Annotated in this window: 53 protein-coding genes and 3 tRNA genes (1 of these 56 running past the window's edge); 41 read left to right on the top strand and 15 right to left on the bottom strand. The window is 59.8% G+C overall.

Features of this window, described 5'->3' with window-relative positions; genetic code table 11:
- Positions 1-500 precede the first annotated feature (500 nt).
- From BSU04_RS02935 to pepE, 3 genes are all read left to right on the top strand, one after another.
- On the top strand, positions 501-1,565 hold the full coding sequence (locus tag BSU04_RS02935) for a glycosyltransferase family 4 protein (RefSeq protein ID WP_089159178.1): 1,065 nt from the start codon (positions 501-503) through the stop codon (positions 1,563-1,565).
- 342 nt (positions 1,566-1,907) lie between these two features.
- Positions 1,908-2,753, top strand: coding sequence for a hypothetical protein (locus BSU04_RS02930; RefSeq protein ID WP_089159177.1), 846 nt, complete (start codon positions 1,908-1,910; stop codon positions 2,751-2,753).
- 68 nt (positions 2,754-2,821) lie between these two features.
- Positions 2,822-3,577: a dipeptidase PepE gene (gene pepE / locus BSU04_RS02925; protein WP_089159176.1), complete on the top strand. Its 756-nt coding sequence runs from the start codon at positions 2,822-2,824 to the stop codon at positions 3,575-3,577.
- 262 nt (positions 3,578-3,839) lie between these two features.
- Here pepE and BSU04_RS02920 read toward each other — a convergent pair.
- The 4 genes from BSU04_RS02920 to BSU04_RS02905 form a co-directional block, all read right to left on the bottom strand.
- Positions 3,840-3,914, bottom strand: a tRNA-Val gene (locus BSU04_RS02920).
- 85 nt (positions 3,915-3,999) lie between these two features.
- Positions 4,000-4,737, bottom strand: coding sequence for a DNA polymerase III subunit epsilon (gene dnaQ, locus BSU04_RS02915; RefSeq protein ID WP_089159175.1), 738 nt, complete (start codon positions 4,735-4,737; stop codon positions 4,000-4,002).
- A gap of 11 nt (positions 4,738-4,748) precedes the next feature.
- The gene (gene rnhA / locus BSU04_RS02910; RefSeq protein ID WP_089159174.1) at positions 4,749-5,207 is read right to left on the bottom strand and encodes a ribonuclease HI; all 459 of its coding nucleotides are present in this window, start codon (positions 5,205-5,207) and stop codon (positions 4,749-4,751) included.
- Complete coding sequence (locus BSU04_RS02905; protein WP_089159173.1) at positions 5,207-6,052, bottom strand: class I SAM-dependent methyltransferase; 846 nt, start codon at positions 6,050-6,052, stop codon at positions 5,207-5,209. The genes rnhA and BSU04_RS02905 overlap by 1 nt, the downstream gene beginning before the upstream one ends.
- A gap of 18 nt (positions 6,053-6,070) precedes the next feature.
- Between BSU04_RS02905 and gloB the strand changes: the two genes are divergently transcribed.
- The 7 genes from gloB (at position 6,071) to BSU04_RS02870 (ending at position 15,997) form a co-directional block, all read left to right on the top strand.
- The gene (gloB, locus tag BSU04_RS02900) at positions 6,071-6,874 is read left to right on the top strand and encodes a hydroxyacylglutathione hydrolase (RefSeq protein WP_089159172.1); all 804 of its coding nucleotides are present in this window, start codon (positions 6,071-6,073) and stop codon (positions 6,872-6,874) included.
- Positions 6,875-7,031: 157 nt separating this feature from the next.
- Positions 7,032-8,696: a transglycosylase SLT domain-containing protein gene (locus tag BSU04_RS02895; RefSeq protein WP_089159171.1), complete on the top strand. Its 1,665-nt coding sequence runs from the start codon at positions 7,032-7,034 to the stop codon at positions 8,694-8,696.
- A gap of 103 nt (positions 8,697-8,799) precedes the next feature.
- The gene (locus tag BSU04_RS02890; RefSeq protein WP_089159170.1) at positions 8,800-10,035 is read left to right on the top strand and encodes an MFS transporter; all 1,236 of its coding nucleotides are present in this window, start codon (positions 8,800-8,802) and stop codon (positions 10,033-10,035) included.
- 365 nt (positions 10,036-10,400) lie between these two features.
- Positions 10,401-11,540 carry a glutamine-hydrolyzing carbamoyl-phosphate synthase small subunit gene (gene carA / locus BSU04_RS02885; protein WP_089159169.1) on the top strand — a complete coding sequence of 380 codons (1,140 nt, stop codon included), beginning with the start codon at positions 10,401-10,403 and terminating at the stop codon, positions 11,538-11,540.
- A gap of 51 nt (positions 11,541-11,591) precedes the next feature.
- A complete protein-coding gene (gene carB / locus BSU04_RS02880; protein WP_089159168.1) occupies positions 11,592-14,846 on the top strand; it encodes a carbamoyl-phosphate synthase large subunit in 3,255 nt (1,084 codons plus the stop codon).
- 153 nt (positions 14,847-14,999) lie between these two features.
- Positions 15,000-15,476 carry a transcription elongation factor GreA gene (greA, locus tag BSU04_RS02875; RefSeq protein WP_089159167.1) on the top strand — a complete coding sequence of 159 codons (477 nt, stop codon included), beginning with the start codon at positions 15,000-15,002 and terminating at the stop codon, positions 15,474-15,476.
- On the top strand, positions 15,476-15,997 hold the full coding sequence (locus BSU04_RS02870; protein ID WP_089159166.1) for a DUF4149 domain-containing protein: 522 nt from the start codon (positions 15,476-15,478) through the stop codon (positions 15,995-15,997). The genes greA and BSU04_RS02870 overlap by 1 nt, the downstream gene beginning before the upstream one ends.
- 70 nt (positions 15,998-16,067) lie before the next feature.
- On the opposite strand, the gene BSU04_RS02865 is transcribed toward BSU04_RS02870, so the two are convergent.
- Entirely contained in the window at positions 16,068-16,622 is a 555-nt protein-coding gene (locus BSU04_RS02865; protein ID WP_089159165.1) for a YhbY family RNA-binding protein, read from the bottom strand.
- Between the two features lie 443 nt (positions 16,623-17,065).
- Between BSU04_RS02865 and BSU04_RS02860 the strand changes: the two genes are divergently transcribed.
- The 11 genes from BSU04_RS02860 to phoR all read left to right on the top strand — a co-directional run bounded on the left by BSU04_RS02860 (position 17,066) and on the right by phoR (position 29,606).
- Positions 17,066-17,728, top strand: coding sequence for an RlmE family RNA methyltransferase (locus tag BSU04_RS02860; protein WP_089159164.1), 663 nt, complete (start codon positions 17,066-17,068; stop codon positions 17,726-17,728).
- A 197-nt stretch (positions 17,729-17,925) separates the two neighbouring features.
- A complete protein-coding gene (gene ftsH / locus BSU04_RS02855) occupies positions 17,926-19,821 on the top strand; it encodes an ATP-dependent zinc metalloprotease FtsH (RefSeq protein WP_089159163.1) in 1,896 nt (631 codons plus the stop codon).
- Positions 19,822-20,026: 205 nt separating this feature from the next.
- Complete coding sequence (gene folP, locus BSU04_RS02850) at positions 20,027-20,941, top strand: dihydropteroate synthase (protein ID WP_089159162.1); 915 nt, start codon at positions 20,027-20,029, stop codon at positions 20,939-20,941.
- A gap of 93 nt (positions 20,942-21,034) precedes the next feature.
- On the top strand, positions 21,035-22,393 hold the full coding sequence (gene glmM / locus BSU04_RS02845; RefSeq protein ID WP_089159161.1) for a phosphoglucosamine mutase: 1,359 nt from the start codon (positions 21,035-21,037) through the stop codon (positions 22,391-22,393).
- Between the two features lie 362 nt (positions 22,394-22,755).
- A complete protein-coding gene (gene pstS / locus BSU04_RS02840; RefSeq protein ID WP_089159160.1) occupies positions 22,756-23,787 on the top strand; it encodes a phosphate ABC transporter substrate-binding protein PstS in 1,032 nt (343 codons plus the stop codon).
- A gap of 92 nt (positions 23,788-23,879) precedes the next feature.
- A complete protein-coding gene (gene pstC, locus BSU04_RS02835) occupies positions 23,880-24,863 on the top strand; it encodes a phosphate ABC transporter permease PstC (protein ID WP_089159239.1) in 984 nt (327 codons plus the stop codon).
- Positions 24,860-25,756 (top strand): phosphate ABC transporter permease PstA, encoded by an 897-nt coding sequence (pstA, locus tag BSU04_RS02830; RefSeq protein WP_089159159.1) that lies wholly within the window; start codon positions 24,860-24,862, stop codon positions 25,754-25,756. The genes pstC and pstA overlap by 4 nt, the downstream gene beginning before the upstream one ends.
- A gap of 156 nt (positions 25,757-25,912) precedes the next feature.
- Positions 25,913-26,668 carry a phosphate ABC transporter ATP-binding protein PstB gene (gene pstB, locus BSU04_RS02825; protein WP_031363387.1) on the top strand — a complete coding sequence of 252 codons (756 nt, stop codon included), beginning with the start codon at positions 25,913-25,915 and terminating at the stop codon, positions 26,666-26,668.
- Positions 26,669-26,741: 73 nt separating this feature from the next.
- Entirely contained in the window at positions 26,742-27,446 is a 705-nt protein-coding gene (phoU, locus tag BSU04_RS02820) for a phosphate signaling complex protein PhoU (protein ID WP_031363386.1), read from the top strand.
- A gap of 60 nt (positions 27,447-27,506) precedes the next feature.
- On the top strand, positions 27,507-28,217 hold the full coding sequence (gene phoB, locus BSU04_RS02815) for a phosphate regulon transcriptional regulator PhoB (protein ID WP_089159157.1): 711 nt from the start codon (positions 27,507-27,509) through the stop codon (positions 28,215-28,217).
- A gap of 75 nt (positions 28,218-28,292) precedes the next feature.
- On the top strand, positions 28,293-29,606 hold the full coding sequence (phoR, locus tag BSU04_RS02810) for a phosphate regulon sensor histidine kinase PhoR (RefSeq protein ID WP_089159156.1): 1,314 nt from the start codon (positions 28,293-28,295) through the stop codon (positions 29,604-29,606).
- A gap of 86 nt (positions 29,607-29,692) precedes the next feature.
- Here phoR and ppk1 read toward each other — a convergent pair whose 3' ends face one another.
- Entirely contained in the window at positions 29,693-31,756 is a 2,064-nt protein-coding gene (ppk1, locus tag BSU04_RS02805; RefSeq protein WP_089159155.1) for a polyphosphate kinase 1, read from the bottom strand.
- A 343-nt stretch (positions 31,757-32,099) separates the two neighbouring features.
- Between ppk1 and ppx the strand changes: the two genes are divergently transcribed.
- On the top strand, positions 32,100-33,617 hold the full coding sequence (ppx, locus tag BSU04_RS02800; RefSeq protein ID WP_089159238.1) for an exopolyphosphatase: 1,518 nt from the start codon (positions 32,100-32,102) through the stop codon (positions 33,615-33,617).
- Between the two features lie 231 nt (positions 33,618-33,848).
- Here ppx and BSU04_RS02795 read toward each other — a convergent pair whose 3' ends face one another.
- Positions 33,849-34,682: a GNAT family N-acetyltransferase gene (locus BSU04_RS02795; protein WP_089159154.1), complete on the bottom strand. Its 834-nt coding sequence runs from the start codon at positions 34,680-34,682 to the stop codon at positions 33,849-33,851.
- A gap of 164 nt (positions 34,683-34,846) precedes the next feature.
- Entirely contained in the window at positions 34,847-35,305 is a 459-nt protein-coding gene (gene sixA / locus BSU04_RS02790; protein WP_089159153.1) for a phosphohistidine phosphatase SixA, read from the bottom strand.
- A 162-nt stretch (positions 35,306-35,467) separates the two neighbouring features.
- On the opposite strand from sixA, the gene BSU04_RS02785 reads away from it, so the two are divergent.
- The 4 genes from BSU04_RS02785 (at position 35,468) to BSU04_RS02775 (ending at position 37,272) form a co-directional block, all read left to right on the top strand.
- Positions 35,468-35,544 (top strand) — tRNA-Pro (locus tag BSU04_RS02785).
- A gap of 134 nt (positions 35,545-35,678) precedes the next feature.
- The gene (locus BSU04_RS46210) at positions 35,679-35,918 is read left to right on the top strand and encodes a hypothetical protein (protein WP_218827222.1); all 240 of its coding nucleotides are present in this window, start codon (positions 35,679-35,681) and stop codon (positions 35,916-35,918) included.
- A 56-nt stretch (positions 35,919-35,974) separates the two neighbouring features.
- Positions 35,975-36,514, top strand: a complete 540-nt coding sequence (locus BSU04_RS02780; RefSeq protein ID WP_089159152.1) for a Fur family transcriptional regulator — start codon at positions 35,975-35,977, stop codon at positions 36,512-36,514.
- A gap of 515 nt (positions 36,515-37,029) precedes the next feature.
- Positions 37,030-37,272 (top strand): hypothetical protein, encoded by a 243-nt coding sequence (locus BSU04_RS02775; protein WP_089159151.1) that lies wholly within the window; start codon positions 37,030-37,032, stop codon positions 37,270-37,272.
- Here BSU04_RS02775 and BSU04_RS02770 read toward each other — a convergent pair.
- The 3 genes from BSU04_RS02770 to BSU04_RS02760 all read right to left on the bottom strand — a co-directional run bounded on the left by BSU04_RS02770 (position 37,235) and on the right by BSU04_RS02760 (position 39,417).
- A complete protein-coding gene (locus tag BSU04_RS02770) occupies positions 37,235-37,567 on the bottom strand; it encodes a hypothetical protein (RefSeq protein ID WP_089159150.1) in 333 nt (110 codons plus the stop codon). The genes BSU04_RS02775 and BSU04_RS02770 overlap by 38 nt on opposite strands.
- A 71-nt stretch (positions 37,568-37,638) precedes the next feature.
- Positions 37,639-38,304 carry a peptidoglycan DD-metalloendopeptidase family protein gene (locus BSU04_RS02765; protein ID WP_256982047.1) on the bottom strand — a complete coding sequence of 222 codons (666 nt, stop codon included), beginning with the start codon at positions 38,302-38,304 and terminating at the stop codon, positions 37,639-37,641.
- A 207-nt stretch (positions 38,305-38,511) separates the two neighbouring features.
- A complete protein-coding gene (locus tag BSU04_RS02760; protein WP_089159149.1) occupies positions 38,512-39,417 on the bottom strand; it encodes an aldose epimerase family protein in 906 nt (301 codons plus the stop codon).
- 558 nt (positions 39,418-39,975) lie between these two features.
- On the opposite strand from BSU04_RS02760, the gene BSU04_RS02755 reads away from it, so the two are divergent.
- Both BSU04_RS02755 and BSU04_RS02750 read left to right on the top strand, forming a co-directional pair.
- Positions 39,976-40,806 (top strand): undecaprenyl-diphosphate phosphatase, encoded by an 831-nt coding sequence (locus BSU04_RS02755; protein ID WP_089159148.1) that lies wholly within the window; start codon positions 39,976-39,978, stop codon positions 40,804-40,806.
- A 100-nt stretch (positions 40,807-40,906) separates the two neighbouring features.
- Positions 40,907-40,983 (top strand) — tRNA-Arg (locus BSU04_RS02750).
- Between the two features lie 107 nt (positions 40,984-41,090).
- On the opposite strand, the gene BSU04_RS02745 is transcribed toward BSU04_RS02750, so the two are convergent.
- Both BSU04_RS02745 and BSU04_RS45185 read right to left on the bottom strand, forming a co-directional pair.
- The gene (locus BSU04_RS02745; protein ID WP_089159147.1) at positions 41,091-42,077 is read right to left on the bottom strand and encodes a sulfonate ABC transporter substrate-binding protein; all 987 of its coding nucleotides are present in this window, start codon (positions 42,075-42,077) and stop codon (positions 41,091-41,093) included.
- A gap of 173 nt (positions 42,078-42,250) precedes the next feature.
- Complete coding sequence (locus tag BSU04_RS45185; protein WP_144021105.1) at positions 42,251-42,535, bottom strand: hypothetical protein; 285 nt, start codon at positions 42,533-42,535, stop codon at positions 42,251-42,253.
- 347 nt (positions 42,536-42,882) lie between these two features.
- On the opposite strand from BSU04_RS45185, the gene BSU04_RS02735 reads away from it, so the two are divergent.
- Together BSU04_RS02735 and BSU04_RS02730 are read left to right on the top strand one after the other, a co-directional pair.
- The gene (locus BSU04_RS02735) at positions 42,883-43,290 is read left to right on the top strand and encodes an RT0821/Lpp0805 family surface protein (RefSeq protein WP_089159236.1); all 408 of its coding nucleotides are present in this window, start codon (positions 42,883-42,885) and stop codon (positions 43,288-43,290) included.
- Between the two features lie 62 nt (positions 43,291-43,352).
- Complete coding sequence (locus BSU04_RS02730; protein WP_089159145.1) at positions 43,353-43,805, top strand: NUDIX domain-containing protein; 453 nt, start codon at positions 43,353-43,355, stop codon at positions 43,803-43,805.
- 61 nt (positions 43,806-43,866) lie between these two features.
- Here BSU04_RS02730 and BSU04_RS02725 read toward each other — a convergent pair whose 3' ends face one another.
- Complete coding sequence (locus BSU04_RS02725; protein WP_179258182.1) at positions 43,867-44,793, bottom strand: transporter substrate-binding domain-containing protein; 927 nt, start codon at positions 44,791-44,793, stop codon at positions 43,867-43,869.
- An 85-nt stretch (positions 44,794-44,878) separates the two neighbouring features.
- Positions 44,879-46,588 carry a glutamine--tRNA ligase/YqeY domain fusion protein gene (locus tag BSU04_RS02720; RefSeq protein WP_089159144.1) on the bottom strand — a complete coding sequence of 570 codons (1,710 nt, stop codon included), beginning with the start codon at positions 46,586-46,588 and terminating at the stop codon, positions 44,879-44,881.
- Between the two features lie 351 nt (positions 46,589-46,939).
- Here BSU04_RS02720 and BSU04_RS02715 point away from each other — a divergent pair, with 351 nt between their 5' ends.
- The 11 genes from BSU04_RS02715 to BSU04_RS02665 form a co-directional block, all read left to right on the top strand.
- Positions 46,940-47,158, top strand: a complete 219-nt coding sequence (locus BSU04_RS02715; RefSeq protein WP_089159143.1) for an ornithine acetyltransferase — start codon at positions 46,940-46,942, stop codon at positions 47,156-47,158.
- Positions 47,159-47,419: 261 nt separating this feature from the next.
- Positions 47,420-50,044 (top strand): alanine--tRNA ligase, encoded by a 2,625-nt coding sequence (gene alaS, locus BSU04_RS02710; RefSeq protein ID WP_089159142.1) that lies wholly within the window; start codon positions 47,420-47,422, stop codon positions 50,042-50,044.
- Between the two features lie 354 nt (positions 50,045-50,398).
- Positions 50,399-50,596 (top strand): hypothetical protein, encoded by a 198-nt coding sequence (locus BSU04_RS02705; RefSeq protein ID WP_373452787.1) that lies wholly within the window; start codon positions 50,399-50,401, stop codon positions 50,594-50,596.
- Between the two features lie 127 nt (positions 50,597-50,723).
- Complete coding sequence (locus BSU04_RS02700; RefSeq protein WP_089159140.1) at positions 50,724-51,755, top strand: threonine aldolase family protein; 1,032 nt, start codon at positions 50,724-50,726, stop codon at positions 51,753-51,755.
- Positions 51,756-51,813: 58 nt separating this feature from the next.
- A complete protein-coding gene (locus BSU04_RS02695) occupies positions 51,814-52,344 on the top strand; it encodes an NUDIX domain-containing protein (RefSeq protein WP_089159139.1) in 531 nt (176 codons plus the stop codon).
- 109 nt (positions 52,345-52,453) lie between these two features.
- Entirely contained in the window at positions 52,454-53,608 is a 1,155-nt protein-coding gene (locus tag BSU04_RS02690) for an iron-containing alcohol dehydrogenase (RefSeq protein ID WP_089159138.1), read from the top strand.
- Between the two features lie 3 nt (positions 53,609-53,611).
- Positions 53,612-54,049, top strand: a complete 438-nt coding sequence (locus BSU04_RS02685) for an acyl-CoA thioesterase (RefSeq protein ID WP_089159137.1) — start codon at positions 53,612-53,614, stop codon at positions 54,047-54,049.
- A gap of 79 nt (positions 54,050-54,128) precedes the next feature.
- The gene (locus BSU04_RS02680) at positions 54,129-55,013 is read left to right on the top strand and encodes a branched-chain amino acid ABC transporter permease (RefSeq protein WP_089159234.1); all 885 of its coding nucleotides are present in this window, start codon (positions 54,129-54,131) and stop codon (positions 55,011-55,013) included.
- A complete protein-coding gene (locus tag BSU04_RS02675) occupies positions 55,006-56,184 on the top strand; it encodes a branched-chain amino acid ABC transporter permease (protein ID WP_256982042.1) in 1,179 nt (392 codons plus the stop codon). Before BSU04_RS02680 ends, BSU04_RS02675 begins: the two co-directional genes overlap by 8 nt.
- A complete protein-coding gene (locus BSU04_RS02670; protein WP_089159135.1) occupies positions 56,181-56,921 on the top strand; it encodes an ABC transporter ATP-binding protein in 741 nt (246 codons plus the stop codon). Before BSU04_RS02675 ends, BSU04_RS02670 begins: the two co-directional genes overlap by 4 nt.
- Positions 56,918-57,022: the 5' end (the start) of an ABC transporter ATP-binding protein gene (locus BSU04_RS02665; RefSeq protein WP_089159134.1), read on the top strand. Its footprint extends 600 nt past the window's final position; the window shows 105 of its 705 coding nt (coding positions 1-105); it begins with the start codon at positions 56,918-56,920; its stop codon lies off the right edge, out of view. The genes BSU04_RS02670 and BSU04_RS02665 overlap by 4 nt, the downstream gene beginning before the upstream one ends.

The following is a 57,022-nucleotide window of genomic DNA, read 5'->3' as shown; positions in this document are numbered from 1 at the left end:
GGAGGATGTCACAGCGCTTGGCATTCGGAGCGTGGCTGCAACCGGTTTGAGTCCATGTGGAACAGCCTAGAACAGCCTTGATAAACAAGGGCTTGCAAAGTGTATCGACGGTGTAACAACGTAAATAAGTTGAAATGTAAGCTTGGAAACCTTGTAAAAACCGCGATACTTCACCCCGGGTTTCCCCTTAGGCGTTTTGACAGGTTATTGTAGGTTCCGGTCAACGGCTCCGCAGGTGGTGCGTTTATGGCTGGGTGCGTTGCATTTACGAGATGGAATCGATCTTGCTCTGCCTGATCACGCTCTGAAACAGACGCCCAACAGCCATAGCAGCAGCAACACCCAAGCAAACAGCGAAGCATCGCGATTTTTTTCTCGTGCTATCGGCCATTACGCTGGAGACACCAGCACCGTGCCGAGTCCGGGTAGGGCGATTCGCTTGATTTAACGACCGATGCCAAGCGCATCAATTTTGCCTGACATTATTAGGAGTTTCCGACATGCGAATCGCTCAAATCGCGCCTCTTCACGAAGCCGTCCCCCCCAAGTTCTACGGCGGCACGGAGCGCGTGGTGTCCTATCTGACCGAAGCGCTGGTTGAGGCTGGTCATGACGTCACTTTGTTCGCGAGCGGTGATTCGCAAACGTCGGCGAAGCTCGAAGCTTTCTGGCCGCAGGCGCTGCGCCTCGACCCGACCATCCGCGACACGATGGCGCCCCACATGCTGTTGCTCGAAGAAGTCCGCCGTCGCGCAGACGAATTCGACGTGCTGCATTTTCACATCGACTACTACCCGTTCTCGCTGTTCTCGCGTCAGCCGGTGCCGTTCCTGACGACCATGCACGGCCGTCTCGACCTGCCGGAACTGCAGCCGATCTTCAGCACGTTCAACGAGGCGCCGGTCGTGTCGATCTCCGACAACCAGCGTCAGCCGTTGCCGCAAGCCAACTGGCTCTCGACCGTTTATCACGGCCTGCCGGAAAACCTGCTCACGCCGATCCCGAATGTTGAACCGGGCTACCTCGCGTTCCTCGGCCGTATCTCGCCGGAAAAGCGCGTCGACCGGGCAATCCGTATTGCCGGCGCAGCGGGCATGAAGATCAAGATCGCGGCAAAAATCGATAACGCCGATCGCGCGTATTACGAAGAGCAGATCAAGCCGTTGTTCGCGCTGCCGCACGTGGAATACATCGGCGAGATCAGTGAGTCGCAGAAGACCGAATTCCTCGGCAACGCGCACGCGCTGCTGTTCCCGATCGACTGGCCGGAGCCGTTTGGCCTGGTGATGATCGAAGCCATGGCTTGCGGCACGCCTGTGATCGCGTTCAACCGCGGATCGGTGCCGGAAGTGATCGAAAACGGCGTGTCGGGTTTTGTCGTGGAAGATGAATTGAGCGCGATCGCTGCAGTGAAGCGCCTCGACACGCTGCCGCGCGCCAAGGTGCGCCAGGCGTTCGAAACGCGTTTTTCGTCGAAAGTCATGGCCGCGCGTTATGTTCAAACATACGAAGAACTGCTGCGCGCCAAGCGCCGTACCGTTCTGCGCGAAGTCAACGCTGGCTGATTTTGCGTTCGTCAGTGATCTTGCAGAAACCGCCTGATTGCTGACTTGCCGCTAGCTTGCTGATTGAGCGAAAACAACGCCCCGTGCGCCGTCAGGCGCGCGGGGCGTTGTTGTTTTGACACACTGTGGGGGCAAGCTTCACGCGTTATCGTCGGGATGAGCATGCCGGTCCGATGCCGTTTTCGACATTCTCCCTATAATGTGCGGGCCTCGTGAAATGCAGTGCAGCATGGAAACGAACGCGTGGATGGGTGTGGAGTCTCCTGAAAATCGCATCGCGCGGCAGGAGGAACTTACCGCGCTTACCGGGCTAAAAAGGACAGTCGTGAACAGGAGCGAAGTTTGGCGAGAACGAAGCAGAGTAGCGCGAGCCCGGCACCCGGTGCTGGCACTGTGTTCGCGCTGCGGGCGATCGGACTCGTGCTGGCCGCGCGCTGGTTGTTCTCGATGTCGCAGATGGGCTACCTCGCTTCCATGCGTGCGATGACTTCATCGCCGTGGGCCTGCGTCACGATCGTGCTTCTGTTCCTGCTCCTGTTCCTTCCTGGCGCCCGGGCGCGCGCAGAACGGCCGCTGCATCCGTTGCCGCAATGGCTGCGGCAAGCCTTGCGGCTTCTTGCGCTGCTGAGTTTTATGTTCGCGGTGTGGTCGGTCGGGTTCTTTACGTGGACCGCCGGCTGGAAAAACGCCGTGCATGCACTGGCCGAAACCAATGGTTGGCTGCTCGTTGCGCCGGCGCTTTATGGCGTGGTGTTGTGGATTTGCCGGCCGCGCGCGCTCTGGCGCACGAATATTGCGGCACGCCGGTTTGCTATCGGCCGTTATGCTATTTCCATCGATACCACCACGCGCACCGCCGTCGTTTGGGCCGAAAGCCGCAAGCTCGGTCAGTACGATGCGCGGGAGTTATCGGTGAAATGGCCTGAGGGGATGGGTGAAGCCGCGATTCCTGATGGTTCTTCCGCTACGTTGGAAGGCCCCGTTGCCGCCGTCGCCGTCGTGCCGGAGAAGCGCGGTTTGTCCGGCCGGGATGCGCGCGCCAAAATGGAACTGCTGTGGGATTCGCCCGCGGCCGCGGGACATAATCGCAAAACCGTCTTCCGCGCCGCGCTGGCAAGCGAGGGCGACCGCAAGACCGCGCGCGCGCTCGACCTGTCGTTGCGCCAGAGCTCAAGCATCGGGACTTGAACCTGAACGAGCGCTAAGCAAGCCGGGGTCAGGGTTGGCGTCCAGGCGGTCATTAAGAGGTGTATGGCATGACACAACGCATTCTTTTGATGAGCAGTTCGCGCAAGGACCAGCTCGGTTATCTGGAACATGCCGGCGAGCAGATTCATGTTTTGTTGAAGCATGAGCCTCGCAAGGTGTTGTTCGTACCGTTCGCGGCCGTCACGTTCAGCTTCGATAGCTACGAAGATCGGGTCAAGCCGGCGTTTGAGCGTCTTGGCTATTCGCTGGAATCGATTCATCACAGCGACGACCCGGTCGCTGCGATAGAACAGGCAGAGGCGATAGCGATCGGAGGCGGCAACACGTTCGCGCTGCTCAAGCGACTCTACGATGCCGATATCGTAGATGCGATCCGCGCGAAGGTGATGGCGGGTACGCCCTACATGGGATGGAGCGCGGGAAGCAATGTAGCGTGTCCGACGATCCGTACCACTAATGATATGCCCGTGGTCCAGCCGCCGACGCTCCGCGCGCTCGGACTTGTACCGTTTCAGGTCAATCCCCACTTCATTAGCGGTAAGCCTGCCGGGCATAACGGCGAAAGCCGTGAGGAGCGCCTTGCGGAGTTTCTCGCGATCAATGCGCCGGAGCAGGTGCTGGCGTTGCCAGAAGGGTCGGCTTTGTATTCGGATGGTACGCATGGCACGGTGCTCGGCGAGCGTCATGCGGTGCACTTTCTTGGCGATGGGCGAGTGCAGACCTTGCGTGAAAACGAGACCTTTCCGCTCGCGCACATCGAAGGTCCGGCCGATATAAGCGATTGGCCTGCGTTTGGAGGTTGATCGCGGAGGTTGTCTTCGTCCGGGCCAGGACCTAATGGAACTGTTCTAAGAAGGGCATTGAACTCTTACGGTCTTGACGAAACGAGCCCGGTGTTGGCGGATGTGGCGCTGGCTGGCATTTTTGTTTGGGTAGTTCCAAGACAGTAGCCGCACCGTCCGCTGCACAGTCCAGCGACGTTACCGCTCGCACAAAAAGAAAAAGGCCCTCAAGCAATTGCCTGAGGGCCTCTTTCAACGCAATGCACACTCAATCGCGAAATCCTGGTGGGTGGTACAGGGATTGAACCTGTGACCCCTGCCGTGTGAAGGCAGTGCTCTACCGCTGAGCTAACCACCCGAAGAGCTTTGGATTATGTCAGAGCTTCTCGATTTCGTAAAGCGAATCTTTGAGCACTTCACTTCAATAACCGCCTTTGCCTGGATCAGGGGCCAGCCGCGACCTCAACCGCGATCACCGTTTCGATCCGCCACACGCTGGTCCCCTTGACCGCCTTGTCGAGATCATCGAGGACGGCGAGATGTGCGCTCAGTTCTTCCTCCGATGCCGCCAGCACCGGCAACTGCAGATCATCGAGCGAGATACGTGGCGCGTGACCTTCGCCGGTCGCCGGCATCTCGCCGAGCATGTCGATCACCAGGCTTTCCTGGCCACGCGTCATCGCCAGATAAACTTCTGCCAGCAATTCCGAGTCGAGCAGGGCGCCATGCAGCGTCCGATGCGCGTTGCTGATGCCAAACCGGTCGCACAACGCATCGAGCGAATTGCGCTTGCCGGGGAACATCTGCTTCGCCTGCACGAGCGTATCGATCACACCTGCGCACACTTCCTTCACACCGGACATGCCGACCAGACCGAACTCCACGTCCATGAAACCGACGTCAAACGGCGCGTTGTGAATGATCAACTCCGCGCCCGCGACGAAGTCGCGCAACTCGGCGGCGATATCGGCGAACTTGGGTTTGTCGCTCAGAAATTCCGTGGTCAGGCCGTGCACCGCGAGCGCACCCGGATCGCTGTCGCGTCCCGGATTCACGTAGAAGTGCAGGTTATTGCCGGTGAGCCGTCGATTCACAAGCTCGACGCAGCCGATTTCAATAATACGGTCGCCCGTGCGGGCGTTCAGGCCAGTGGTTTCGGTATCGAGTACGAGTTGGCGCATAGAGATAAGAATTAACCTTCGGCGAGTGAAGTGACGCCGCGATTCGCGAGCGCGTCAGCGCGTTCGTTTTCCGGATGACCCGAATGGCCTTTCACCCAGCGCCATTCAATCTGATGCTGAACAACCAGCGCATCGAGCCGCTTCCAGAGATCCGCGTTCTTGACGGGCGTTTTCGCCGCCGTCATCCAGTTCTTCTTTTTCCAGCCGTGGATCCATTCGCTGATGCCCTTCTGGACATATTGCGAGTCGGTGTGAATGACCACGCGACACGGCCGCTTGAGCGCTTCGAGCGCCGAAATCACGCCCATGAGCTCCATGCGGTTGTTGGTCGTCGGCGTTTCGCCGCCGAACAATTCTTTTTCCTGATCGCCGAAACGCAGGAGTGCGCCCCAGCCGCCGGGGCCGGGATTGCCTTTGCAGGCGCCGTCGGTATAAATGTCGATTACTTTGTCTGTGGTGTCTAAGGTCATCAATGCTCGTTGCGTGTATGGGGTGCGGCGACCGGGGCGAGCCCCGGTGCGAGGGCAGGTTTTTTCAGCTTGCGCGGCCCGATCAGGCGCATGCCGCGCACGCGCTTGATGGCCGTGATCATGTAGGCGGCGCCGAAAATGGGCCACCAGCGGTCGCCGGCGGCTTCCATGAACTGATAGCGCGCCAGCCACTGTTCGGTCAGAAGAGGCGGACGATAGCAGCCGAAGCGCCCGCGTTCAAGGTCGAATCCGAGTAGCTTGATCCAGTCCTTGATCCGCGTGAACGCGATCATTTCGTGTGCGGACGGGACGAACGGTTTGCCGGCAACCTTGCCGAGCGACTGCCGCGCACCCCACAGGCTCAGGGAATTGAAGCCCAGGATGATCAACTGTCCTTCAGGCACCAGCACGCGTTCGGCCTCTCTCAACAACCGATGCGGGTCGCTCGTGAATTCCAGCGTGTGCGGCATGACCAGCAGATCGACGCTCTGCGCTTCGAACGGCAAGTCGAGCAGGTCGCACCACACGGCGCTGCGTCCTTCCGGCGCGTGCAGGCCGCGGCTTGCCGACGGCAGCGATGTCACGCCCGGCCGCGCGTCGGCCGAAACTGGCGGGGGTAGCGTGAAAGGCGCGCTGGCGGCGCTGGCGGTATCGAGCACGAGGCCTCGATACGGCATGCGATTCTCGCGTAACGCGTCGAGCCCGGGCAGGCCGAGTTGCAGCGCGTGATAGCCGAAGATATCCGACACCACGCGGTCGAGCTGTGCCTGCTCCCACTCGAGCACATAGCGGCCGGGCGCGGAAAGTGTCCAGGCGGGCCAGTCTATAATTGTTCGCTCTGACATGTTCGGGTGAGCCGCCTTATGAAAACGCTTGAGTACGTGCCGGTTCCGGCGTTCGAAGACAACTACATCTGGCTGGTGTCGGACGGTCACAATGCCGTCGTGGTCGATCCTGGCGACGCCGCGCCCGTCGAAGCCTATTTGACGAAACGCGGTTGGCGTCTATCCGCTATTTTACTCACGCACCACCATCACGACCACGTCGGCGGCGTCGCAAAACTGCTCGTTAGCCAATCAGCCGACGGGGAAATTCCGGTGATCGGCCCGGCTGGCGAGGCTATCGAGCATCTGACGCGGCGCGTGAAGCAAGGCGATCACGTCAGTATCGCGAGTCCGGCGCTGGAATGCTCGGTTATCGACGTACCGGGGCACACCGCCGGACACATCGCGTACTTCCAGCCGAGCGACCCGCAAGGCACGCCGCATCTCTTTTGCGGCGACACCTTGTTCGCAAGCGGTTGCGGCCGTCTGTTCGAAGGTACGCCGCAACAAATGCTCAATTCACTCGATGCGCTCGCGGCGCTCCCCGACGCCACGCTCGTTCACTGCGCCCACGAATATACGCTGTCGAATATTCGTTTCGCCCGGGCGGCCGAGCCGGACAACGTTGCGCTGGCGCAATGGCAGAAGGAAGCGGAGGGCTTGCGCGAGCGCAACCAGCCGACCATTCCGACGACGCTCCTGCATGAACGAACCGCGAATCCGTTCCTGCGTGTCGGTGAAAAAAGCGTACAGGCCACGCTTGCCGCCCAGTTTGAGCGACCGGTGCGCGACCGGCTCGACGCCTTCACACTGATGCGCGGCTGGAAGGATAAATTTCGCTAACCCGTGCCGGCCTGCGGTTATCTTCATCTGAAACGTTGAAAACCATTGCAGGCCCCGGATTTTGCAGTGTTTTTTGCATTTATATTGACGTGATGAGTGCGCTTCCGTACTATCGGGTCCAAATTTCCAAGCACATTTTTTGGAATCCGAGACGTTCATGCGATTGATTTTAAGTGCGCTACTCGTCCTGACTTTGGCTGCATGTGCCAGCCAGGGACCGACAGCGACCAACTCCCTTTCTTCACTTCCTTCCGCTCAGAATCAGCAAACCGTAGCAGACACCATCCGCAAGACTGCTGCCGCCAAGGAAACGATCAACGTCGACAAGACGTCGCTCGATTCACTTAGCGGACCCGACAGCGATTTGTGGGGCCGTATCCGCCGTGGTTTCCAGATTCCCGATTTGCAAAGCGACCTGGTCGACATGCAGGTCAACTGGTACGCGCAACGCCCGGACTACGTCGAGCGCATGACTGGCCGCTCGCAAAAATACCTGTATCACATCGTCGAGGAACTCGAGCAGCGGCACATGCCGACTGAACTCGCGTTGCTGCCGTTTATCGAATCGGCCTATAACCCGCAGGCGTTGTCGGTCGCGAAGGCCGCGGGCATGTGGCAGTTCGTGCCGGGCACAGGCCGCGACTACAACCTGAAGCAGAACATGTTTCAGGATGAGCGGCGCGACGTGCTGGCGTCGACCAGCGCGGCGCTCGACTATCTTTCGCGCCTCCACGACATGTTCGGTGATTGGGATCTGGCACTCGCCGCGTATAACTGGGGCGAGGGCAATGTGCAGAAGGCGATCGCTAAAAACGAGGCGATGGGCTTGCCGACAGACTATCAAAGCCTGCGGATGCCGAACGAGACGCGCAACTACGTGCCAAAGCTGCAGGCGGTGAAGAACATTGTCGCCAACCCGCAAATGTACGGGCTGACGCTTCCTGATATTCCAAATCACCCGTATTTCGTGACGGTTACCACGTCGCGCGACATGGACGTGACGATGGCCGCCAAGCTCGCGGGCATGACGGTAGAGGAGTTCCGTTCGCTTAATCCGTCGTTCGCGAAGCCCGTGATTCTCGGCGCAACGAGTCCGCAGATTTTGCTGCCCTTCGATAACGCCAGCGCATTCCAGAAGAATCTGAAGTCGTATTCGGGGCAGTTGTCGTCGTGGACGACTTACACGGTGAGCGAACGTGCGACGCCTGCGGTTATTGCGCAGAAAATTGGTGTCGACGCGGACACGCTGATGTCGGTGAACCGTATTCCGGCGGGCATGCGATTGAAAGCGGGCTCGACCATCGTGGTGCCGCGCAGCGATGACGACGACGAGGACATCAGCGCTGACGTCGCCGAAAGCGCCATGCTGGCCGTTGAACCGGACGTTCCCGATACCCGCAAGATGTTGATCCGCGTTCGCCGTGCGCAATCCATGTCGACCTTCGCCGATCGCTACAACGTGTCGATCTCGCAGGTCAGAAGCTGGAACCGTACTCGCCGCGATTCCGTCATGCCCGGTCAGCTGATCGTGCTGCACGTGCCGGTCGGGCGCGCTGTCCCGGCCGAACCCGGCCCGGTGCGCGTGGAAACGGTGGCTGCGTCGAGCCGCAACAGAGGGGGCGTGACCAAAATCGGCACCCATGTGCCGGAATCGAAGAGCGCGGCGCGTGGCGGCAAGGCCAGCGCTCCGGCCAAGGTGACACGGGTAACCGAAAAATTCAACGCACCGTCCAAAGCGGGCAAATCGGCCGCGCTCAAACCTGAAGCAATATCCAAAACCACGAAATCAACCAAATCGACAGACAAAAAGAAGAAGCAATAACCTGTCTGCGCGGTCAAGAACCCACGCCGTCACCAAGGTGACGGCGTTTTCATTCGCGCGTGCGCGTTAAACTGCCGCTTCATATAAAAACCCTGCGCTGCACATGACGTCTTCCGTTCGGCTTCGCGTCTTTTTTCTGTTTTCCGCCGGCTATTTCGTCTCGTACGTGTTCCGCGGGGTGAATCTCGGCTTCGCGCCTTACATCACGCACGACCTGGGTTTATCCGGCGCAGATCTTGGGTTGCTCACGTCGCTGTATTTTCTTGGTTTTGCGGCGGCGCAAATTCCCGTGGGCATGTTGCTCGATCGCTTTGGCCCGCGCCGGGTCACCGCCGGCATGCTGTTGTTCGCGGCGCTAGGGATCGGCGTGTTCGGTGCGGCGCACGGGATCGGCGCCATGATGCTGGGACGGCTGCTGATTGGCGTGGGCGTTTCCGTCTGCATGAGCGCGGCGTTCAAGGCGCTCGCGCAAATCCTGCCCGTGGCACAACTTCCGATGGTCAACGGCCTCGTGATGGCGGTGGGCGGCCTCGGCGGCGTGGTGGTCGGTTCGCCGCTCGCTCTTCTGCTCGGCGTGACCGACTGGCGCAACGTCTGCTACGGTCTCGTGGTAATGACACTCGCGGTCGCGACGGCCATCTTTCTTTTTGCACCGGAGCATCGCGACGGCGTGCATCGAAAAGCCGGCATGCTCACTCAGTTCAAGGGCACGTGGCACATCCTGGGCAGCGGTGCGTTCTGGAAGATCGCGTCGTTTTCGGTCGTCACGCAAGGTGTCTTCTACGCCATGCAGTCGCTATGGATAAGGCCCTACCTTCTCGATGTCATGGGCCTGAGCGCTCAATATGCCGCGGTGCTGGTATCGGTGCTCGGCATCGCGATGATGATCGGCTGCGTGGGTTTCGGCGTGGCGGCGCGCGGCCTGCAGAAACGCGGCGTCACCGTGTATGCGTTCTGTGGCTTCGGCATGGCGCTGTTCGTGGTTGTGCAGGTGCTGATGCTCGTGCGGGCGCCCATTGCGCCGGCGTTGCTGATTGCGTGCTATGGCGTGTTCGGTGGAACTGGAATCCTGAGCTACGCCGTGATGGCCGAGTATTTCCCGACGCACATGATTGGCCGCGCGCACAGCACGCTCACGCTGGTGCTCTTCATCCTGATCTTCGGCCTGCAAGTCGGCATAGGCGCAATGCTGTCGCGCTGGCCGGCTCAAAGCGGCCACTATCCAGCCGCGGCACATCTGAGCGTGTGGGGCGTGCTGATCGCACTGCAGGTTGCCAGCGCCATCTGGTATGTCCTGCCGAGCAGTGTTCTCGAAAAGCGTAGCGGCGTGGCGTCATGATCGCCGCACGCCCACTGGATAAGGCTCGCAGCGTATAACCTGGAACGCGTCTTGCGTGTGATGCGTCTCAAATTTGGAGGGAAGGGCGGTTTCCGGCTATAATTCGAAGGTTTGAGCAAATCAACCTACACCCTAGCGCCTACCTCCCACTCACCGTTCATCCGCCGCGCCTTGCAACACGCGCGCATCCCGCCAAACGCCTGATTCGCGCGTCCAGTCATTGGAGCCCGATCCGGAGAAACCGGCGAGTCTTGCGCCCGATGCAATCGAACGCGATGCGGGTCTGCGCGCGCCACTTCACGGCCGCGCGCGACCCCACGGTCGGATGACAGGTCGGCAAACAGGGTGTTCCAAAGGAGCCTCCCGTGTTGCCGTCATTCTCTCCCGCAATCCTCGCACTCGCCGACGGCACGGTCTTTCGTGGTCACTCGATCGGCGCGTCCGGTCACACGATCGGCGAAGTGGTGTTCAACACCGCTATCACCGGTTATCAGGAAATCCTGACGGACCCGAGCTACGCCCAGCAAATCGTCACCCTGACGTATCCGCACATCGGCAATGTCGGTGTGAACGCTGAAGACGTCGAATCCACCAAAGTCCATGCCGCCGGGCTGATCATTCGAGATCTGCCGGTGCTCGCCTCGAATTTCCGCTCCGAGCAATCTCTCGCCGACTATCTGAAAGCGGAAAACGTCGTCGCTATTTCGAACATCGATACACGCAAGCTCACGCGAATCTTGCGCGACAAGGGTGCGCAAAACGGCTGCATTCTCGCCGGGGACGACGAGGCCAAGGCTTTGGAGCTCGCGCGCTCGTTCCCTGGTTTGTCGGGAATGGATCTCGCCAAGGTCGTATCGACGAAAGAAAAGTACGAATGGACGCAATCTGAATGGCGTCTGGAAAGCGGCTACGGCGAGCAGAAAGCGCCGCAGTACCGCGTGGTCGCATTCGACTACGGCGTGAAATACAACATCTTGCGCATGCTGGCCGAGCGCGGTTGCCACGTCACGGTGCTGCCGGCTGAGTCCACTGCCGCCGACGCCCTCGCGCTGAACCCCGACGGCATCTTCCTCTCGAACGGCCCTGGCGATCCGGAACCATGCGACTACGCCATCCGCGCCACGCGTGAATTCATCGAACGCGGCATTCCTACGTTCGGGATTTGCCTCGGTCACCAGATCATGGGTCTGGCAGTAGGAGCTAAGACCATGAAGATGAAAACGGGCCATCACGGTGCGAATCATCCGGTGAAGGATCTCGAGAACGGCCGCGTGGTGATCACGTCGCAGAATCACGGTTTTGCCGTGGATGCCGCCACGCTGCCCGCCAACGCAAAGGTCACGCATACGTCGCTGTTCGACGGCACGCTGCAAGGTTTTGCGCTCACCGACAAACCCGCGTTCTGCTTCCAGGGCCACCCTGAAGCGTCGCCGGGACCGAACGATATTGCGTACTTGTTTGACCGGTTTGTCGGCCTGATGGAAGCGCAAAAAGTAGCGGCCTGATTCACGCAACGACAAAACAGAACACACGCAACACAATCATTGAGAGCAGTTATGCCGAAGCGGACAGACATCAAGAGCATCCTCATCATCGGCGCGGGACCGATCATCATCGGTCAGGCGTGCGAGTTCGATTATTCGGGCGCGCAGGCGTGCAAGGCGCTGCGCGAGGAAGGCTACAAGGTCATTCTCGTCAACAGCAATCCCGCGACGATCATGACCGACCCGAATACGGCCGACGTCACGTACATCGAGCCGATCACGTGGGAAGTCGTTGAGCGCATCATCGACAAGGAACGTCCCGACGCCATCCTCCCAACCATGGGCGGACAAACCGCGCTGAACTGCGCGCTGGATTTGTTCCACCACGGCGTGCTGGAAAAGTACAAGGTCGAGTTGATCGGCGCGTCGCCGGAAGCCATCGATAAAGCCGAAGACCGCCAGAAGTTCAAGGAAGCGATGACGAAGATCGGCCTCGGTTCGGCCAAGTCGGGCATCGCGCATTCCATGGAAGAAGCGCTGCAGGTGCAGGCGGAGATTGCCGCGCTGACGGGCAGTGGCGGTTATCCGACCGTGATTCGTCCGTCGTTCACGCTGGGCGGATCGGGCGGCGGGATTGCGTACAACAAGGAAGAGTTCGAGGAAATTTGCCGTCGCGGACTGGATTTGTCGCCGACGCGTGAATTGCTGATCGAAGAGTCACTGCTGGGCTGGAAAGAGTTCGAGATGGAAGTAGTCCGCGATACCAAGGACAACTGCATCATCGTGTGCTCGATCGAAAACCTGGACCCGATGGGCGTGCATACCGGCGACTCCATCACGGTCGCTCCGGCGCAAACGCTCACCGACAAGGAATACCAGATCCTGCGTAACGCATCGCTCGCCGTGCTTCGTGAGATCGGTGTGGATACGGGCGGCTCGAACGTGCAGTTCGCGATCAACCCGAAGGACGGCCGCATGGTCGTCATCGAGATGAATCCGCGTGTGTCGCGTTCGTCGGCGCTTGCATCGAAGGCAACGGGTTTCCCGATCGCCAAGGTCGCAGCAAAACTGGCTGTGGGCTATACGCTCGACGAGCTGAAGAACGAGATCACGGGCGGTCAGACGCCGGCATCGTTCGAACCGACTATCGACTATGTGGTCACGAAGATTCCGCGTTTTGCATTCGAAAAATTCCGCGAAGCCGATGCACGCCTGACGACGCAGATGAAGTCGGTCGGCGAAGTGATGGCCATTGGCCGCACGTTCCAGGAATCATTCCAGAAGGCGTTGCGCGGTCTGGAAGTGGGCGTCGATGGACTCGATGAAAAGACCACCAGCCGTGACGAAGTGATTCGCGAAATTGGCGAGCCGGGTCCGGACCGTATCTGGTTCCTGGGCGACGCATTCCGTCTTGGCCTGAGCGCCGAAGAAATTTTCGAAGAAACGGCTATCGATCCGTGGTTCCTCGCGCAGATCGAACAGATCGTCTCGAAGGAAAAAGCGCTGAGCGGCCGCACGGTCGAGAGCCTGACCAAAGAGGAAATGCTGTATCTGAAGCAGAGCGGTTTCTCGGATCGCCGCTTGGCCAAGTTGCTTGGCTCGGATCAAACGGCTGTGCGCAAGCATCGCCACGCATTGAAAGTGCGTCCGGTGTACAAGCGCGTGGACACGTGCGCGGCTGAGTTCGCGACGAAAACCGCCTACATGTACTCGACCTACGAGGAAGAGTGCGAAGCGAATCCGACCGATAAAAAGAAGATCATGGTGTTGGGCGGTGGCCCGAACCGGATCGGGCAGGGCATCGAGTTCGACTATTGCTGCGTGCACGCAGCGCTCGCGATGCGCGAAGACGGCTATGAAACCATCATGGTCAACTGCAACCCCGAGACCGTTTCCACCGACTATGACACGTCCGATCGTCTGTACTTCGAATCGCTGACACTGGAAGACGTGCTCGAGATCGTCGAACTGGAAAAGCCGGTTGGCGTGATCGTGCAGTACGGTGGCCAAACGCCGTTGAAGCTTGCGCTGGATCTCGAAGCGAACGGTGTGCCCATCATCGGAACGTCGCCGGACATGATCGATGCCGCTGAAGACCGTGAGCGTTTCCAGAAGCTGCTGCAGGACCTGAACCTGCGTCAACCGCCGAACCGCACGGCGCGTGCCGAAGACGAAGCGCTGCGCCTGGCCGAAGAAATCGGTTATCCGCTGGTCGTGCGTCCGTCGTACGTGCTGGGCGGCCGTGCGATGGAAATCGTCCACGAGCCGCGTGACCTCGAACGCTACATGCGCGAAGCCGTGAAGGTGTCGCACGATTCGCCGGTGCTGCTGGACCGCTTCCTGAACGACGCAATTGAATGCGACGTGGACTGTATTTCAGATGGCGAGGCGGTGTTTATCGGTGGCGTGATGGAGCACATCGAACAGGCGGGCGTGCATTCGGGTGACTCCGCATGCTCGCTGCCGCCGTATTCGCTGTCGCAGGAAACTATCGACGAACTCAAGCGCCAGACGGGCGCCATGGCGCGTGCGCTGAACGTGATCGGCTTGATGAACGTGCAGTTCGCGATCCAGCAAGCGGTGCAGGAAGACGGGTCGAAGAAGGACGTGATCTACGTGCTCGAGGTCAATCCGCGTGCTTCGCGGACGGTGCCGTACGTATCGAAGGCGACGGGCTTGCCTTTGGCGAAGATTGCCGCCCGCGCGATGGTCGGCCAGAAGCTCGCCGACCAGGGCGTCACGAAAGAAGTGATCCCTCCGTATTTCAGCGTCAAGGAAGCGGTGTTCCCGTTCGTGAAATTCCCGGCTGTCGATCCGGTGCTCGGACCGGAAATGCGTTCAACGGGCGAAGTGATGGGCGTGGGCCGCACGTTCGGCGAAGCGCTGTTCAAGTCGCAGCTCGCGGCTGGCTCGCGCTTGCCGGAAAGCGGTACGGTGTTGCTGACCGTGATGGACGCGGACAAGCAGAAGGCCGTGGAAGTCGCGACCATGCTGCACGAGCTCGGCTACCCGATCGTGGCGACCAAGGGCACGGCATCGGCTATCGAGGCAGCGGGCGTGCCGGTGAAGGTGGTCAACAAGGTGAAGGATGGCCGGCCGCACATCGTGGACATGATCAAGAACGGCGAGATTGCGCTGGTCTTCACCACCGTTGACGAAACCCGTGCCGCCATTGCCGATTCCCGCTCGATCCGGATGAGCGCACAAGCCAACAAGGTCACGTATTACACGACCATGTCGGGTGCCCGCGCAGCGGTCGAAGGGCTGCGTTATCTGAAGGACCTGGAAGTCTATGATTTACAAGGACTCCATGCTCGCCTAAACTAAGGCTTCTGATTCGAGTCTCAGCAGTATCAGCAGTCTCCAAATGAAGTCTAAGTTTCAAGGGCCGCGGTTAAGCGGCGTCTTCCTTTTTTACCGGGAGATGCACTTAACCGCGGTAATTTTTTTACGTCTGCATTTTTGCGTAATGAGTTGTTTATGAGCACAGTTCCTTTGACTAAACGCGGCGCAGCGTTGCTGCGCGACGAATTGCAACGCCTCAAATCCGTGGAGCGTCCGGCTGTCGTGAATTCGATCTCCGAAGCCCGCGCGCAGGGCGATCTGTCGGAAAACTCCGAATACGACGCGGCCAAGGAGAAGCAGGGCTTTATCGAAGGCCGCATCGCGGAGATCGAGTCGAAGCTGGCCGGGGCACAAGTCATCGACCCGACCACGGTGGAAGCCGACGGCCGCGTGATTTTCGGCGCAACCGTGGAACTGGAAGAGACGGCCACGGGCGACACGGTCACCTACCAGATCGTCGGCGACGACGAAGCAGATATTGACCATGGGCTGGTGTCCATCAGCTCGCCCATCGCCCGTGCGCTGATCGGCAAGACCGAGGGCGACGTGGCGTCGGTGCAGGCTCCGAGCGGCGCGCGCGAGTACGAAATCATCGCTGTCAAGTACGTCTGATGGCTCATCGATTCTTTCGGATTATCGCCATGATCTGGGTCGGCAGCGTGCTGACGCTCGGGTACGTGGCGGCGCCGGTGCTGTTCAGCATGCTTGACCGGACATCGGCGGGATCGGTTGCGGCGCAACTGTTTCGCATCGAGGGTTTTCTCGGCGTGATCTGCGCGCTGCTGCTGCTGGTATTGGCTAACCGCCTCGTTCGAACGGGTTTCGCAGAATACAAGCGGACCCGCTGGGTCATCGCGGGCATGCTGCTGTGTGTGCTGATCGGCTATTTCGCGCTGCAACCGTTCATGAGCGCGCTGCGGGTGGCGGCTCAGGAAGGCGGAATGGAACTCGCGCAATCGCCGTATGCAAGCCGCTTTGGCATGCTGCACGGCTTATCCAGCGCGTTCTACCTGGTTGAAAGCGTGCTAGGACTGATGCTGTTCTGGCGCCTGCCGCCCGGACGTTTCCCGGTGCAATCGGCCATTCCGAAGGGAAAGACAGCCAGCGTGGCGGCACGTCGCGCGCGCGGTTAAAAAAGCCGGCCCTGCCCGAGCGTATCGGGCAGGGCCGGCTTTCTGCTTTTCCAGGTGAGCGCGGAAAAGCTTATTTCGACGATTGATGGTGACGCTTGGCGCTGGGCAGACGCTTCTTTGCGCGTTTGACGTTGCCGCCAGCCGTCACACGTTCGTTGCCGCGAACCAACAGCTTTTGCTTCTTCGGCTTGCGGACCACAGGTGCGTCACGCGTGATCTTGACGACCTTGACCACGCGCGGCGCACGTCCCTTCGACGACGTTTCGGCAGCGGCTTCTCCGGCGCTCGGAGGCGCTATGCGATTGGCGCCACGGACACCGGCAGCGCGCGAAGGCTTGGCCGCTTGGTCGCTGTCCGGCCGCCACACGACAAGCAACTTGCCGATTTGCTGGATCGGCGCGGCGTTCAGCCGGTCGCAGATTTCCGCGTAGGCTGCGACGCGGGCTTCGCGGTCGTCACCGAACACGCGGATCTTGATGAGCTGATGTGCAGCAAGGTGCACCTCGATCTCGGTCAGCACGGCCTCGGTCAGCCCTTCGCCGCCAACGAGTACGACGGGCTTGAGCGCGTGGGCCTGGGAGCGCAGGTCGGCGCGTTGGGCGGGAGAAAGTTTGAGAGCTGGCATGAGAAGTAACGGACTCGACTAAAATGAGGGGCGCCGTAGCGTAAAAGCGGCTAAACGGTCGCGATTGCAAAACAAAGACGGGCAGGGCGGGACGCCTTGCTCAAGAAAATGACGGACGACGCGAGGCGGTGCGGCAAGTAACGGACTTGATTTTAACGAATCTTTAATCGCCGTAGCTCGGACGCCGCCCCTTGCCAGATAAGCCCGAAGCACGTTATCAGCCTCGGGCCTCCGGCAAACGTCGCTGGCAAGCACAGGGCGCAACGGCGCCGGTATCGGCTAGCCACTTCGGCTGTCCACATCGACGAAGGCTGCTTCGTAAGCCGGCAAATGAGCTGGCAAATGAGCTGGCAAATAAGTTGCCCAGCAAATGAGCAGCACCCCGAATTAGACGCGTATTATCCGCTAAAAGCACAGTTTCACGCAGCAAGAGTTCATTCTTAATGGCAAAAAACCGCTTCAATTACTCGTGGCTGCACGACCACATCAACGACCCGTACGTGAAGCTCGCGCAGCGCGAGGGCTATCGGGCGCGCGCCGCGTACAAGCTGAAGGAGATCGACGAGCAGGATAAGTTGATCAAACCGGGCCAGATCATTGTCGACCTGGGCTCGACCCCCGGGAGCTGGAGCCAGTACGCGCGCAACCAATTGGCCAAAGGGTCCAAGCGCGGTGAAACGCGCGAAGGCGGGATTGATGGCAAGATCATCGCGCTTGACCTGCTGCCCATGGAGCCGATTGCCGACGTGATCTTCATCCAGGGCGACTTCCGCGAAGACTCGGTACTGGACCAATTGAAGGAAATTGTCGGAGACCATCAAGTTGATCTTGTAATTTCCGACATGGCCCCCAACCTCTCAGGGGTCGCGAGCGCAGATGCAGCGCGAATGGAACATCTGTGCGATCTGGCGCTGGACTTCTCGCAGAATCATTTGAAGCCGGAAGGCGCCTTATTGGTCAAATGTTTTCATGGCAGCGGCTATAGTCAAATAGTGGAGAAGTTCAAGCATCAATTCAAAATCGTCGCGCCGCGCAAGCCGAAGGCGTCGCGCGATAAATCGTCCGAAACGTTTATTTTGGGCAGGCAACTCAAGCGTCGGGATTGAGAGTTGCGGGTGGAATCGCCGTCAGGGACCGTTTGTCTTGGCAAGCGTTTTACCGGAAATGTCCAAACAATCGGGTCCTGACCGCTATCCTCGTGCTAGTTAAAGGCTATAGCAGGGGTTTGCGGTCTGGATTAGAATGCTTTGGTGGTGCCGCAAGGCGAATGTAGGCGCCCGTCTATGAGTGAAGGAGTGGTGCTTTGAACAACAATATGTTCTCTAAGGCAGCGGTGTGGCTGGTTATCGCACTGGTGCTGTTCACGGTGTTCAAGCAGTTCGACAAGCCCCGCGTCCAGGAAGGTGTTTCGTATTCGCAATTCATGGACGACGCGAAGACCGGTAAGGTCAAGACAGTTACCGTTCAGGGCCGTAATCTCACCGTTACTCCCGCAGACGGCCAGAAATATCAAATCGTGTCGCCTGGCGATATCTGGATGGTCGGCGACTTGATGAAGTACGGCGTCCAGGTTAGCGGCAAGGCCGACGACGAACCGAATGCGCTTGTTTCCGCGCTGTATTACCTCGGACCGACGATTCTGATCATCGGTTTCTGGTTCTTCATGATGCGGCAAATGCAGGGCGGCGGGAAAGGCGGAGCGTTTTCGTTTGGCAAGTCGCGAGCGCGGCTGATCGACGAGAACAATAACGCGATCAATTTTACCGATGTCGCAGGCTGTGACGAAGCGAAGGAGGAGGTCTCCGAGTTAGTCGACTTCCTGCGCGATCCGCAGAAATTCCAGAAGCTGGGTGGACGTATTCCTCGCGGCGTGTTGCTGGTTGGGCCTCCGGGTACGGGTAAGACGTTGCTGGCGCGCGCCATTGCCGGCGAAGCGAAAGTGCCGTTCTTCAGCATCTCGGGTTCGGACTTCGTTGAAATGTTCGTCGGTGTGGGTGCAGCTCGGGTGCGCGACATGTTCGAGCAAGCCAAGAAGCACGCACCGTGTATCGTGTTTATCGACGAAATCGATGCTGTGGGCCGTCATCGCGGCGCCGGCATGGGCGGCGGTAACGACGAGCGCGAACAGACCTTGAACCAGATGCTCGTGGAAATGGACGGCTTCGAGGCGAATTCCGGCGTGATCGTGATCGCTGCAACCAACCGTTCCGACGTGCTGGACAAAGCGCTGCTGCGTCCGGGTCGTTTCGACCGCCAAGTGTATGTCGGCCTGCCGGATATCCGCGGTCGCGAACACATCATGAAGGTCCACCTGCGCAAGGTGCCTATTTCGAACGACGTCGATGCATCGGTGATCGCACGCGGTACGCCGGGCTTTTCGGGCGCCGATCTGGCGAACCTTGTGAACGAAGCTGCGCTGTTCGCAGCGCGTCGCGGCAAGCGGATCGTCGAAATGGCGGACTTCGAAGACGCGAAGGACAAGATTTTCATGGGTCCGGAACGCAAGTCTGCTGTGATGCGTGAAGAAGAGCGTCGCAACACGGCTTATCACGAGTCGGGTCACGCGGTGGTGGCCAAGTTGCTGCCTCACGCAGATCCGGTTCACAAGGTTTCCATCATGCCGCGTGGCTGGGCGCTGGGCATTACGTGGCAGTTGCCGGAGCATGATCGCGTGAACTTGTATCGCGACAAGATGCTCGAGGAAATCGCCATCCTGTTCGGCGGCCGTGCAGCAGAGGAAGTGTTCCTGAACTCCATGTCTACGGGTGCTTCGAACGACTTCGAGCGCGCGACCAAGATGGCTCGTGACATGGTGACGCGTTACGGTATGTCGGATGTGCTCGGCACGATGGTATATGTTGATACCGAGCAGGACGGCGTGTTCGGCAAGATGGCGTCAAAGACGGTATCCGAAGCCACGCAGCAAAAGGTTGATGCTGAAATTCGCCGGATTCTTGACGATCAGTATGGCCTCGCCCGCAAGCTGCTGGAAGACAACCGCGACAAGGTCGAAGCCATGACGAAGGCACTGCTGGAATGGGAAACCATCGACGCAGAGCAGATCAGCGACATCATGGGCGGTCGTCCGCCGCGTCCGCCGAAGAATCTGCCGCCGCCGTCGGGTGATCCGTCGTCCGGTGGTGGAAACACCGGCGCGGAAGTCAAACCGGGTAACGCCACGGCTCCTGCTTCAGCCTGACGCGATCCTGAGGCAAATCAGAAGGGGCTGGTGTGTTTTCACACCAGCCCTTTTCCGTTGGGGCTCGCTTTTTGAGGCCACGCGGAGCAGGTTCATTGGCTTGGCTGGCCATTGCTTGAGCTCCGCCGCATGCACTTCGAATGGCGGTCCGATCGGCGCCCAACGGTCTAAAAACGTAGCTTCTTCATCGCATCGCTCGACCACTATGCTGTCTTCACCTTTGCCGGACAACTTTCACATTGTTGCTCAGCCGCTTCAATGCGGCCGGTTTACGCTGACCTTCGAGCGTCCGCTGATCATGGGCATTCTCAATGTCACGCCGGATTCGTTTTCAGATGGCGGCCGTTTCGTCGCGCGCGACGCGGCGCTCGCACAGGCCGCCGAGATGATTCGCGACGGCGCCGACATGATCGATATTGGCGGTGAGTCGACCCGCCCGGGCGCGCCGCCCGTTCCGCTGGACGAAGAGCTCGAGCGCGTCATCCCGGTTATCGAAGCGTTGCGATCGGCGGGTGTGCCGCTTTCCATCGACACCTACAAACCCGCCGTCATGCGCGCTGCGCTGAACGCCGGCGCGGATATGGTCAACGACATCTGGGGCTTGCGTCGTGAAGGCGCGCTCGATGCGGTCAAGGACAGCACGTGCGGGGTCTGTGTCATGCATATGCTTGGCGAGCCGCAGACCATGCAGATGCATGAGCCTGTGTACCGCGATGTCGTGGCAGAGGTGCGGGAATTTTTCGAGGAACGGCTGCGTGCGCTGATGGCGGAGGGAATCGGCGCGGAGCGGATCTGCCTCGATCCCGGATTTGGGTTCGGCAAGTCCGTGATCGATCATAATTACGCTTTGCTGGCGCATTTCGCCGAGACACGGCCCGAGAATTCGCGCGTCCCGTTACTGGCTGGAATGTCGCGCAAGTCGATGCTTGGCGCGGTGACCGGGCGAATGCAACCGGTCGAGCGCGTGGCAGCGAGCGTGGCGGCGGCGGTGTGCGCGGCCGAGCGAGGCGCGGCAATTGTGCGGGTGCACGACGTCGCGGCAACTGCCGATGCATTGAAGGTGTGGCAAGCCGTGCGCGCTGCCGTTAAGCGTAATGCAAGACACAACACAACTCAATGAGCGGCGCTTCGAAAGCATAGGCATTGCGATTGCCTTGAGAGGTTTGGATTTCACCGTTCGCGCTTAATTTTGCGCAAGGATAAGAACGAAACAATGGCACGTCGATATTTTGGAACAGATGGTATTCGCGGCAAGGTCGGCGAGGCTCCGATCACGCCTGATTTCGTGTTGCGGCTGGGCTATGCAGCCGGGAAAGTACTGGCGGGAGCGGATCGATGGGCGCAGCGCGGCAGCCGCCCGACCGTGCTGATCGGCAAGGACACCCGGGTGTCGGGGTACATGCTGGAAGCGGCACTGGAGTCGGGTTTTTCGGCAGCGGGTGTTGACGTCATGCTGGCCGGCCCGATGCCGACGCCGGGCGTCGCCTACCTGACGCGTGCTCTGCGCCTGGCGGCGGGCGTGGTGATCAGCGCATCGCATAACCCGTACTACGACAACGGCATCAAGTTTTTCTCCGCTGACGGCAACAAGCTCCCGGACGAAGTCGAGTTGAAGATTGAAGCGCAACTCGAGGAACCCATGTCGTGCGCGCCGTCCGAGCTGTTGGGCAAGGCCCGCCGGCTAGACGACGCACGCGGCCGCTACATCGAATTCTGCAAGAGTACGTTCCCGGCCAGCTTCGATTTGCACGGTCTCAAGCTGGTGGTCGACTGCGCTCACGGCGCTGCGTACGACGTCGCGCCGCAGGTTTTCCACGAGCTTGGCGCGGAAGTGGTGACGATCGGCGTGTCACCGAACGGCTTCAATATCAACGACGGCGTGGGAGCCACTGCGCCCGACGCGTTGGTGCGCGCGGTGAAAGAGCATCGTGCGGATATCGGCATTGCGCTCGACGGCGATGCGGATCGCCTGCAGGTCGTCGATGCTTCGGGACGGCTCTACAACGGCGACGAATTGTTGTACGTGCTGGTGAAGGACCGCATTGCGACGGACGGGCATGTGGACGGCGCGGTCGGTACGCTGATGACGAACATGGCGGTAGAGGTTGCGTTGAAGCAGGCGGGCGTGCAGTTCGTGCGCGCGGCCGTGGGCGACCGCTACGTGCTGGAGAAGCTGCGTGAGAACAACTGGATGCTGGGCGCGGAAGGGTCCGGGCATATCCTGTCGCTTGACCGGCACTCCACGGGCGACGGCATTGTTTCGGCGCTGCTCGTGCTTGCGGCAATAAAACGCGGCGGCAAGCCGCTTGCCGACCTGCTCGACGGTGTGACGCTGTTCCCGCAGAAGCTGATCAATGTGCGCATGAGCCCGGATGCCGACTGGAAGAGCAGCGACGCCATCAAGCAGGCAATCGCAGGCGCCGAGCGCGCGCTGGAATCCCATGGCCGGGTGCTTATCCGCGCGTCGGGAACGGAGCCGGTGCTGCGCGTGATGGTGGAGGCTGCGTCAGAGGCGGATGCGCTCGCACACGCCGAAAGTATTGCGAGGGTGGTGAAGGACGCAACAACCTGATCGTAGAGAAGGACCTGCATACAAAACGCCACGGTTTGCGCCGTGGCGTTTTTGCATGTCGACCTCCGCCGCGAATTCAGGTCTCGGAATTGGATCAAAAGGAAACGACCAATCCAAGGAATCACACGACCCAAGGCCGCGACATCACACGGCATGTCCGGTCAGGAAAATATTTGAAAGAAAACCAGCTGAATAGCCTCAACCGCAGTCCCATCAAGCCTCCGCATTCAAATCATCACACCATGAACTTTCGCGATCGTAAGCCTGTTGTCACGCTGGCTTCATCATTAGTCATCGGACTGTCACATTGAAACCCTATCCTTCGCGGTGTCGAGCCACTTGCTCACAACCCTGGAGATCACATGAAATTGATGCACACCGCGCTCGCAGGCATCGTCGGCGCAATGTTCGCGATGTCGGCGCAAGCTGCGGACATCACCGGCGCGGGCAGTACCTTCGCTGCACCGATTTACACGAAATGGGCCGATACGTATCAGAAGTCAGGCGGCGGCAAGGTTAACTATCAAGGAATCGGTTCCTCGGGCGGCATCAAGCAAATCATCGCGAAGACGGTGGATTTTGCTGGCTCGGACGCACCGCTTAAGGACGACGAGCTGGCCAAGCAGGGGCTTTTCCAGTTTCCGACAGTGGTTGGCGGCGTAGTTCCGGCGATCAACGTGCCGGGTATCAAAGCGGGTGAGATGACGCTGTCGGGTGAAGTTCTCGGCGACATCTACCTCGGCAAGATCAAGAAGTGGAACGACCCGGCTATCGTCGCGCTGAATCCGAAGCTGAAGCTGCCGGATGACGACATTGCTGTCGTACGCCGCGCCGACGGTTCGGGCACGAGCTTCATCTGGACGAACTATCTGTCCAAGGTGAACGCTGAGTGGAAAGCCAAGGTGGGTGAAGGTTCGACGGTCAACTGGCCGACGGGCACGGGCGGCAAGGGCAACGACGGCGTCGCCGCGTTCGTCCAGCGTCTGCCGGGTGCTATTGGTTACGTGGAATGGGCGTACGCTAAGCAAAACAAGATGACGTACGTCGACCTGAAGAACGCGTCGGGCGCGGTGGTCGAGCCGAAGACGGAAACGTTCAAGGCAGCGGCAGCGGGCGCGGACTGGTCGAAGTCGTTCTATCAGATCCTGACGAACGAGCCGGGCAAGGACGCATGGCCGATCGTGGGCGCAACCTTCGTGCTGCTGCACACGACGCAGGACAAGGAAGCGCAAGGCGCGGAAACGCTGAAGTTCTTCGGTTGGGCGTTCAAGAACGGCACGCAAGCAGCGAATGACCTCGACTACATTTCGTTGCCTGATTCGGTGATCGCCGAAATCGAAACGCAGTGGAAATCGAAGGTGAAGGACGCATCGGGCAAGGCTGTCGCGCAGTAAGCTGCTTTTTCTTAGCGGTAAGCAACAAGCATCTGGCTTTTTTGTCCGTATTGCCGCGCGGCATCCGCCGCGCGGCCCTTCCGAAGGTTCCCATGTCGGACATCAACTTCTCATCGACTCCACCCGCCAGCCGCGCTCAACGCGCTCCGGGACGACTCGGTGATATCGTTTTCGGTGGGTTGACGCGGCTTTCCGCCGTCATCACGCTGCTGCTGCTGGGCGGCATTATCGTGTCGCTGGTGGTGGCCTCGCTGCCTACGCTGCAAAAATTTGGCCTCAGTTTTCTCTGGCGTTCCGACTGGGATCCACAGACCGATAGCTTTGGCGCGCTCGTGCCCATCTACGGCACCATTGCCACGTCCATCATTGCGCTGATCATCGCCGTGCCGGTGAGCTTCGGCATCGCGCTGTTCCTGACCGAGCTCGCGCCCGCATGGCTGCGCCGGCCGCTCGGCGTGGCAATTGAACTGCTCGCGGCCATCCCGTCGATTGTCTACGGCATGTGGGGTCTGCTGGTGTTCTCACCCATTTTCGCGACTTATTTCGAAAAACCGCTGGGCAAGCTGCTCGGCAATGTCTGGTTTATCGGCCGCTTTTTCCAGGGGCCGCCCATCGGCATCGGCATTCTGTGCGCCGGTGTGATCCTGGCGATCATGATCATTCCGTATATTGCGGCGGTGATGCGCGACGTGTTTGAAGTCACGCCGGTCTTGCTGAAGGAATCGGCGTATGGCATTGGCTGCACGACTTGGGAAGTGATGTGGAAAATCGTGCTGCCCTTTACGCGAACCGGTGTGATTGGCGGCGTGATGCTCGGCCTCGGCCGCGCGCTTGGTGAAACAATGGCCGTGACGTTCGTGATCGGCAATACGAATCTGCTCGATAACGTCTCGCTGTTTTCTCCAGGCAACAGCATTACCTCGGCGCTCGCCAACGAATTCGCTGAAGCGAGTCCGGGACTGCACACGTCGGCGTTGATGGAGCTCGGTTTGATCCTGTTCCTGATTACGTTCATCGTGCTTTCGCTGTCCAAACTCATGCTGCTTCGCCTCGAAAAAGGGGAGGGTGGCAAGTGAACCGGACCACTACTCAATTCCCCGGCTCCGGCAATCCGGAACGGGAAGAAGCCACGCGCATCAAGTTGCAGCGGCGTCGCCGCGGCAAGAACGTGCTCGCGCTGGTGTTGTCGCTGGCTGCGATGGCATTCGGTTTGTTGTGGCTCGTGTGGATTCTGTTCACCACGGTCAAGCTGGGTATTGGCGGTTTGTCGATCGATCTGTTCACGCAGAACACGCCCCCGCCTAATACCGATGGCGGTGGTTTGCTGAATGCGATCGTCGGCAGCTTGATGCTCGTGCTCCTCGCCACGTTCGTCGGCACGCCGCTCGGGATTCTCGCGGGCGTGTATCTCGCCGAATATGGCGACAAGCGCTGGCTTGCGAGCTTGACGCGTTTCATTAACGACATCCTGTTGTCCGCCCCGTCGATCGTGATCGGCTTGTTCGTGTATGCGCTGGTGGTCGCGCAAATGGGGCGCTTCAGCGGTTGGGCGGGCGTGATCGCGCTGGCGTTGCTGCAGATCCCCATCGTGATCCGTACAACGGAAAACATGCTGCGACTGGTGCCGAACGCGCTGCGTGAAGCGGCCTTTGCACTCGGCACGCCGAAGTGGAAGATGATTTGTTCGATCACGCTGAAGGCGTCGGTCAGCGGCATCGTGACGGGCGTCCTGCTGGCTGTTGCACGCATCACTGGCGAAACCGCGCCGCTGCTCTTCACGGCGCTGTCCAACCAGTTTTTCTCGTGGGACATGAATCAGCCGGTGGCGAACCTGCCCGTCACGATCTACAAGTTCGCGATGAGCCCGTTCCCCCAATGGCAAGCGCTCGCGTGGGCCGGCGTGTTCCTGATCACGCTCGGCGTGCTCGGTCTGAACATCCTGGCACGCACGATCTTCTCGAAAAAATAAGGCGGAAATCATTCCATGAACACAGTCGCAAGCGATGTGAGCGCCCGGAACGCTAATCCGGCCGCCAGCGGTGATAACGCAGGCACAAGCCCGGTTGAGCGTGGTGCTGTGCCGGGCAGCTTCAAGCCGGCCCATCACGCGCCGCCGGTTGGATCGATGAAACCGAAGATCGAGGTGAACAACCTCAACTTCTTCTACAACAAGTTTCATGCGCTGAAGAACATCAACCTGCGGATTCCTGAACATAAGGTGACGGCGTTCATCGGTCCGTCGGGGTGCGGGAAGTCGACGCTGCTGCGTACATTCAACAAGATGTACGCGCTGTATCCGGAGCAGCGCGCGGAAGGCGAGATCCTGATGGACGGCAACAACCTGCTCGATACCAGCCGCGATATCTCGCTGCTGCGTGCGCGGGTTGGCATGGTGTTCCAGAAGCCGACGCCGTTTCCCATGTCGATCTACGACAACATTGCGTTCGGCGTAAAGATGTTCGAGCAACTGTCGCGCTCGGAAATGGACGACCGCGTTGAATGGGCGCTGACGAAAGCGGCGCTGTGGAACGAAGTGAAGGACAAGCTGCAGCAAAGCGGCTATGGCCTGTCGGGCGGACAACAGCAGCGACTGTGCATTGCGCGCGGCATTGCCATTCGCCCGGAAGTGCTGTTACTCGACGAACCGTGTTCCGCGCTCGACCCTATTTCGACGGGCCGCATTGAAGAATTGATTGCCGAACTGAAGGATGATTACACGGTGGTGATCGTTACGCACAACATGCAGCAGGCGGCGCGTTGTTCGGACTACACTGCTTATATGTATCTGGGCGAATTGATTGAATTCGGCGATACGGAAAAGATCTTCATCAAACCGTCCCGCAAGGAAACGGAAGACTACATCACCGGCCGGTTTGGTTGAATCGCGCGGCTGGGTTTGTCGCCACGTTGTCGCCGATTCATAACGGGCTAAAAAAAGGACTTCAGGAGCACATATGTCCGATAAACATTTGTCGAGCCAGTTCGACGCCGATCTGAATGCGGTGTCATCCAAGGTGCTGGAAATGGGCGGTCTGGTCGAATCCCAGATCATCAACGCCATGCAGGCGCTCAATACGTTCGACATGGAAATTGTTGAAGCGGTAGTGCTCGCCGAACAGCGCCTGAACACCATGGAAGTGGAGATCGACGAGGAATGCAGCAACATCATTGCGCGCCGTCAGCCGGCCGCGCGTGACCTGCGTTTGTTGATGGCGATTTCGAAAACGATTACGAATCTCGAGCGCGCCGGCGACGAAGCCGAAAAGATCGCCAAGCGCGTAAGGCGTATCAATGAAGATGGCATGGGGCGTAACGTCAATATCGCGGAAATCAAGTTGTCCGGCGAAATGGCGGTCTCCATCCTGCGCCGTGCGCTAGATGCATTCGCGCGCCTGGATACGGTCGCCGCCGCTCAGATCGTTCGTGACGATAAAGCCATTGACGAAGAATTCCGCGCCTTCGTGCGCAAGCTGGTCACGTACATGATGGAAGATCCGCGCATGATTTCGGCGGGCCTCGACTATCTGTTTATCGCTAAAGCGGTCGAACGGATTGGCGATCATGCGAAGAACATTGCGGAATTCATTATTTACATTGTGAAGGGAACGGATGTCCGCCATGTGTCGCGCGATCAACTTGAACGCGAAGCACTGAGCTGATTCTGTTGTGATCCGGATGTTGGTTGTTTAACTTACGCGAAGAAGGTTACAGAGGTGCCGATGCCCAGCAGCATTCTCGTTATAGAAGACGAACCCGCGATTTCCGAATTGATTTCGGTGAATCTGCAACACGCGGGCCATTGCCCCATTCGTGCTTATAACGCGGAACAGGCGCAAAACCTGATCAGCGACGTCTTGCCCGACCTGGTACTGCTCGACTGGATGCTGCCGGGTAAATCCGGCATTGCCTTTGCTCGGGAATTACGGGGCAACGAACGCACGAAACATATTCCGATCATCATGCTCACTGCCCGCGGCGACGAGCAGGACAAGGTGCTCGGACTTGAAATTGGCGCGGACGATTATGTGACGAAGCCATTTTCGCCGAAAGAATTGATGGCGCGGATCAAGGCGGTATTGCGCCGGCGCGCGCCGCAATTGACGGAAGACGTGGTTGCAATCAACGGCTTGCGTCTTGACCCGGCTACCCATAGGGTGGCAGCGCATTCGAACGGTCAGGGAAGCGACGATATCAAGCTCGATCTCGGACCGACCGAGTTCCGCTTGCTGCACTTCTTCATGACGCATCCTGAGCGCGTGCATAGCCGCACGCAATTGCTGGATCAGGTGTGGGGCGATCACGTATTCGTGGAAGAGCGAACGGTGGACGTGCATATCAAGCGTCTGCGCGCAGCCTTAAAGCCGGCTGGATGCGATGCTATGATTGAAACGGTTCGCGGCAGTGGTTACCGGCTGGCCAAGAGCGCTTGATGGAGTAAATGAGAAGAGTGACTGAAGCCCGCGGCCAATCGTGGTCGCGTGGCAATAATCTCGATCCGCTAATTCATGAATATCATCTGGACGCGTTCTCTCGTGTCCCTCGCGTTGCTCGCGGTATTGAGCGGGATTGTCGGCGCGCTGTTCGGAGTGCGCGCCGCGCTCTGTTTCGCGCTCATCATGCTGGTTCTGCAAACCCTCTTCACTACCTTTCATACGCAGCGCCTGTGGCGTTTGCTCGACGCCCCCGTGTACGGCGAAGTGCCGAGCGCGCCTGGCGTGTGGGGTGAGATTTACTATCGGCTGCATAAGCTTGCGAAGCGCTGGCACGCGCAGGTGCGCCAGGTCGAGCAGCAGCATTCACGGTTTATCCAGGGCATTCAGGCGTCGCCGAATGGCGTCGCCATGCTCGACGACACCGACCAGATAGAGTGGTGCAACGCTATTGCCGAAACCCATTTCGGTCTCGACGCCAAACGCGATCTGCGCCAGCACATCACGCATCTCGTGCGTCAACCGGACTTCGTTCGTTATCTCGCTTCGCAGCATTACGAGTCGGTGCTGGTGATGCGGGGGATGGGACTGAACCGGCAGCATGTATTGTCGGTGCAAATATTCCCCTACGGAGAAAACCGGAAGCTGATTCTGACCCAGGACATAACGGAACTGGAAAGAACGGATTCCATGCGCCGCGATTTTGTCGCGAACGTTTCGCACGAGTTGAAGACGCCGTTGACCGTGCTGTCCGGCTTTCTTGAAACCATGCGCGAATTGCCGTTGAATGAATCCGACCGGGCGCGATATCTGGAGATGATGGAGCAGCAGTCGTCGCGGATGCAGAACATCGTGCGCGATCTGCTCGTGCTCGCGAATCTGGAGGGTGATGTCAAACCACCCAGCGACGACGTTCTCGATATGCGCGCGGTACTGCGCCATCTTGAAGAAGACGCGGATAATCTGTCGAACGGCCGGCATCGAATTACATTCGATGTGGATGAAGCGTTGACAGTGTCCGGTTCGGAAACGGAGATTGTCAGTGCGCTCGCGAATCTGGTGACGAATGCGATTCGCTATACGCCGGATGGTGGAACGATTGATGTTTCGTGGCAGCGCGTTCGGGATCGCGCAGTGTTTTCCGTGCGAGATAGCGGACTCGGTATTCCGGCCGAACATATTCCGCGCTTGACTGAGCGGTTTTATCGTGTGGATAGAAGCCGTTCACGCGATACCGGCGGCACGGGCCTTGGGCTTGCGATCGTGAAGCACGTATTGCAACGCCATCTGGCCGACCTGGAAGTCAGGAGTGAGGAAGGGCGGGGAAGCACCTTCTCGGTGAAGTTTGCGGCCGCCCGCACGGCCTTGAGGAAATCGATTGCCGCTTGAGGGAATGACGCGGCTTGACGTGCCTTGCGGCAGCGCACGTTCAAGCCTTCATTCAGACCAGTCAGTCAGACCAGTCCTTCAGACCATCAAGGGCAGAACTTCGCGAGCAGGCCCAATTGCGCATTGCGCATCGACTTGCCCGGACGCCGCCGCTGATAATGCCCGTCGCTTTGCATGAGCCACGCCGACTGGTTATCGCCGAGAAACACTGAGAGTCCTTCGGCAATCACGCGCCGTTTCAGGCGCCGGTCGTTCACCGGAAATGCCACTTCCACGCGCCGGAAGAAGTTGCGATCCATCCAGTCCGCACTCGACAAATACACCTTCTCTTCTCCGCCCGCGTAAAAATAAAAGATGCGGTGATGCTCGAGAAAACGTCCGACGATGGAGCGCACCGTAATGTTCTCGGACAGGTCTTCCACGCCGGGTTTCAACGCGCAGACGCCACGCACGATCAGGTCGATTTTCACGCCTGCCTGTGATGCTTCATACAACGCGATGATCACGGTCGGTTCGAGCAGCGCATTCATCTTGGCGACAATCCGCGCTTTCTTGCCCGCCCGCGCGTTGTCGGCTTCAGCACGAATGGCTTCCATCAGATTCGGATGCAGCGTAAAAGGCGCTTGCCAGAGCTGATGCAGGCGCAGCTCGCCGCCGATGCCGGTGAGTTGCTGAAACACGTGATGCACGTCTTCGCAGACTTCCTGATCCGAGGTCATCACGCCGAAATCGGTATAAAGACGCGCGGTGCGCGGATGATAGTTGCCCGTACCCAGATGCACATAACGCCTGAGCATCATCTTGCCGTTCTTGGAAACGCGCCGCACGATCAGCATCATTTTCGCGTGGCATTTGTGGCCGACCACGCCGTACACCACGTGCGCGCCCACGGCTTCGAGCTGCGACGCCCAGTTCATGTTCGTTTCTTCGTCGAAGCGTGCGAGCAGTTCCACTACCACAGTCACTTCCTTGCCGTTGCGCGCGGCTTGCATCAGCGCGTCCATCAGCGGCGAGTCGGTGCCAGTCCGGTAGATGGTCTGCTTGATCGCCACCACCTGCGGGTCCTTGGCCGCCTGCAGCAGCAGCTCGAGCACAGGCTGAAAACTCTCGTACGGATGATGCAGGAGGATGTCGCCCTGATCGATGGCGTCGAAGAGATTCGATGTTGCCGCGATAGCTTTCGGCACAGCCGGAATATGCGGCACGAACTTCAGGTCCGGTCGATCGACCATCTCGGGCAACTGCATCAGACGCACAAGATTCACCGGCCCGTCCACGCGATAACAATCGCGGTCGTTCAGCTCGCTTTCGTCAAGCAGGCGCCGGATCATGTGCGGCGGCGTTTCCGCCGACACTTCCAGACGTACCGCATTGCCCAAATGGCGCGCGGGCAGTTCGCCCTGCAGCGCGACGCGCAGGTTGGTGATTTCGTCTTCATCGACGAACAATTCGCTGTTGCGCGTGATGCGGAACTGGTTGCAACTGCGCACGACCAGATGCGGGAACAGCGCGTCGACAAAACGCTGCAGCAAGGAGCTCAGCAGCACGAACCCGTGCGGATACCCCGACAGCGCTTCGGGCATGCGCACGAGCCGCGGCAGCGCGCGCGGCGCCTGCACGATGCCCATCATTGCCTGGCGGCCGAACGCGTCGCGGCCCTCCAGCTCGACCACGAAGTTCAGGCTCTTGTTCAGCACGCGCGGAAACGGATGCGCGGGGTCCAGTCCGATCGGCGTCAGTACCGGCAGCAACTCGTTCTGAAAATAATCGCGCGCCCAATCGGTCTGCGCTTCGCTCCAGGATTCCACGCCGTGAAAGTAGATCCCTTCACTTTCCAGCGCGGGAAACACGGTGTCCTGGAGCATGACGTATTGCTGATGGACCAGGCGATGCGCGCGCTCGACCACGAGGTCGTACACATGCTGCAGCGACATGCCGTCGGGCGAGAGCGAGCCCGGGTTGTCGCGCATCTGTTCCTGCATGCCGGCCATGCGGACTTCAAAAAATTCGTCGAGGTTGCTGCTGGTAATGCAGATAAAGCGGAGCCGTTCGAGCAGCGGGACGGCGGTATCGGCGGCCTGCGACAATACTCGTTCGTTAAAACCCAGAATGCCCAGTTCGCGATTAAGAAGGGGATAGCGTAAGGACATCGATAGTATTGGCAGTCAAAATAACAGAATGTGCAAGGATCGCTCGGAATGCATCACAGTATGATGACGTTTTTGTGAAAACGTGGTGTCATAAATCTAACGCAGGTCTCGGGTAAGGTTGATTCTGGCAAAGTTTGCCCTGCGTTGCGTCCTGTTTCCTCGACCAGACGAAATCGATTCATTGGGGCAGTTTGCTGCATTGGATTATTTACCAGACCAGCACAGTCCTCCGCTTGGACTTAAAATTGGCGCGCTGCTGCGGCTCGGCGTGTTCAAATGCGGCCCGGACCGCTTGGAGCTGCAAGGCGCTCGCGGGCACAACCCTACGGAACCTGGAAAATCGATGGTCAACCCCCCTCATCTTTTGGCAGCCGTAGATCTCGGATCGAACAGCTTCAGGCTGATCGTCGGACGCGTCGAGGAGACGCCCTCCGGCAGTCCGATCTACCAGGTCGACGCGCTACGTGAACCCGTGCGGCTTGCGGCCGGCCTGTCGCGGGACAAATTCCTCGACCGGGCCTCGCAACTGCGCGCCTGGGACGCGCTGAAGCGCTTCGGCGAACGGCTGCGGGACTTCCATCCCGACCATGTGCGCGCGGTCGCGACGAATACGTTGCGTGTGGCTAAAAACGCCGACGAATTCCTGGCCGAAGCTCAGAACGCGCTCGGATTTCCGATTGAAGTGATTGCCGGTCGGGAAGAGGCGCGCCTTATTTATGCAGGCGCCGCGCATTCGGTGCCGGCGAGCGCAGGCAAGCGGCTTGTAGTGGATATAGGCGGTGGATCGACGGAATTTATTATCGGCTCGCACTATACGCCCATTCATATGGAGAGCCTGTATATAGGCTGCGTGAGTCATAGCCGGCAGTTTTTCGCAGCCGGTAATGTCGATGAATATTCAATGCGGCAAGCCGAACTCGCCGCCAAGCGCGAAATCGAGATTATCTCGAGCGAATACAAGCAGACGGGCTGGGATCAGGCAATTGGATCATCAGGTACGGCGCGGGCGCTGGCCGAGCTGATCGAAGCGAATGGTTTCAACGATCCAGGCATCACCCACGGCATTTCACGCGGCGGGCTGGAGAGGCTGAAGAGGGCGATGATCAAGGCCGAGAATGTGAACCGGCTGAAGTTGGTTGCGTTGAAGGCTGACCGGATTCCAGTGCTCGCGGGCGGCTTGTCGATCATGCTGGGCGTGTTCGAGGAACTGGGGATTGAATACGTCGATACCACCGATGGCGCGTTGCGGCTCGGCGTGCTCTACGACCTGCTCGGGCGCACGCAGCACCAGGACATGCGAACGGTGACCGTGGAGGGGTTCAAGCGGCGCTATGCGGTGGATGGCGAGCAATCGGGCCGTATTGCCGAACTGGCGATCAGCTTCTATGAGCAGCTGGAAGCTGTTGATGTCGATGCCGAACGGCGGATCGAAAATCGCATGTTCCTGGGATGGGCGGCGGCGTTGCACGAGATCGGCCTGTCCATCTCGCATAGCGCTTATCACAAGCATTCTGCGTATATCGCGAGTCATGCGGATATGCCCGGGTTCTCGCGGACCGATCAGGCGCGCTTAGCTGGGCTGGTGCTTGGGCATGTGGGGAAGTTGGGCAAGCTTTCGCAGGCCCGGGATGTCGACTGGACCTTGCTGTTTTGTCTGCGGTTGGCTGCACTGCTTTGCCGGCGGCGGGCGGATGTCGGGTTTCCGGCCATTCAGGTCTCGGTGGCCAACGGCGGGTTCGATGTCCGTTTGCCCAACGATTGGGTCGCGCTCAATCCGCTTACCGACTACAGCCTCGTTCAGGAAGCGGCTGAGTGGGAGAAGATCGGCAAGCCGTATCGGGTAGTCTATACGGGCATTTGAGAATCCCGGCGGGAAGCGATGGCTTCTCTTGGGCCACTGCTCCCTCGAATGTCTCCTGATGCAAAAATAGGTCGGACTTCGAACCTGTTTTTGCGCTTGAATAGAATACGCCTTCGCGCACGGTCAATTCGGCATCGCAGTGCATCGGAGTCGTCGCGCCAGCGGTGTTGGTTTGATTGTTATTGCTGGCGCGCTTTGTCTCTTCCGCTTTTTTGTTGCGCGTTGGCGTTGTCAGTCGGCCATGAAGTGACGCGCGTAGCGCTCCCCTATCTCCGATATACGCAGCAAGGTCAGGAAGTCCGCCGTATTGAAATCGGGGTCCCACGCCGGTGCGCCGCAGATTTTCGCACCCAGGCGCAAATAGCCCTTCAGCAAAGGTGGCGGCGCTACCTTGGCGCCCGTCCGCAGTTCCTGCACCGGCAATGGCGTATGCGCAAATGCCCGGTATTCCGGCGATGTCAGCGCTTCCTTTTCCAGCCCCTCGTACAGATCGGCGGCGTAGTGGCCACCGTCGGCCATTGCGACGCTCGCGCAGCCCAGCATGGTCTCGTAGCCATTCTGCTTCATGTACGCCGCCAGGCCACCCCACAACGACATGATTACGCCACCGCTGCGGTAATCCGCATGCACGCAGGAGCGGCCGAGCTCCACCAGCTTCGGGCGTAGATGCGCGAGGCGGGAGACATCGAATTCGCTTTCGGCATACAAACGTCCAGCACGCGCCGCCTGATGCGGGGGCAATACACGGTACGTTCCCACCACCTTCAATGTGTTCAGGTCGCGGACCAGCAAGTGGTCGCAAAAGGCATCGAATGCGTCTACGTCCAGGCCCGCCGGACCCTTCAGTTGTGCCCCCATCTCGTCGGCGAACACGCGATACCGCAGGCGCTGTGCTTCGCGCAATTCAGCTTCGGAATGCGCCCACGACACCCGCAGCCGATGTTGCCCCGCCACGGTCTCCGCCGCATTCGGCAATCGCCGGCGGAGTTCGGCAACGTTTGAGCCACCAGACCCGCTCAGTCCATTCGATGTGCTCAATAAAGCGAGTGTCGTCGATTTCTGCATTGGCAACCCCAAGTGGATTTGGCTGACGTATTACCGTTAGCCGCCAATGTAAGTATTCCGAATGACGCTCGCATGGCGTGACTATGACGATTCAATGAAGCGTCACCGCGACGCCACGGTTTTGCCGCCTTTGGGGCTGTGTTGGTTACGACTACAGTCTCTTGCTACAGCAAGTCAGGATTGGTCACCGCGCGCAGCACGACTTGATCGTCGCCCGCGCGGGAGCGTTGCTGGAACCACCAGATGCCGCTTTTCTTCAGAGTCCATTCGGCTTCGTGGCCGGTCATCAGCGAAGCCGCGACGCGCCCGAGTGTCGGTTGATGTCCGACTACAACAACAGTCTCCGCGACGCCGCGCGGCCACTGCGCGGCATCCAGCACGGCCTGGGCGCTTGCACCCGGCGCCAGTTCCTCCACCACGCGATACCGGTCGCTGAACGCTTCCATCGTCTGGATCGTGCGGGTGGCTGGACTGACGAGAAACACCGCGTCGTCGTCTAGCCGGCTCTTCAGCCACTTCGCCGCTCCCTGCGCCTGTTTTACGCCGCGCGGCGTCAGTTGTCGCACGAGATCGCTCGCAGCCTGGTCTTCTGCTTCGGCGTGGCGCCAGAGAATGAGGTTCATCAATGTCTCCTTTTGGGGGCCTTTTTGGGGCTTGAGGTTTGCTTACGGTTTTCAATTCGGACCGGTGAAGGCCGCGAACGTGCTGCGACTTCGGCCCGACTCCACGATCGAGATAGTTTCGATTGCGCGGATATCAGTAAAACGCTATCATCTCGTTCTTGTCGGAGCGTAGCGCAGCCTGGTAGCGCATCTGATTTGGGATCAGAGGGTCGAAGGTTCGAATCCTTTCGCTCCGACCACGTTTCAAATGAAGGGGTCACGAGTTTAACTCGTGACCCCTTTGCCATTTCTGGCGCTGTTGCAATGACGGGCGCCGCGTCGCCTGCGCCCAGCGTTTCCGTTCTCTCGCCAATCCGCGATATCGTTTAATCTTGTGCGTTCACCTTCCGTATTCGTTTCCGAACTTCCTGACCTTCTGAACCTCATTTCCGGGCCGTCCATGCCGCGTTTCGCTGCTTTGCTTATCTGCTCCCTGCTCCTGTCCGCCTGTGCCGACGCCACCGTGCCTCATCACACGCCGCCGCAAGATCCACCCGATTACAAAGGCGTGCCCACCGATACCACGCCCCCGGTCATGATCATTGCGCCGGCCAAGCCTGAGCAGCCGCAATAAAGCCATGACGCCGCGCGCCTGGAGCCTGCCCTTATGCTGCAGCGTATAATCCGCCTATGAACATGCCCGCCAACGACGCCCAGTCTCACGTCCACTCGTCCGCCGACGCGCTCCAGGCGGCGGTTACGATGGCCGACGATTATTGTCGCGAGCGTGGTCAGAAACTCACGCCCATTCGCCGCACCGTGCTCGAGTTGCTGCTGGCTTCGGGCCGCGCGACCAAAGCGTATACGTTGCTCGACGAAATGCGGGCAATGCATCCGAACGCGTCGCCTCCCACGGTGTATCGGGCGCTGGATTTCCTGCTGTCGGCGGGGCTGATTCATCGGATCGAGTCGATCAACGCATTCACCGTCTGCCACGATCTCACGCATTGCCAGCATGGCGTGCTGATCGTGTGCCAGCAATGTGGCCGCGTGACCGAGTTGCAGCAGCAAAAACAGTTGCGCCAGAGCCTGATGTCCCAGGTCGAGGCGAGCGGGTATCGGCTGGCGGGCGACGACATCGAGTTAAAGGGGATCTGTCCGGCATGCCAGGCCGCTGAAGATCCCAGCGCGCATCAGCACGATCACGGTCACGACCACGCGTCGCATTGATCTCCACGCGCAGCGCATAAAGCGCAGCGCACGCGAATAGGCCGTTTCCGACTTCAGTCGGAAACGGCCTTTTGTATTCGTTTTTATATTCGTTTTTGCATTCCCTCGACGGCTGCAAACACCGATATAGCCGAGATATAGGGTCTCTGTGAGTTCCGCGGGCCCAGACCGTCAAACTCCTGAGCGGAAAGTCGGAGCAGGGCGCTGGCGCTCAAACTGACAGCCCAAAAAAGCGAAGCCCCGATGCGGGCACACCGGGGCTTCTGACCCGCGAAGACTGTTCGCGCAGAGAATCGCGGGCTGAAGGCATTCTAAAGTGCATCAATCGAGCTGATTGTGATCACTTGTATCAACGCGTAACCCAATGTGCGTGGGCGTTTCCAGAGATTAAGCGTGTCTGGTCAACGAAGGCCGCGACACGTAATTACTACGATCGAAAAGCAGTTTCGACGGCGTGTTATGCGAACTTCTTGCCGCAACGGTATGATCACATTTCCTGATATCGATTCCCGATCATGACCTCGTTGTGGATTTTCCTCGCCATTTGTCCGATCGCGCTGGGTTCGTTGCTCGTGTTCGCCTCGCATATCGACCCGTTGTCCGGTCGCTGGCGCGGCGCGCAACTGCTGGGTTCGCTGGGTCCGCTGGGTCCGCGATCAAACCTGGCAGCAGGTGCACACGTTGTGCGCCTTGTCCGCTCGATCAAGAAACACGCGAGCGCTATTGTTTGCAGCGAATCACCATCGACCGGTTCTTGACGTTCGCGCCGAAAATCCCGGCCACCGTTCCGCCGGACGTTGCGCCGTTATCAACATCCTTCGACACCACGTCGTAGCCGTACGAGCCGCACATCTCGCCCGCCTTCTTGTAGCATTCCCCCCAGCTCGTACTCGCGTCGCCACCGCTGCAGTTGATCGCAAAGCCGGTGTCACCGGACGGCAGATAGGTCATCTTCGCCGAGTCGGCGCAGCCACCGAGCGTCAGCGCAGCCGCCATAACCGCAGCCGTCGCGGCTGCTTTTCCAAGCGTCGTCACGCAAAGTTGTAATTTCATCGATTCTTCCCTGTGTTTAATTGAGCACGCCCCCCTTCGTTGAACGTGCCCGTCTTCAATTGAGCGGTGCGTTACCGTGCCGGCAAATAGCGCGATGGATCAATCGAACTGCCTTTGTAGCGCAATTCAAAATGCAACATCACGCGATTCGTGTCGGTGTCGCCCATTTCCGCGATGGGTTGACCCTGAGTGATGCTCTGGCCCTCCTTCACGAGCAGCGCACGGTTATGCGCGTACGCGCTCAAGTAGTCGGCGTTGTGCTTCACGATCAGCAGGTTGCCGTAACCGCGCAGCCCGTTCCCCGCATAGACCACCGTTCCCGCGGCCGCCGCCACGATCTGCGTCCCGGGCGCGCCGGCAATGTCGATACCCTTCGAACTCTTACCATCGAAACCGCGAATCACGCTGCCTTGCGTCGGCCAGATAAGCGAAATGCTGGTGGCCGGCGTGACCAATGCGGATGACGGCGACGAATCCGATGCATCCGCGCTGCTTGGGCGGGCCGGCGGTGCTGATGACCCGGCCGGAGTCACGCTTCCCGCCGGTGGCGCCACACGCAGCACCTGGCCGACTTCGATCGCATTCGGGTCGGTGAGGTTGTTCCAGCGCGTGATGTTCTGGACCGATGTCCGGTTCGCCCGCGCGACCTTCGACAACGTGTCGCCCCGTTCTACTCGATAAAACCCTGGGCCGACCGGCGCGGAACCGCACGCGGCGAGCACGGCGACCAACGTCACGCAGGTCAGCCGTCGAATTATTTTTACCAAACCCAAAACCTCGCAAAGCGCCGCACGAACCGACAACGCTGCGGCAGACAAACCGGAACGCGCATCGGCGAAATGTCCGATTTTACCGTCCCGGCGTCGCTGCCCTCAGAAGCGGCCCAGATGGCCGGCTCGTTGCCCCGCTTCTTTCCCCGCTTCCTGTCCCGCTTCCTGTCCTCTTCAAGCTGCCGGCGAAACGCTCAGCCGCAGCGCTGCCGTTTCAGTTTTCCCCGGCGCGAGCCAGCGCAGTCCACGGCCGTTGTGAATTGCATCGGGAAGTCCGACCCACGGCTCGATGCAGTAGAAATCCGATGTGGGCTCCAGGGTCCAGGTCGTCACGGCGTACCAAGGTACCGAGTCGGGCCGTTGCAGGTCGAAATTCACGGCGCGCTTCAAACCTGGTGTGACAAGGCGAACCGGGTTGTCAGAGGGGCCGGTAAGACAATGGAAACGATCCACGATGTTGGCGTCGTCCAGCGCGTAGCGCGCTGCACCCGCCTGCGGGTCACTGATGGAGCCATCGTCGAGTTGCCGGCGGGTTTCCGTGCGCGGTAATTCCAGGCTGCTGATGCCGCGCTGATCGTGCGGCAGGGCGAAGTAGAAATGATGACCCGAGTAATAGGGCAGCGGTACTTCGCCGGGGTTCGACGTCGTGAGTTCGACATCGAGTGTCACGGCATCGACCAGCCTGTATGCCGCCTCGAAACGAAACGCGAAGGGATAACCCTGGCGCGTGAAATCGTTATCCACGAGCGTCATTCGTACGCCGTGGCCGTCCGGGTCTCTCCGATGTTCGAACGGGAGATTGCGCGCGAAACCGTGCATGGGGAGTTCGTGCACGACGCCTTCCTGATCTCGCCACTTGCCGATCTCGCCATCAACGAAATGGCGGCCGAGAAACGGGAACAACAACGGGTTGCCGCCGCGAATCTTGACGAAATTGGACCAGTCCGGCGCGGCCGGCCAAAAAATAACGGGCTCGCCGCCAACGCGCCACGTCATCAGCCGTCCGCCCGCGCGCGGCGCGAGTTCGAGAACGGCGTCATCGAACGTGATTTCCAGGATGTCTTCAGGCTGGGATGACATGTGGGTGGTCTCCTTGAGTAAGTGGACGAACCGCGTATTCAAACAAGTGTTCGAACGAGCAACGAGCAGGCGGCGTGGCGCGATGAGCGGCTCAATTCTACGGGGAAACCCTTTTGGGGAAATTGCGACTGACACAGGCGCTTTCATTACCTCGATAATGCAAGCTCGATGTAACGCGGATGAAACATCTTTCGACCTTGACGATCTCACACAGATTGATGGGTCCTGCCGAACAACGAGGATGATATGGATCTGGCGATGATGTTTGGAGTCTTCATTTTTGGCACGTTCGGTGCCGGTACGCTGCTGTTTTTATACAAGCTGCGCCCGTGACGCAGATGTGACGCTATCCCACAAAAAGCCCGTTCTTACAACGGGCTTTTTTATTTATTACTAAATAATTCGATTATCCAAACGATTTGCTTTCGATAACGAAAGGCACTACGCAAAGGCTTGGCGCTGCTTTTGGTGACCGGCATAATCGGGCCGGTTTGCTTGGCAGTTTGCTGCACCGCCGCGGCTATGTGCCTGTCGCCAATAACGAAAGAGGATCGACGCGTGACTTTGTGGTTTCTGATTTTTCTGAGCGTACTCCAGGGTGTGACTGAATTGTTCCCGGTCAGCAGTCTTGGACATACGCTTCTGGTGCCCGGCCTGATCGGGATGCACATCGATAAACACGCGCCGCAGCTGTTGCCGTTCCTGGTCGCGTTGCACCTGGGCACGGCGCTCGCGCTGCTGTGGTACTTCCGCAAGCGCTGGATTGCGCTGATCAAGGGGTTTATCGGATCGCTACGCGGCCGCAAAAACGCCGATGGCCACATGATGTGGGCGCTGATCATTGGCACTATTCCAACGGGTATCGTCGGGCTGGTGCTTGAAAAGCGGCTCGAGGCGCTGTTCCACGATCTGCGGATCGTCGCGGCGGCGTTGATGGTGAACGGCGTGCTGTTGTGGGTCGGCGACCGGCTGACGCGTGCGCGCGCTGAGCGCTCGCCCGAAGACCTCACGTTCAAACAGGCGTTCCTGGTTGGCCTCGCGCAGATCGGCGCGCTGATTCCGGGTTTTTCGCGCAGCGGGCTGACGATTATCGCCGGGGTCGGCGCCGGAATGAGTTCCGAGAAAGCGGCGGAGTTCTCGTTCTTGCTTGGCACGCCGATCATTTTCGCGGCTGGCGTGCTTGAATTGCCGAAGCTGTTCCACGCACCGGATCAACTCTTCGATGCCGCCCTCGGTGGCGTGCTGACGGGAATTGCGGCTTACCTAAGCGTGCGTTTCCTGATGCGTTACTTCGAAGGCCGCGGCCGGCTGGCCGCTTTCGGCTTGTACTGCGTGGTCGCGGGCGCGTTCTGTCTTGGCTGGTTCATGCTGCATCAGCAACCGGTTTAAGGGCTTGAACGCGAGGGTTTGAATCGCATTCGAGCGGGCGAGGTCTCGGAATGAGGCCTCGCATCCTTTCGATGAGGTAAAATCCCGGATCATCTGCAATGCGGCAGTAGCTCAGCTGGATAGAGCATCGGCCTTCTAAGCCGAGGGGCGGGGGTTCGAGTCCCTCCTGCCGTACCAGAACCTCAGGTTCGCCTCAACGCCTCGGGCGTGTGAAACCACAGCATCGCATGATGTTCCGCAGGGCGAGCCACGCGAACCCGCCACCGCTTCAAAAGTCCTTACGCCTACCGCGCTGTCAGCGCATCCTGGTCCCGCCACACGTTGTCCTTCACCGTCACCGCCTTCGGAATCAGTTTCGCGCGGTAGAACATGTCCGCCACGCCCTGCTGGGTCGCGACAATCTTCTCGTCGATCGGTCGAGCGCCATACGGCACCCGGCGTACCCAGGTCTCCACAAGCCCGGCATCGAGCCCGATTTTCGGCGCGAGCAACGCCGCCGTGTCCGCGGGATGCTGCGTGACCCATGCGCCGGTCGTCCGCAACTGATCGATCACGGCACGCACCGCCTGCGGATTTTGGGTGGCGAAGCTGCGCGTGGCCTCGTAGAAATTGAACGGCTTCGGCAACCCGGTGTAGTCCGCGAGCGTGCGCACGGTCAGCGCCTTCTGCGCGGCGGCGTAATACGGGTCCCAGACGATCCATGCATCGACATCGCCGTTTTCGAAGGCCGCGCGGGCATCCGCGGGCGCGAGATAAACCGGACGGATATCGTCGAGCTTCAGGCCTGCTTTCTGGAGCACTGCAAGCAGCAGGAAGTTCGAACTTGATCCCTTTTGCAACGCAATGCGCCGGCCTTTTAGCTCAGCAAGCGAATGAATTGGGGAATCGGCTTTGACGAACAGCGCTTCGTTGGTTTCTCCGCCCGGCTCGGCGCCGACATAAACAAAATTCACGCCAGCAGCCTGCGCAAAAATAGGGGGTGGCGCGCCCGTATAGCCGAAATCGATGTTGCTTGTATTGAGCGCCTCGAGCAATTGCGGCCCGGCGGGAAACTCATACCAACTGACCGTGTAGCCGAGCGGCTTGAGTTTTTGTTCGAGCGAACCCTGGGCCTTGAGCACGGCAAGCAGGCCGGCCTTCTGAAAACCGATCCGCAATTGCTTCGCGGGCGCACTCACCGCATCTTGTGCCGACGCAGACAGCGGCAACAAAGCGAACGCAGCAGCAACCCATAACCCTGCTAATGACAACGACAAGCCCAGTTTTTTCATGGAGATTTCCGTGCGAGAAGAGATATCGTCGACCATAGCGGCGATAAGTTTGCACGTCGAATAAGGGATGCTTCGAAGCTAATGACGGAATACGAAAACAGGAATGCGAAAGCGTTCGACGATAAAAAAAGGCAGCCGAAGCTGCCCTTGATTCATGTCGGATTGCGACAAGGCTATGGAGTGAGTTGCCGGCATAAAAACACCAGCGTGAGCAATGCGCCGATCCAGAATGCGCCGCCTATGGCGGTCATCACGCGCGGCCAGATTGACGGCTGCGTAGCGCCGCGCGGGTCGGCAACGTAGGAGCAGCCTGACCACTCGGACCGCTCGGGCCGTCTGGCCAGCATCCGGTCCATCGCTATGAATCCCTTGGGCATCGTGATCGCACACGCGATAATGGCGATGCACAGCCACTCGTAGAGCGTCGGCGTCTGGGCGGTAGCGAGAAGGGTGTCCATGATCGGATTTGAAGCGTAGTCGACAAGCTTCCGATATTAGTTTTCCGCCCCCAATGCCTCTATCAGACACTTCTGAGATAGTCTTCTGGCGCTCTGAAAATCAGAGCACATGGCCATTCGGCGGACGTTAGGCGCTTGCAAAGTCCTTATGCCCTCATGCTATCCTCGACGCCAGATGATCATGATTTATCAGTCGATCCAGAGCGTTTCTGACTTTTTGAAACGCGATTATGGCAATGGTCGCGAATAATGCAGTCATACCGATCTTGCCGCGATCTTGCTGCGGTCTTGCTGATATCGCCAAAATCCAATATCTCAATATCAATACCAACAAGGGAGAGTGCTTCATGTCATACCCATCTTTCGCGCTCAAGCGCGTCTCGGTGCAACTCGCCGTGAAACTGATCGCAAGCTGTGTTGTGCTTGCCGGCGGCGCGGCACACGCTGCCAACCTCGGGTTTCTCAACAACACGCCGATCACCTACATGAAGCAGCGTGACTTGCAGGTGCTCAACAACGCGGCGCACTCGGCGCTTGACACCAAGCAAGACGGCGAGTCGCTCGACTGGAACAACGAAGGCGCGGGAAATTCGGTTGCCATCAACGGCACCATCACGCCGTCGGATACGAAGAAGGACGGCGACCGTACGTGCCGCAAGCTCACCATAGTGGCGCGCGCCAAGGGTCAGACGCAGACCTGGGCGCCGACCGTCTGCAAGCCGGATGGCGGTAAATGGGCATTGTTGAAACAGTGACCCGTTTCAACCAGCCCGACGTTTCCTGTCACGCGCTATCGCGAATCCGGAAGGCCACTTAAATGGCCGACCGGACGGTTTCGTGTGGCGTCGTGATTCTTAACACGCAAGGAGACGTGTTGCTGTGCCATGCGACCGAGACGTCGCACTGGGATATCCCGAAAGGCCAGGGTGAGGCGGACGAACAACCCGTGGAAGCGGCATTGCGGGAACTCGTGGAAGAGACGGGGATCGTGATGAAAGCGGAGCGCTTGAAGGATCTCGGGCGCTTTGTTTATCGCCGCGACAAGGACCTGCATCTGTTCGCGGTGCGAGTGACCGACGCAGAAGTAAAGCTTGAAGAGTGCGTCTGCGAATCGTATTTTCCGCGTCGCCGGGACGGCGCGATGATTCCCGAAATGGACGCGTACAGATGGGTCGCGCCGGTTGATGTCGATCAGTACGCAAGCCGCAGCCTCGCGCGCTTGTTCCAGACCACGCTGTCGCTGACGGAACTACACCAGACGCTCGCCTGAGCCGCAGGGCTAGGGCGTGCGCCCGGGGGCACCATTGATCAACGCTTGCTGCTTGGTCACGCTAGTCGTCGGAGGAGTGGTCGCTCGGATCGGCGAACAGCGCCCTCATTTCTGGCGACAGAGGGAACCGCAAGTTGATGTTGTCGGGGGGAATGGGCTGCATGAACCACTGGTCGTAGAGTTTTTCGGCTTCGCCTGAGCGCTCCATACCGGCAATCACGTCATCGGCCAGTTTCTTGAAGACCGGGTCGCCCTTGCGCATCATGCATGCGTAGGATTCATGCGCGAGCGGGTCACCGGTGACAATGTATTCGTTTTGAGCGGGACCTTCCTGAGCTATCTTTCCGTACAGCAACGGGTCATCCATCACGAATGCCACGGCGCGACCGGTTTTCACCGCATCGAAAGCTTCTGCATGGTCTTTCGCGCTGATGATACGCAGATCGAGTTTCCGGTTCAGCGACAGTTCCCGCAGTAGCTGTTCGTCGGACGTACCCGCTGTGGTCGATACCGTCTTGCCGGCGAGATCCGCGTAGTTGCGGATGCCGGATTTGCGCTTCACCACCATCCGGATGCCGTAACTAAAGAAGCTGTTCGAGAACGAGACCAATTGCTCCCGATCCCGAATATGGGCGGTCGAGCCGCATTCCAGGTCGATCTGGTGGTTCACCACATACGACAATCGGTTCGCTGACGTAACGACCACCGTGCTCACGGCGAGCCGGGGTGTTTGCAAGCGGAGTCGGACTTCGTCGACTATCTTGAGCGCGATGGACTGTGAATAGCCGATGGGCCGCCCGTTCGCGTCGAGATAGGAGAAGGGGACCGACGACTCGCGCACGCCGAGGACAATGGTGTTGTTCTCGGCGATCTTGCGTAGCGTAGGCGAGGACAGGTCGACCGTGCCCGCGAAAGCCGCTTGCGCCGCGATCAGCAGCGCAAGCGCGCACGACACGCGAGATGCGCGTGACGTGCTTGAAGCGTCCAGCGCGCGGATGAACGACCTTGGCAAGGTGCGTTGCAAAGCATCCCCCACAACAGGTGCGAGCGTCCGGCGGGACGCGCCGATGGCCTTAAGCCGGCTTGGTCCAGCTATCGCGCAGGCTGACGATGCGATTGAACACCGGCATGCCGGGTTTCGAATCGATACGGTCAGCGACGAAATAGCCGTGGCGTTCGAACTGGTAGCGATCTTCGGCGTTTGCCTGGCGCGCGCCCGGTTCAAGATAAGCGCGCACGATGCGCTTCGAGTCGGGGTTCAGCGCATCGAGAAATTCCGCGCCGCCGGCTCCCGGTTGCGGTTCTTTGAAGAGGCGGTCGTAGATCCGTACTTCGGCTTCATATGCGCCTTCCGCGCTGACCCAGTGAATGGTGCCTTTGACCTTGTAGCCGTTAGCGCCTTCCGTGCCGGACCTGCTGTCGGGGAAGTACGTGCAATGCACGGCCGTGATGTTGCCGTGCTCGTCCTTGTCAGCGCCCGTGCACTCCACGACGAAGCCGTACTTCAGCCGCACCTTGTTACCCGGGAACAAACGGAAATAGCCCTTTTTCGGTACTTCCTGGAAGTCCTCGCGCTCGATCCACAATTCGCGTGAAAACGGAAATTCACGCGTGCCGCGCTCAGGATGATGCGGATGAACCGGCGCGCTGCAAGTTTCGCTCGTGCCTTCCGGATAGTTGTCGATGATCAGTTTCAGCGGGTCCAGCACCGCGATCGCACGGGGCGCTTTTTCGTCGAGATCGTCGCGCAATGCGCCTTCCAGCACGCTCATGTCGATCCACGAATCCACCTTCGTCACCGCCACGCGGTCGCACATGAGCCGGATGCTTTCCGGCGTGAAGCCCCGACGCCGCACGCCCACGATAGTCGGCATGCGCGGATCGTCCCAGCCGTCCACATGATTTTCCGTCACCAGTTGCAGCAGCTTGCGCTTGCTGGTGATCGCGTACGTCAGGTTGAGTCGGGAGAACTCGATTTGCTGCGGCAGCGGACGGGTGAACTTGCCGTCATCGGCGAGTTGATTCAAGAACCAGTCGTAGAGCGGACGGTGATCTTCAAACTCGAGCGTACACAGCGAATGCGTGATGTTTTCGAGCGCGTCCGATACACAGTGCGTGTAGTCGTACATGGGGTAGATGCACCACGTGTCGCCGGTCCGGTAATGATGGGCGAAACGAATCCGGTAGACGACGGGATCGCGCATGTTGAAATTCGGCGACGCCATGTCGATTTTGGCGCGCAGCACGTGCTCGCCCTCCTTGAACTCGCCCGCTTTCATGCGGCGGAACAGGTCCAGGTTCTCTTGCGGCGTGCGGTCGCGGAACGGCGAATTCTTGCCGGGCTCTTGCGCCGAGCCGCGCGTCAGGCGCATTTCTTCGGCCGACTGGCTGTCGACATAGGCCTGGCCGCGTTCGATCAGCAGTTCGGCGAATTCGTAGAGCTTGTCGTAGTAGTCGCTCGCGAAGTACAGGTGTTCGGTGCCGTCCTTGTTCCAGTCGAAGCCGAGCCACTTCACGGCGTCGATGATGGAATCGACGTATTCGACACTTTCCTTTTCCGGATTCGTGTCGTCGAAACGAAGGTGGCAGACGCCGCCGTAATCACGCGCGATGCCGAAATTGACGCAAATACTCTTCGCATGACCGATGTGCAGGTAGCCGTTCGGCTCGGGTGGAAAACGTGTTTCGACCCGCTGCGACCATTTGTCGTTGCGATTGTCTTCGTCAATGATATTGCGGATGAAATTGGTTACCGCCGGAGCGTCGTTGCGATCGGTGTTCATGCGAGAAAAAGGAGAGCGGACGAGGGCGCTAGCGTTGAAGACCTGCGGCTTGCGTTCGGTAAGACTTATCTGGTCGTTCGATTCTACCTTAGCAAGAGGGGCAGGACAGCGCGCGCCGGGATTTTGCCGCGATGTGCGGCGTGGCTGCGACACCCGGGAACCTGGCGTGGTTGCTGTGCGGTTGTAACCAGGCCATGACCTTTTCGATACGGGTTGTATCCAGCGTAACGGGACGTAAATCGAATTGTCGGCGTTGATGGGAAGATTTTAAGATAGCCTCGCGTTCCGAAATAATGAATTTGAAAGGTTTGGGATGCGAGCGGTATCGACGATAAAAAGGAAAATTTCATCATGAACAAGATCACGCGGGTTTCTTTTCAGGTTGCACGGGTCGCGGCAATTGGGGTGTTTATCGCTTCGTTTTCGGCCTGCGCGATGAACCGTACGCAGGCGCACGCGGGCATTGGGGCGGCGGCCGGCGGTGCTTTGGGTTATGTGCTGACCGGTGGTCCGCTCGGGACGGTGGCGGGTGCGGCGGCGGGCGGATTGATTGGGGCGGGCGTGAGATAAGGGGAGAGCTAAGGGGCGAGCTAAGGACGGGGCTTTCTCACTCTGATTGTGATTCTCGTTAGTGCCGGTGGACGGTATCGGGGTTGCGGGGCTCGTGGGCTGTGTCGGCGCCAGCGAAAAGCCCCTCCAAACCCCGTATAATCGACAATCCCATTTTGGCACCCGGCACCCGGCCCTCGCGCGCGATCAGTGACTACAGACAAAAAGTCAGAAGCTTCGCCCCGAGCGCCGCCGCCGTACAAAACAGCAGACCCGCACGCCATGAAAGCCGCCGACATCCGCGAGAAATTCCTCAAGTTCTTTGAATCGAAGGGCCACACGATCGTGCGCTCGTCCAGCCTCGTGCCGGGCAACGATCCCACGCTGCTGTTCGTCAACTCCGGCATGGTTCAGTTCAAGGACGTCTTCCTCGGCACGGAGAGCCGCCCTTATTCGCGCGCCACGACCTCTCAGCGCAGCGTCCGCGCGGGCGGCAAGCACAACGACCTCGAAAACGTCGGCTACACAGCACGCCACCACACGTTCTTCGAAATGCTGGGCAACTTCTCGTTTGGCGACTATTTCAAGCGCGACGCGATCCACTATTGCTGGGAACTGCTTACCAAGGTCTACGGCCTGCCCGCCGACAAACTCACGGTCACGGTCTACCAGGAAGACGACGAAGCGTTCGCCATCTGGGAAAACGAAATCGGCGTGCCGAAGGACCGGATCATCCGCATCGGCGACAACAAGGGTGCACGGTACGCATCGGATAACTTCTGGACCATGGGCGACACCGGCCCGTGCGGCCCGTGCTCGGAAGTGTTCTACGACCACGGCCCGGAAATCTGGGGCGGCCCGCCGGGATCCCCGGAAGAGGACGGAGACCGCTTCATCGAGATCTGGAATCTCGTGTTCATGCAGTTCAATCGCGACGTCCAGGGCAACATGACGAAGCTGCCCAAGCAGAGCGTCGATACCGGCATGGGCCTCGAGCGCCTCGCCGCGGTGCTCCAGCATGTGCACAGCAACTATGAGATCGACCTGTTCCAGACGCTGATCAAGGCGGCCGCCCGTGAAACGGACACACCGGATCTCACCAACAACTCGCTGAAGGTGATCGCGGACCATATTCGCGCATGCTCGTTCCTGATCGTCGACGGCGTGATCCCCGGCAACGAAGGCCGCGGTTATGTGCTGCGCCGGATCGTGCGCCGCGCTATCCGCCACGGCTACAAACTCGGCCGCAAGGGCGCGTTTTTCCATAAGCTCGTGGCCGATCTGGTCGAGGAAATGGGCGCGGCCTATCCGGAACTCAAGGACGCGCAAACCCGCGTCACGGACGTTCTGCGGCAGGAAGAGGAACGTTTCTTCGAGACGATCGAACACGGCATGTCGATGCTCGAAACCGAACTCGCCACGCTCGACGCCAAGGGCTCGAAGCAACTGGACGGCGAACTTGCGTTCAAACTCCACGACACATTCGGCTTCCCGCTGGATCTGACCGCCGACGTTTGCCGCGAGCGCGGCATCACCGTCGACGAAGCCGCGTTCGACGAAGCCATGGCACGTCAACGCGAGCAGGCTCGCTCGGCCGGCAAGTTCAAGTCGGCGCAAGGCCTGGACTACGCGGGCACGAAAACCACGTTCCACGGCTACGAAAACGAAATCTTCGACGACGCCAAAGTGGTCGCGCTTTACGTGGACGGTGCACCGGTAAAAGAAGCGCAGGTCGGCCAGCAGGCCGTCGTCGTGCTCGATCACACGCCGTTCTACGCCGAATCGGGCGGTCAGGCGGGCGATCAGGGCGTGCTCGCGAACGCAGCGGTGCGCTTTGCGGTCGCCGATACCCTCAAGGTCCAGTCCGACGTCGTTGGCCATCACGGCACGATCGAGCAGGGCACGCTGAAAGTGGGTGATGTGGTGAAGGCGGAAATCGATACGGTTCGCCGTCTTCGCACCGCCCGCAATCACTCGGCTACGCACTTGATGCACAAGGCGCTGCGCGAAGTGCTCGGCAGCCACGTGCAGCAAAAGGGTTCGCTCGTCGATCCGGACAAGACACGCTTCGACTTTGCGCACAACGCACCCATGACCGACGAGCAGATTCGTCGAGTGGAAGAAATCGTCAACACGGAAGTGCTGGCAAACGCGCCGGGCATCGTGCGTGTGATGGCGTATGACGAGGCGGTGAAGGGCGGCGCGATGGCGCTGTTCGGCGAAAAGTACGGCGACGAAGTACGCGTGCTCGACCTCGGTTTCTCGCGTGAACTTTGCGGTGGCACGCACGTGCATCGCACGGGCGACATCGGCTTGTTCAAGATCGTGATGGAAGGCGGCGTCGCGGCAGGCATTCGGCGCGTGGAAGCGATCACCGGCGACAACGCCGTGCGCTTCGTGCAGGAACTCGATGCGCGGATCAATGCGGCTTCCGCCGTGCTGAAGGCGCAGCCGTCCGAACTTACGCAGCGCATCACGCAAGTTCAGGAACACGTGAAGGCGCTGGAAAAGGAACTCGGCGCGCTGAAGTCGAAGCTCGCGTCCAATCAGGGCGACGAACTCGTGTCGCAGGCGGTTGAGATCGGCGGGGTGTTTGTGCTGGCGGCTCAATTGCCAGGCGCGGATAGCAAGACACTGCGCGAAACCGTCGATAAATTGAAGGACAAGCTGAAGAACGCAGCCATCGTGCTGGCAGCAGTCGATGGCAATAAGGTCAGCCTGATTGCGGGCGTGACGGCGGAAGCATCGAAGAAGGTCAAAGCGGGTGATCTGGTGAACTTCGTCGCGCAGCAAGTCGGCGGCAAGGGCGGCGGACGGCCGGATATGGCGCAAGCGGGCGGCACCGAGCCGGAGAACTTGGCATCGGCGCTGGCCGGCGTGAATGACTGGGTTAAGGGAAAGCTCTAAGCGCTTAGTTCTTTAGCCGCTTTAACCGCATGAGAAGGCCCGTTCTGAAGTGACGACAGAACGGGCTTTTTTGCGTCTGCGAGAGCCATCTTTCATCGCGGCCAACGAGGGTGGATGCCGTCATAAGACCGTGGTCCCGTTTGCGGCGCGATGTTTCTTGACGCTAAGGCGCCCGCGATCTGAGGCGAACCGGATCACGCCGAACCGACTTCATCCATCAAGAACCGAAAGCGAATTGACAGGTACGCGGCTTGCCCTTTGTATGTCAGCGCAGGCATGAAGCTCTGCGCGCCGACTACAAAAGGAACCTGTCTCATGAAACAAACTCTCGTCACACTCGTCGCCGCGTCCTCGATGTTTTTCGCCACGGGTGCCGTCTATGCCAAAGGATGTCTGGAAGGTGCGGCGGTAGGCGGCGTGGCGGGCCACGTTGCGGGCAAGCACGGCGCGCTCGGCGCGGCCGGCGGCTGCGCGGTCGGTCATCACGAAGCGAACAAGAAGGACAAAAAAGCGCAGCAGGCCGCGGGATCTGATCAACCCGCCGCAAAATAAATCGTAAAGCGGTCGGAGGACGGGGGACAAACAGGCACCGGCATGGCAGTTATTGACGTCTCCGCGTTTTCACGCATGAAACGTTAAAATAACGGCCACGCTCACCATTGCCCTGGCCCCTGACCGCATGCAACATTTTGCCTCCGACAACTACGCCGGCATCTGCCCCGAAGCGCTCGCCGCGCTCATCGAAGCCAACAACAGCGGCCATGAACCGGCCTACGGCGACGATTCCTGGACCCAGGGCGTGTGCGACCGCATCCGCGACCTGTTCCAGACCGACTGCGAAGTCTTCTTCGTGTTCAACGGCACAGCGGCCAATTCACTGGCGCTCGCATCGCTCTGCCAGTCGTATCACTCTGTGATTTGCCACGAGCTCGCGCACATCGAAACCGATGAATGCGGGGGACCCGAATTTTTCTCGGGCGGCTCGAAGTTGCTGACGGCACCGGGTATCGACGGAAAGCTTACGCCGGATGCGATCGAAGCCATCGTCACGCGTCGTGCCGATATCCACTATCCGAAGCCCAAGGTCGTCACGCTGACGCAGTCCACGGAAGTGGGCACCGTCTACAGCGTGGAAGAGATTCGCGCGATCGCGGCGATCGCGAAACGCCGCCATCTGAAAGTGCACATGGACGGTGCCCGGTTTGCGAACGCGGTTGCGTCGCTGAATGTGCATCCGTCGGAGATCACGTGGCGCGCGGGCGTAGACGTGCTGTGTTTCGGCGGCACGAAGAACGGCCTGCCGGTCGGCGAAGCAGTGATTTTCTTCGATAAGGCGCTGGCCGTCGACTTTGCGTATCGGCTGAAACAGGCGGGGCAACTGGCGTCGAAGATGCGGTTTATCTCGGCGCCCTGGCTCGGCCTGCTCAATAACGATGTCTGGCTGCGCAACGCGCGCCATGCAAACGCTATGGCGCAACTCATGGCCGAGCGGCTGGAAGGCATAGACGGCGTGAAGGTGATGTTCAGGCCGCAAGGGAACGCGGTGTTCGCCGAGTTGCCGCCGGCTGTTGCGCAAGCGCTGCGCAACAAGGGCTGGAAGTTTTATCAGTTCATCGGCTCGGGCGGTTGCCGGCTGATGTGTGCGTGGGACACGCTGCCGGAAACCGTGGAGCAGTTCGCCGCCGAGATCCGCGCGCTTTGCGCGGCTTAATGAATCCACTGACCCCACTGACCCCACTGACCTTTTTCGGATCCTCTGACCCCAGACCATGATCGAATACCAATTCTGTCCACGCGATGCCAACAAGCTGGTCGAACGCGCCGATGCAAGCCACGAAGGCGGGCGCGTGCGACTCGCGTGTCCAGACCCGGAATGTGGCTTCGTGCACTGGAATAATCCGCTGCCGGTGGTCGCGGCGATCGTGGAGTACGAGGGCAAGATCCTGCTCGCGCGTAACGCGGCGTGGGTCGAGGGCATGTTTGCGCTGATCACGGGTTTTCTCGAGAACGGCGAAACGCCCGAAGAGGGCATCGCGCGGGAAGTGCTGGAGGAAACGTCGCTGGTCGCGGAATCGGTGGAACTGGTCGGCGTGTACGAATTCATCCGCAAGAACGAACTGATCATCGCGTATCACGTGAAGGCGAATGGGACCATCAGCCTGTCGCCCGAATTGCTTGAATATCGTCTGGTCGAACCGGCAAAGCTCAGGCCCTGGCGCGCGGGAACCGGCCATGCCGTGGCGGAATGGATGCGCCGGCGCGGCCTGGCCGTGGAATACGTGGACCGCCCCGGGCAGTAACGTCCATAAGTCCGCACGATACATGGCGTCCACGCGGATTGACGGACTCCCGCTGGACTCCTAACATACCTGACGCTCCACTTAACTGCGTCAACCGCGGACACACGTCATGGCCTTCATCTTCTACGTTACTCACATCCACCTCGGCTTCGACGCGCTCGCCATGCTCGACAGCGAATGCACGCGCGTGGGCATCAAGCGGCCGCTGATCATCACGGACAAAGGCGTCCTGGCCGCGGGGCTGGTGTCGCAAACCGTCCAGGCGCTGGACCTGGATGCGGGCGCGGTTCCCATCTTCGACGAAACGCCGTCGAACCCGACCGAAGCGATGGTGATGAAAGCCGCCGCGCTGTACAAAAGCGAAAACTGTGATGGTTTGATCGCCGTGGGCGGCGGTTCATCCATCGATCTGGCGAAGGGTGTCGCGATCATGGCGACCCATCCGGGGACGCTGACGGAGTACGCGACCATAGAAGGCGGCAGCAACAAGATCACCTCAGAGGCCGCACCGCTGATCGCCGTGCCGACCACCTCGGGCACTGGCAGCGAAGTGGCGCGCGGGGCAATCATCATTCTCGACGATGGCCGCAAGCTCGGCTTCCACTCGTGGCATCTGCTGCCCAAGTCGGCGGTTTGCGATCCGTCGCTGACGCTGGGCTTGCCGCCCATGCTCACCGCTGCAACCGGCATGGACGCGATCGCGCATTGCATCGAAACGTTTCTTGCGCCGGCGTTCAATCCGCCTGCGGATGGCATCGCGCTGGATGGGCTGGAGCGCGCGTGGGCGTCTATCGAGCGGGCGACGCACGACGGCCAGGACCGCGACGCACGCCTGAACATGATGAGTGCGTCGATGCAGGGCGCCATGGCGTTCCAGAAGGGTCTGGGCTGTGTGCATTCGCTCTCGCATCCACTGGGGGGACTGGTCGTGAATGGGCGCACAGGGCTGCATCACGGCACGCTGAACGCGGTCGTTCTGCCGGCCGTGCTGCGTTTCAACGAAAGCGCGCCGAGCGTGGTGGCCGACAAGCGTTTTGCACGGATGCGCCGCGTGATGAATCTCGCCGCCGATGCCGATCTCGCTCAAGCCGTCCACGACATGACCGAGCGTCTCGGCTTGCCGACGCGCCTGTCGCAAATGGGCGTCGAGCAAGACATGTTCGACAAGGTAATCAAGGGTGCGCTCGCCGATCATTGCCACAAGACCAATCCGCGCGAAGCGAGTGCGGACGATTATCGGCGGATGTTGCAGGAGTCGTTCTGATTCATGAGCCGCCCTGTCCCAACGACGCGCGCGGATTATCCGCATTTCCTGTCGATCGATACGCGCTGGTCCGATAACGATCTCTACGGCCATGTGAACAACGTGGTGTATTACAGCTACTTCGATACGGTCGTGAACGAGTATCTGATCCGGTACGGCGCGCTCGATCTGGAAGCGGGTAAGACGATCGGGCTCGTGGTGGAAACGCATTGCAGCTACTTCGCTTCGCTTGCGTTTCCCGAACGTATCGACGCCGGACTCCGCGTGGTTCAGCTCGGTACAACGAGCGTGCGTTACGAGGTGGGCATCTTCAGCGCGGGGTCCGAGCAACCCGCGGCGCAAGGGCATTTTGTTCACGTCTATGTCGATCGCGATACGCGCCGTCCGGTGCCGTTGCCGCAAGCGCTGGTTGTAGCGCTCAAGCCGCTCCTGAACGGTTAGTTCGCGCGACGTGACCTCGTTCGTTCAGTGGTTCGCGATCAACCTTCTGAATGGAGTGAGCGTCGGGTTGCTGCTGTTCATGTTGTCGGCGGGATTGACGCTGATCTTCAGCATGATGGGCGTTCTCAACTTCGCTCACGCGAGCTTTTATATGCTCGGCGCGTATGTGGGTTACGCACTCGCGGCACATGGGGGCTTCTGGTTTGCGCTGGTTATTTCACCGCTACTCGTTGGTGCGCTCGGCGGCTTGTTCGAGCGGTGTCTATTGCGCCGGATTGAAATGCGTGGTGCGCTTGCCGAGCTTCTGCTGACCTTCGGCGCGGCTTATCTGATGGCAGAAGCGGTGAAGCTCGTCTGGGGTGTTGCGCCCATTAACGCCGTTGTTCCTTCAAGTCTCGATGGCCCGTTGTTCACGCTATACGGCGCCGCATTCCCGCGTTATCGCGCGTTCATGATGGGTGTGTCGCTGGCCATGCTGGTGGCTTTGTACGCCGTGATGCGGGTTTCCCGGATAGGGCTTGTGGTAAGAGCCTCACTCACCCATGCGGCGACTGTCGAGACGCTTGGGCATAACGTACCCCGTGTGTTTACCCTGGTATTCGCGACAGGCACCGCGCTCGCTGCGCTGGCCGGCGTGATTGGTGCGCCGCTGTTTGTCATTGAACCTTCGATGGCGGAGAACATCGGGCCAATTGTCTTTGTTGTCGTGGTCGTGGGTGGGCTGGGGTCGGTGGGCGGCGCGCTTGTGGCATCGCTTCTGGTCGGTTGCGTGCAGACGTTTGCCGTCGGGACCACGTTGTCGCTTGGTGGCATTGCCCAGTTTGCCGGCGCTTCGTTGCCTCCTCTGTGGGCTTCCTTGAGCGTCGCGCAGATCGCGCCCGTGCTGCCGTATGTGCTGCTTGTCGCAATGCTTGCGCTACGTCCACGTGGGCTATTCGGGCAGCGTGGAGATGACGATGCTTGACAAGGCAGCGCTCTCTTTGCGTCAGGCTCTTCCGTGGCTGCTCCTCGTGGCCGGTCTTGCGTTGCCGCCGCTCTTCACATCGCAGAGCTGGTTGCTCGCCTATCTCGCGCAAACCGCTGCCATGATCGTGTTTGCGCTCTCGTTCAATCTGCTGCTCGGCGAGACAGGATTGCTGTCGTTCGGACATGCCGTGTACGCAGGTCTTGGTGCGTTCGCGGCTGCTCACTTCTTCAATCGATTCGCAGTGCCGCTGCCCTTGCTGCCGTTGATCGGCGGCGTATCGGCGGCGCTTGCGGCGGTCGTATTCGGCTTCTTTTCAACGCGTCGCGCCGGTACGACTTTCGCGATGATCACACTTGGTATCGGCGAACTCGTCGCAGCGGGCGTTTGGCTCGTGCCCGGATGGTTCGGCGGCGAGGGCGGTGTTCCTATCGACCGTGCGAGCGGTCCAGCCGTTTTCGGCCTGAACTTCGGACCTTCGATCCAGGCTTATGCCCTGATCGCCGGATGGTGTCTGCTGGCGTGCATCGCCATGTTGGTTTTCTCGCGCACGCCCTTCGTGCGAGTGGCGAATGCGGTGCGCGATAATCCCGTGCGTGCTGCAACCATCGGCTTCGATCCGCGCCGTGTGCGCTTTGCGATGGTGATAGTCGCGGCGTTTTTCGCGGGCGTGGCGGGAGGGCTAGGGCTGATCAATGTGGAACTGGCATCGGCGGAAGGGGTGGGACTCGCCCGTTCGGCAAGCGTGCTGATCGCAGCAGTGATCGGTGGGACTGCGACGTTCTTCGGCCCCGTTTTGGGAGCCGTGATACTGACGTTTTTCAGCGTGGCGGTGGCGAGCGTATCGCCGGCGTGGGTGGCCTATCTTGGACTGTTTTTTGTGTGGGTCGTGGTGGTAGCGCCCAAGGGCTTGGCGGGCTTCGTTGCTGCACGATCACGTGAGGGTTACGCGGCTATCGCATTTGCATTGTGCGCCGTTGGCGCTTGGCTGCTGGCGATCGTCATTGCTATCGAGCTCGCCTACGCGCTGCAATTCGATAGCCATGGCGACGGCCTTGCGCACATCGCGGGTTTCCTTCTTGATGGCCGGCATGCGGCTCCCTGGTGCTTCGCGATCTTCAGTGCTGTGATTGCTATTCTGTTCACACGACATGCCCGGAGCGCACGATGAACATCGCGCTCGAACTAAAGCACATCACGAAGCATTTCGATACGACGCAAATCCTTCGTGGCGTCGATCTGAGCATTCGTCAAGGCGAACGCCATGCGTTGATCGGTCCCAACGGTGCCGGAAAATCCACCTTGTTCGACCTGATCGCGGGGCGCACGCAACCGACGAGCGGCCGCATTGCATTGAACGGCGTCGACGTGACGGGAATGCGCGCTCATCGGCTGGGACGCAAAGGCCTCGCGCGCAGCTTCCAGAACACAAGCGTGTTCACGGGTCTGACCGTGCGCGACAACGTCCGTTGCGCGGTGCTTGGGTCTCGCGTGGCGACCTGGAAGGATCGATGGTTCCGCTCGAGCGTGATTGACGCGGAGGCACATCGCGTGTTGGCTGCAATCAGCTTGCTCGATCGCAGCGATGCACTTGCCACAAGCCTCAGCTATGCGGAGTTGCGCGCTCTTGATCTAGGGCTTGCGCTGGCCGCGGGCGCATCCGTACTATTGCTCGATGAACCCACTGCGGGCATGAATCGCGCTGAAGCCGCTCGTGCGCTTGCTTTGATTCGTGAGACAACGCAGGGCAAGACGTTGTTGATCGTGGAGCACGATATGGAAGCGGTGTTTGCACTCGCCGACCGTATTTCAGTGCTTGTGCAAGGCCGCATTATCGCGACAGGAACGCCCGCTGAAATTGCTGCGCACCCAGTGGTTCGCGCCGCCTATCTCGGCGCAACGCCATGACGACGCTACTTGAAATCGATGGCCTGAACGCATGGTATGGCGCGAGTCACGTGCTGCACGGCGTGAGTTTGCGTATCGGCGAAGGTGAGATCGTGGCCTTG

This window comes from Caballeronia sordidicola (assembly GCF_002220365.1).
Taxonomy (GTDB): Bacteria; Pseudomonadota; Gammaproteobacteria; order Burkholderiales; family Burkholderiaceae; genus Caballeronia; species Caballeronia sordidicola_C.
Note: the sequence above shows the minus strand (reverse complement) of the source record. Positions and strands in the feature narration are given on the sequence as shown.

What these genes read in the sequence shown, in the direction of transcription:
- BSU04_RS02935 (WP_089159178.1), top strand. Translation starts at nt 501, where the DNA reads ATGCGAATCGCTCAAATCGCGCCTCTTCACGAAGCCGTCCCCCCCAAG.
- pepE (WP_089159176.1), top strand. Translation starts at nt 2,822, where the DNA reads ATGACACAACGCATTCTTTTGATGAGCAGTTCGCGCAAGGACCAGCTC.
- dnaQ (WP_089159175.1), bottom strand. Translation starts at nt 4,737, where the DNA reads ATGCGCCAACTCGTACTCGATACCGAAACCACTGGCCTGAACGCCCGC.
- rnhA (WP_089159174.1), bottom strand. Translation starts at nt 5,207, where the DNA reads ATGACCTTAGACACCACAGACAAAGTAATCGACATTTATACCGACGGC.
- BSU04_RS02905 (WP_089159173.1), bottom strand. Translation starts at nt 6,052, where the DNA reads ATGTCAGAGCGAACAATTATAGACTGGCCCGCCTGGACACTTTCCGCG.
- gloB (WP_089159172.1), top strand. Translation starts at nt 6,071, where the DNA reads ATGAAAACGCTTGAGTACGTGCCGGTTCCGGCGTTCGAAGACAACTAC.
- BSU04_RS02895 (WP_089159171.1), top strand. Translation starts at nt 7,032, where the DNA reads ATGCGATTGATTTTAAGTGCGCTACTCGTCCTGACTTTGGCTGCATGT.
- BSU04_RS02890 (WP_089159170.1), top strand. Translation starts at nt 8,800, where the DNA reads ATGACGTCTTCCGTTCGGCTTCGCGTCTTTTTTCTGTTTTCCGCCGGC.
- carB (WP_089159168.1), top strand. Translation starts at nt 11,592, where the DNA reads ATGCCGAAGCGGACAGACATCAAGAGCATCCTCATCATCGGCGCGGGA.
- greA (WP_089159167.1), top strand. Translation starts at nt 15,000, where the DNA reads ATGAGCACAGTTCCTTTGACTAAACGCGGCGCAGCGTTGCTGCGCGAC.
- BSU04_RS02870 (WP_089159166.1), top strand. Translation starts at nt 15,476, where the DNA reads ATGGCTCATCGATTCTTTCGGATTATCGCCATGATCTGGGTCGGCAGC.
- BSU04_RS02865 (WP_089159165.1), bottom strand. Translation starts at nt 16,622, where the DNA reads ATGCCAGCTCTCAAACTTTCTCCCGCCCAACGCGCCGACCTGCGCTCC.
- BSU04_RS02860 (WP_089159164.1), top strand. Translation starts at nt 17,066, where the DNA reads ATGGCAAAAAACCGCTTCAATTACTCGTGGCTGCACGACCACATCAAC.
- folP (WP_089159162.1), top strand. Translation starts at nt 20,027, where the DNA reads ATGCTGTCTTCACCTTTGCCGGACAACTTTCACATTGTTGCTCAGCCG.
- glmM (WP_089159161.1), top strand. Translation starts at nt 21,035, where the DNA reads ATGGCACGTCGATATTTTGGAACAGATGGTATTCGCGGCAAGGTCGGC.
- pstS (WP_089159160.1), top strand. Translation starts at nt 22,756, where the DNA reads ATGAAATTGATGCACACCGCGCTCGCAGGCATCGTCGGCGCAATGTTC.
- pstC (WP_089159239.1), top strand. Translation starts at nt 23,880, where the DNA reads ATGTCGGACATCAACTTCTCATCGACTCCACCCGCCAGCCGCGCTCAA.
- pstB (WP_031363387.1), top strand. Translation starts at nt 25,913, where the DNA reads ATGAAACCGAAGATCGAGGTGAACAACCTCAACTTCTTCTACAACAAG.
- phoU (WP_031363386.1), top strand. Translation starts at nt 26,742, where the DNA reads ATGTCCGATAAACATTTGTCGAGCCAGTTCGACGCCGATCTGAATGCG.
- phoB (WP_089159157.1), top strand. Translation starts at nt 27,507, where the DNA reads ATGCCCAGCAGCATTCTCGTTATAGAAGACGAACCCGCGATTTCCGAA.
- phoR (WP_089159156.1), top strand. Translation starts at nt 28,293, where the DNA reads ATGAATATCATCTGGACGCGTTCTCTCGTGTCCCTCGCGTTGCTCGCG.
- ppk1 (WP_089159155.1), bottom strand. Translation starts at nt 31,756, where the DNA reads ATGTCCTTACGCTATCCCCTTCTTAATCGCGAACTGGGCATTCTGGGT.
- ppx (WP_089159238.1), top strand. Translation starts at nt 32,100, where the DNA reads ATGGTCAACCCCCCTCATCTTTTGGCAGCCGTAGATCTCGGATCGAAC.
- BSU04_RS02795 (WP_089159154.1), bottom strand. Translation starts at nt 34,682, where the DNA reads ATGCAGAAATCGACGACACTCGCTTTATTGAGCACATCGAATGGACTG.
- sixA (WP_089159153.1), bottom strand. Translation starts at nt 35,305, where the DNA reads ATGAACCTCATTCTCTGGCGCCACGCCGAAGCAGAAGACCAGGCTGCG.
- BSU04_RS02780 (WP_089159152.1), top strand. Translation starts at nt 35,975, where the DNA reads ATGAACATGCCCGCCAACGACGCCCAGTCTCACGTCCACTCGTCCGCC.
- BSU04_RS02775 (WP_089159151.1), top strand. Translation starts at nt 37,030, where the DNA reads ATGACCTCGTTGTGGATTTTCCTCGCCATTTGTCCGATCGCGCTGGGT.
- BSU04_RS02770 (WP_089159150.1), bottom strand. Translation starts at nt 37,567, where the DNA reads ATGAAATTACAACTTTGCGTGACGACGCTTGGAAAAGCAGCCGCGACG.
- BSU04_RS02760 (WP_089159149.1), bottom strand. Translation starts at nt 39,417, where the DNA reads ATGTCATCCCAGCCTGAAGACATCCTGGAAATCACGTTCGATGACGCC.
- BSU04_RS02745 (WP_089159147.1), bottom strand. Translation starts at nt 42,077, where the DNA reads ATGAAAAAACTGGGCTTGTCGTTGTCATTAGCAGGGTTATGGGTTGCT.
- BSU04_RS45185 (WP_144021105.1), bottom strand. Translation starts at nt 42,535, where the DNA reads ATGGACACCCTTCTCGCTACCGCCCAGACGCCGACGCTCTACGAGTGG.
- BSU04_RS02735 (WP_089159236.1), top strand. Translation starts at nt 42,883, where the DNA reads ATGTCATACCCATCTTTCGCGCTCAAGCGCGTCTCGGTGCAACTCGCC.
- BSU04_RS02730 (WP_089159145.1), top strand. Translation starts at nt 43,353, where the DNA reads ATGGCCGACCGGACGGTTTCGTGTGGCGTCGTGATTCTTAACACGCAA.
- BSU04_RS02720 (WP_089159144.1), bottom strand. Translation starts at nt 46,588, where the DNA reads ATGAACACCGATCGCAACGACGCTCCGGCGGTAACCAATTTCATCCGC.
- BSU04_RS02715 (WP_089159143.1), top strand. Translation starts at nt 46,940, where the DNA reads ATGAACAAGATCACGCGGGTTTCTTTTCAGGTTGCACGGGTCGCGGCA.
- alaS (WP_089159142.1), top strand. Translation starts at nt 47,420, where the DNA reads ATGAAAGCCGCCGACATCCGCGAGAAATTCCTCAAGTTCTTTGAATCG.
- BSU04_RS02705 (WP_373452787.1), top strand. Translation starts at nt 50,399, where the DNA reads ATGTTTTTCGCCACGGGTGCCGTCTATGCCAAAGGATGTCTGGAAGGT.
- BSU04_RS02700 (WP_089159140.1), top strand. Translation starts at nt 50,724, where the DNA reads ATGCAACATTTTGCCTCCGACAACTACGCCGGCATCTGCCCCGAAGCG.
- BSU04_RS02695 (WP_089159139.1), top strand. Translation starts at nt 51,814, where the DNA reads ATGATCGAATACCAATTCTGTCCACGCGATGCCAACAAGCTGGTCGAA.
- BSU04_RS02690 (WP_089159138.1), top strand. Translation starts at nt 52,454, where the DNA reads ATGGCCTTCATCTTCTACGTTACTCACATCCACCTCGGCTTCGACGCG.
- BSU04_RS02685 (WP_089159137.1), top strand. Translation starts at nt 53,612, where the DNA reads ATGAGCCGCCCTGTCCCAACGACGCGCGCGGATTATCCGCATTTCCTG.
- BSU04_RS02680 (WP_089159234.1), top strand. Translation starts at nt 54,129, where the DNA reads ATGTTGTCGGCGGGATTGACGCTGATCTTCAGCATGATGGGCGTTCTC.
- BSU04_RS02675 (WP_256982042.1), top strand. Translation starts at nt 55,006, where the DNA reads ATGCTTGACAAGGCAGCGCTCTCTTTGCGTCAGGCTCTTCCGTGGCTG.
- BSU04_RS02670 (WP_089159135.1), top strand. Translation starts at nt 56,181, where the DNA reads ATGAACATCGCGCTCGAACTAAAGCACATCACGAAGCATTTCGATACG.